The organism is Cupriavidus sp. IK-TO18 (assembly GCF_015549295.1).
In the GTDB taxonomy this organism is placed as follows: Bacteria; Pseudomonadota; Gammaproteobacteria; order Burkholderiales; family Burkholderiaceae; genus Cupriavidus; species Cupriavidus oxalaticus_A.
In genome coordinates, this window is the sequence record NZ_JADGMP010000019.1 from 1 (window position 1) to 52,412 (window position 52,412).

Genomic DNA, 52,412 nt, shown 5'->3' on the forward strand with positions numbered 1-52,412 from the left:
TATAGATCAATTCGTTAGGCCATATTTGGCGAAAATTTCACGAATTCCGGCCGACGCTCTCATAGGGCTGGTCGCGTAAGTCGCGCCCGGACTGTGCCACCAGGTCAAAGGCGCAGAACACCACCGGATCGGCACCCCGGTACCAGCCGCGCCGCAGGGCCCGCTTGTGCAGGCGGTTGAAGTCCGAGCGACCAATGTCATCGAGCACGGCCACCTCGCCGTCCAGAATATGCGCCCCGCGCGGCAGGTGCGCGAGGGCATCGCGCAGTTCCGGGAACCAAGCAGTCGCATCGGCGCCGCCGCGCGTCTTCAGCGCAAACGGTGCCGTGGCAGCCAGCATCCTGTAGCCGTCCATCTTGACCTCGTAGTGCCAGACGCCCGAGCGCGGCAGCGACAGGCTGCGTTTGGCAAGCATGGGCTGCACGTCAGCAAGCGCGAGCGGGGCGGTGGCGGGCATGCGTCCAGTTTCGCGCGCATCAAACAGAGGAGGCAAGGAGGGCTTGCATTATGCTACGCTGCTTAATAACAGATAACGGTAACATTACCGTTATCTGTTATTTAATAATGATATGTGTTATGATTACGCCATCGCATTCATCCTCGGAAGTTCACATGGAAGCCAAGACCCCGCTCGTGACCGTCGAAGCCGTTCGCGCCGCCGCCGAAGCGCTGTCCGCCACCGGTCGCAAGGTCAGCGTGCGCGCGGTGATCGCGGAATTAGGAGGCGGCTCCCCCAATACGGTTCTGGCACACCTGAAGAGTTGGCGGGCAACACAGCCCGAGGTAGCCAACGCGACTCCGGTCATGATTGACGCGCGCATTCTGCAGATCCTGCGCGAACAGGTGGCGGCCTCCGAGGAAAAGGCCTTGGCGGGCGCGGCGGCTCGGGTGGCCGAGATCGAAGAAGACAATGCCGCCATTGCCGAGGAGGTCATGAAGCTGCAAGGCGAGCTGCTGCAGCGCGATGCGGCCCTCGAAGCCGTACGGACAGAATGCGACAAGGCCATCGCCAATGCTGCGGAGCAGGTCAGAGAAGCTCGCGCCGAGGCCGCGCGTGAGCGCGCAGCGGCCGTGGCCACGCACGATGCCCTGGCGGTGGCGCAGGCCCGCCTGGAGGAGTTGCCCTCGCTCAAGGACGAGATCGACAACCTGCGAGCGGAGCTCGCCACCGAGGGCGCCGCCAGGGCGGCAGCCGAGCAGGCGGCGGCCGTTGCACGCGCGACGCAGGAGGCGGAAGGCAAGGCGTTGGCCAAGACGGAAAAGGACCTCACAGCCGCGCACGCCGAGCTGGAGAAGCGCCAGGCGTATATCTATGGCCTTACGGATGAGATCCACAAGCGTCAGGACCTCGTCTATGAGATCAACGCCAAGCTGACTATTGCCGAGGAGCAATTGCGCGCGGCCCAGGAGGAGTTGGCCGGCGGTGGGGCCGACGCGCGGGCGATCGCGCGCCTGGAGGAAGCTCGGCGGCAGGCGGTACAACAGGGGGCATCCGAGGCGCATCTCCAGCGCATCGACGCGCATATCGAGGCGCGCAAGCAATTGATGGTGGCGCGCCGCGAGATATGGGTGCCAACCGAGCCGGACGCCCAACAGCCCGCCGGCAAGGCCAAGCCGGCAAAGTAAGCGCGAGGCGTCCCCAGGTGGGGCCAGGTTGGCACTAGTCGGCGGGAAACAGCTCTTGCCAACCGCGCGGTCTGGGGTAGATGCTTTCGGTGACGCGTGGCGGTTCCCTCATTCTGGCGGCACAGAAACAATTCACAGTTCCGAGACAGTCGCTCACAAGATCAGCCGCTATCGCCGGGGTCAAGATGACGTGGTCCATTCGCTCTTTCCTATTCTGACTTTTCATCAGCCATCGGGAGATTGAACTAGCCGCTCACAGAGAGGCAGCGAAGTACCGCGACAGAGAAATGCCCTGTGCTCGGCACAGTGCCGGCATAGCGAAGAGTGAGAAGGCCAGTAGCTTCAATAGGCCTCGCGTGGCAGCCGTCCATTGTTTGGCATTCAGCTTCCTGTCGGTGGCATCGATATGGCGCTGCAGGTCGTATTGTTCCATTTTCTTTTCCGATCCGTTAGCTGCCCATGACGCCAGTAATCCTAACGTCAGCCAGGCGTATCCCAAGCCTGCGCGCCACAGCTCGACGCGCGCGCTCTTCGAGTTTGTATCCTCTACTGGCGTCCACGATCCTTGCCACAAACTCAACTCGGCCGGAGGTCTCCGCGCCGTCCTTTGTGACCGTGTAACTCGCCCTAACAGCAAGCCGCTCAGTCATTGGCTTTTCCTAGCTAATTAAGCGGGCACTTCGGCAACCCTGCCACGCAAAGCGGTTCTCTCGTCAGTCGCCAACCGACTCAGCGGACGCTCTGGTAACGGCGACCATTTCACCGTGGAAGACGGTGCGTTGTGCATGCCCTACAGGACCAACGCCGAACGTAACGGTGTCATCGCCAACCTTATAAATTTCTCGGACGCGTTCGGCCGACCATGTCCTATTGGGGTTCATGATAACGGTGAAGTGCCCCACTTTAATTCGGTCACCTCGGACTCTCACGACATCGGGGCTCGCTTCGGTGATTACGATTTCTTCCATCAAGTTCTCCAGATCATCATACTGGCCGCCTGCGATTACGACGGCCTAGTGGCTACGTCAGTCAACGCTGTGCAATGCCTTGACTGGCAATGATAAAAGTACTTCCCAGCGGGGAGTCTGCAGGCCGATGTCAGTTGGGCCAACATGACCTTCCCAGTAGAGTTCCGCGATTTGCATCGCTCGTAGCAAGCTTGTGCTGACATTGAGCAACGACATATTTGCGACAAATCCTCTCTCCGCTTCGACGGCCCAGATTTTCGCGGGAGTTTGAGCAAGTGCTTGGAACGCTTTCGCTTCGTCAAGCGTCTGCCATGCGAATACGGAGGTGAACCGCGAGGGCCGGTGCGGAAAATGCGCACGTCGAATGGATTCCCACACCAGTTCGACGGCGGGTCCGCCAGGCGCTGTAACCTTTGAGTTCAGATACTGGGCGCCGTGTCTCGACACGCCCATCGGATAATGACTGGAGAAGTGTTGTGCCAGGTCTGGTACGTCGCTTAGATCAAACTGATCCAGTTGGTAGTTCATGTCCGCTGAGATTTGACCCGCGCGGTCCACGGTGTAATAGACAGGCATGTAGTTGCTTTCCTTTGTTCTAGTGGCCGCGGCGCCTCATCTCGAACTGCCCCGCCTCCGTCAACGTGGCAATGCGGCCATCCAGTTCGATCCAACCGCTGTTAACCATCGCGCGGATGTGCGGGAGATTTCTGACGATTTGAGTGAAGGCATGGTTCTCTATACCGGTCTGTAGTTCCACGTCGCTCCTAATGATAAATCGCGCCCCTGCTCGGACATGTTCGAACCATCCGAACACTGCGGCAATCTTCTCTTCGGTGGTCAGCATTGTTACGCTCATAGTCCTTTCCTATTTCAGTCTTGTAGCAGCCTTTACGACGGCCTCTCCCAACAGCTCATACAAATACTCAAACGAGCTTAGGATGATCGCCAAGTGTGGGCCGAGAGCCGGAGTTGCACGAGGCTGCCCGCCAAACCGCACATGCAATGCGCTCTCATGGGTGCCGAAGGTTCCCATGAGGCCGCTCCAGTTTGGGTGCGCAAATTCACTCAAGGTTTCGTATAGACGCATCAAGCCAGGGACGGGCAACCGAATATCCGCCTCGCGAATTGCGTCCAAGACGTGGACGGATACAGGGCTCCCTTCATCTCCGTCTCGCGACCCCACCACAACTTTCGCCACCCGTTTGTACAAGGCTTGAACGTCGCTTGTTCGTTCGAGCGTTTCCAAACTGCGCAAAAGGAATCCCAGTACCGCAGTCGATTCGAGCATTGATCGTACGAGGATCGCGGCACTGAGGTGCCGACCGGCATCGATCAAAGGAAGTGCGTCGTCTGCGAGTGCAGACACTCGATGCAGCAAGGACTCGCGCGCAACCAGCAAGTAGAAGATGGTCTTGTGATCAATTCCCTGACTGATCGCATCCACGGCTTCTGGAAGCGCTGCTTTCAACCTCGCGGCGATTGCACGTGCTTCCTCGATTGCCTCCGGTTCTGAAATCTCCATTCGATTCCCCTTTTGGTTGGCCTCAGCGCAGTGGGCTTTTCAGATCTGCCGGCTAGACAAAGTTCTCGGGCGCGAACGGCGCTGTAATTCCGGACTGGAAGCAGTGAATCTCATGCAAGCGCCCTGTGCGGAATCGCAGCTCGTAGACTGCAGCGCCGGCGCTGATGGCTATGGTGTGCCCATACGAAATGTCGCCCAGTGGCTGATCGTAGTCGCTGCTAGTCCGCCTCAACCGGCCGGCCTGGGTCACCTCGTAGTCCGCCATGTCCATCTGGTAGCGGAGGTCTTTCGTTTGATAGTCCGGCCCTTGTGTGCCATCTGGCATCAGATAAGGGAACTTGACGTGGTCGTACATGCTCATGTGCGTCTACCTTCCTTCATGCCGGCGCTGGCCGGCTTCTCCGATCGTGACTCTTCATCGGCGATCGGGAGATTGAACTAGCCGCGCACAGAGGGTATGCAGCGCCATGCAAACGTACATCCAAAGGACCACGCCGATCACGCCGTTCAAGACTGGTTGCACATACGGAATGGGATCAAGGGGCAGCTGATTCATCACATAGCGAACGGCCCCCTGCATTGGATCCTGCTCAACCCATGGAGAAATCAGCGCGTACACCCACACTCCAATGCCGACAAGTGACACGCCGAAGGCAGCGAAGTACCGCGGCAGAGAAATGCCCTGTGCTCGGCACAGTGCCGGCAAGGCAAAGATCGAGAAGGCCAGCAGCTTCATGAGGCCTGGCGCAGCAGCAGCCCATTGATTGGCATTCAGCTTCCTGTCGGTGGCCTCGATATGGCTCTGCAGGTTGTTTTGTTCCATTTGCTTTTCCTATTCGAAATCCCGCAAGTCCCTCAACGACTCTTCCAAGCTATCGGCAGCCTGAAAGTGCAACTCGACGCCCGCCTCGTCAAGCTCTTCGCCATTGGGCATCTTGCGGGATTCAGCAGAGTCGCGCAGGACGTTGATGGCTACCCGGAGCGCAAGCGCGGTGGTCATATCTTTCATCGCCGCGATTCCAGATTGGCGAGCATCGTGCGGACTCGCTCAGACTGCTCGGCAGTCCAGCGGTCGGAAATCTTGGTTGGCGCGGTGCCGACTACTACCATCAGTTCAATGTCATCCCCATGCCGCTTGCGCAAGACAATACGCGCGTGTTCGGCAAAGCGCTCGGCCAACTCCTGGCTATCCAACTGAACGCAGCCTCCGGGACCTGTCAGACGCACGGAGGGGCCGACGTACAGATTTCCTCGTTCGTACTCGAAATACAGGACTTGCGAGACATTGAGTGCCGCGCGTGGATCGACCAATCTAACTGTGAAATAGTCTCGGTTGGGTGGTGGCCAAGTCGCCTTCGGCTTCTGCTGGCGTGTCGTAGTGTCAGTGGTCATGCTGAGCAGACTTTTCCGATTCGTTATCACCTGACTGTTGTCGCCTCGAAGAAGCGACAAGGATCAAGCGACTTGCCGGCCGATGCGGGGCCGCTCACGCGGCAAGTTGCTTTACTTCGATCGCTCCATGCACTGAATAGCAAGCCGCTCGGCAAGCTGTCTTGCTCTATCGGAGAGGATCTGTTCCTGCAGTTGCTTCGTCATCTCCGCCCAAGTGCTCGGGAGTGGCCAGCTCCGACGCAGGTCATCGGCGCGTCGTATATCCCTTGTCATTACGGCTACTGCTGACGGCGGCCCGATAAGCTCAGCTATCAATTGATCAGCAGACTTACCCCACCGAGAAAGCCTATCGAACCAGGTAGCTACCGTGCCTCCAGACATAAGGCATTGCCGGCCGCGCGCTGTTTGTGGGGCAGGTAATTCTTCAGCTTGAGCGTATCCACAGGCACAAAGTAGCAGGCACACAATACAGCCCCTCAAAAATACCTTCATGGTGCTAACCCTTTTCCTACTGGTGTGAAGCAGCTTGTGCTTCAGGCATTTTTGCTTTGACCGCGGCGCGGATCGCATCGGCCTCGTCTAGTAAATCGCGTGACATAGAAACAATGTACTGTCTGAGAAAAGCCCTTTTCTGCTCAATTCCGGAAAGCGCTGAAGTCACGCCCGTGACGGTTTCAAGATAGAGCGCGGAAAGTCTCGCCAAGGACTGAAGGCGATCAAAGTGATAAGCAATGCGGCGTTGGAGATCAGCTTCGCGGAGGACAGGTACGATCTGATCCCTGGATACCTCCCATGCTGAGGTATCAAGTTCCAGATCCAGCGGGAACTGATCGGTTGGCATTTCAAGGAGCGCCCGAATTCGAGGCCGATTGTGATTGAAAGCCGTCAACACGGCCTCAAGACCTACTCGTAGGTGCTCCAGTTCTCCCGCACGAAGACGAGCGTTGGCCTGGCGTATCGAGAGTCTGTTCAACCAGAGGGCTACCGGTACCCCTGCGATAACGCCCAGAAACGTTGCTGCAACATTAGGCCAGAATCCTGCCCAGAACCAGTTCATAGTTGGTCTTTTCCTTGTTTTGGACCCAGTATGGCGGTAGATCAACGATCAACGCCCGCTGGTCGTTCCATGGGTGAGGCGGCTCACACGGTTTTTCCACCACTGATAGCACGCCCACGCTATGCCGGCTGCCGAACCAAGCTCAATGAACATCCGAGCATATGAGGCGGTGCGTCCGTGGAAGCTCCTGAATGCAAGGTAAGTGAGGACAGATAGGGCGGCCAAAATGGCCAGCGCCATTATCCAGGCCCAGAGTGTCAGCAAGCCCCTTTCTGAGAAGCCCGCTCTCCAGCTTCGGGCATAGATCGCCCGGCCCGCCCACAATCCGACAATGATGGACAGCGCACCGGTCACCAAGCCGTAGAGGGTTTCCGAAGATTCGGTGTCCTCATCGTAGCTGTACCGCCCACTCCCATGGGTAATAGTCGTTGGACCGTCAAGGTCGATGCTGCTGGGCACGCCAAATGCGCTGCCGGCCCATGTAAGCGCCATGCCTAGCGCAAGGAAAACGGCGATTCCGACAAGCCAGGCAAGTAGTTTGCGCAGCATCATGGGCTTTTCCTATGCCTCTAAGTCAGGCCGTAGCATATCCGTGATCGACTCACGGATCGCGACTGAGATCTGCTTCCGCAGCCGCTTTGCCATCGCAGGGGAAATCTCGATGAATGCGTCGTCATCGATCTTCAGTACCACCATGCCTTGTGCGTTGCAAAACACGTCAAGCTGCTCGGCTTCTGCATCTGGACCTCGCGCGAAGTACCGCACAGGAATCGTCTCACTCGCAGCTTCGTCTCCGTGAGTTGTTGCACATCCCGCTGCCTCATAAAGCCACGTTGAAACCAGAGGCGTTTGCTCCGCGCTCAGGTGAATTGTCGGATCCGGGTCATTAAGGTCGTTAGTCTGCTGAGTAAGGATCACCATACCGTCATCGGCGACCTCAACTGAAACTGCCTGCATTTGCTTCTTCATAAGCTAGTGTCATTTTTCCTGTGTCAGTTACCGGCAGGGCGAGCTGTAGATACTCCATCGCCCTCTTCGACCATTTCAGCAATGATCCGCACCTTCCCGGCCTGCCACTAGTACCTCATCAGAGGCAAACGGGTTGCCGACCTAAGCATCTTCGGCGAATTCAACATTTCCGTGTACTTGTACAATCCCGCTCGCTCTAATCGACCAAAGTTGCGCTTTGTGAATGTCGCGCTGAATCGAGAACGCCTGTGACGGGTCGTGCCAGCGGTATCCAACACGAAATGTTGTTCCCTGACACGTCATCTCGTATTCACCGAGATTCCACTTCGGGTCTGCGTTGATCTCCTGAAATCCGTAAGTGCTCAGGAAAACCTTCAACGCACCCTCTCCCTTGATCGTCTCGAAATCGTCGTACATTGACACGGAGTTCTCCCTGAAATCTTTTCCTAGTCCTCGAAGGGCACGTGTTCGCCGCTCCGCGACTGCATACCGAGCTTACCTTCGCTTCCCATCGCGTCCTCCCATGCAGTCATGGCGTTCGCCACAGCTTCCGGATTGCCACTGAGAGCGAGCACCGTTTCCCCGCACGACGGGCATAGGCCGCCGAATGCCGCATGGACGCCTTGCATGTTCCGCGTATCCATCGTCTCAAAGTCGGTGAACGCCGATTTGCATGCACCGCATACCAGCTTCTCTGGACGCAACGCGTCAATCTTCGCTTTAGCTTGAGCGACACGTTGCTCTTTCGTGCCGCGCTGCTTTGCCTGTCCCATCAGCTCTTCTCCTTTTCAGTGCTGTTATAGGTCAATGCCGACTGGCAGGATCACTTGATAGCCGGTGACTTGTGGGACAAGGCGGCGGGCTACCGCGATCAGCATCTCATTGGTGAAATCGTTGGCGATAGTCTCGGAGACCAGAACCTTACCGCGCCGACCAGACACCTCGCTGTACTCGACAATTGCCGCCAGCATTGGTGACTGCCGCCGCTTCACCACGAACATCGCTTTCTTCATGTCCTTTTCCTATTTTACCGGCGCTTATGGACGCAGTTTTGCCAGATATGCGCCGAGTGCTGCTGCCAACCCAACTATCAGCTCTGCTTCCTGTTCAGTGGGTTCGCGGCCTTCAACCAGATGCCGACCGCGTTCCGAAGTGAAGCCCCAAATCTTCTCTACAGCAACGTCCAATGGTCTCGGCATCAAATCCCGGTTTGCTTTAATCACATCTCCTAGGGTTGTTGTACTACCGCAGACATCACGCGCAACACACTCCAAGGAAGCCATCGCGTGCTGGACAGCGCCGGTCCGATCTGGATGCGGTCGCCGAGAAAGATCGTTGAGCGCTTCGTGCAACTCACTAGCAGCAGTCCGATGGTTGTGCCGCGTCACAGCCGCGTGCGCGCTCTTTACCACCGCTTCGAAACCTTCTGGACCTCGATACCGCAGCTCCCCTTGATGTAGCTCCCAACCAATACCGTGTTCGACAAAGTAGGCGTTCAGCTCGCGTGAGAAGTCCGCTGCGGCGTCGTGTCGATGCTTGTGAACAAGGGCGGAATATATTGCCTCAGCGACATCGTAGACTTTGTACCACGGCGCGTCGTCTAGTAGTTCGCGCACTTCACGGTCAATGTTAGGAAACTCCGACCAATTGTTGGAGTCGGCGCGGACGCGCAGCACTCGGCAGACAATTTCGCGCACCACACTTGGCTTTGCGAGGCTCTCATACGCCAAATCAACCAGGACCCCGCGAAAATCATGTGGCGCATCCTCTCGCACAGAAATCGGTGCTGGAACAACATTGGCGCCATAACCGTAACGCTTGGAAAATGATGTCATCGCCGCCTCTTTTCCGCTATCTCAGCCTTCCAGCGATTCTGAATACCAATGCTCGACGCGCTCGATGGTGAAACGCGCGACAACGCGCTCGCCGTCGCGAACAACGAGACTCTCGCCGTCCTCGGTCGCTTCGGTAGCAGCGATGGACTTGTCGAAGTCGTCACCCTTTAATTTCACATATACGGTGATAGTTGCCATGATCCCTCCGTTGCCGGCGTGTCCGGCTTTTCCTATCTGCTGCCCGGTTGAGACCTGACGGTTGCCGCCGCTTCGCAGCGGCAAGCATCAGGCGTCAGCTCACCTGGTTAGTTGTTGACGGCATCCTTGAACTTCTGGCCCGCCTTGAACTTCACGGTCTTGGCTGCTTCGACCTTGATTTCCTCGCCAGTCTGAGGGTTGCGCGCCATACGCTCGGCGCGTTCGCCTTTGCCGAAGCTGCCGAAGCCGATCAAGTTCAGGGTGTCACCCTTGGCTACGGTGTCCATGATGGTGTTGAGGGTAAAGTTCAGCGCCTGTTCAGCTTTGGCCTTCGTCAGGCCGTCCACACCAGCCGCGATGGCATCGATCAATTCAGTTTTCGTCATGCATTGCTCCTTCTCAAGTTGATAAATTTCCTTGCCGTCAGTGCCGGGACAACGGCTTTTCCAATGGGCGTTTCGCCGTCACGTCAACGTTCTCGGTCAGTTCTTCGGCGTTGCCAAACTCCCACATGGGTTGCTCCGCAGGTATTGCATAAGGTCGTCCCCTTGGCCCAACGCGGCCGCCGAGGATGTCTGCCGCCGCGTTATCTCAGTTGTGTTCCGCGCCGTAGCTTGCAACTCGACTAACGTCAGGGGCTGCCGGAACCACGCATCGGTTCGCGCGGAATTGATGAACGTTTGATACTTGGGCTCACTCATGCCAAGGTAGGAAGAGACATGCTCGCTACCCTTCTCATATAGGCACTCGACTGGCGCCTGAACACTTGCTGTGTCACCGGGAGGGAATGAACGAAGCTCACCCAACTGCGGAGCTGCACATGCAACCAGTGAGAAAGAAAGCGTTGCGCTACATAGGCGGAGGTAAGGCGTACTACCCATCTTGGCTTGGTTGCTCCTTGTCGTCTTCATTCTTCTTTTCCGGGTTAGCTTGCGCCAGCCATCATGCGCGGCGATCTGCGGCCATAAGGTCACGAAATAAAGCGACGGCGCATTGTCAGTCTGGTCATTCAACGGACCAGTCGTCAATACCGGGAAAGACTTCGATGTCTGCCCACGTGCCATCAGAATCTTGCCCGAAACCAAAGACGAAGATTTTCAGTGGAATAGTAGGCGGGGCCTTCCGCCCGCGATTTCGATGACCGTGCCACATACATGTAATTTGATCGCCGGCGGCGGCCGTGACCCTAACTTCTCTTATCTCTTTCGGAGGTGCATACATGCCAAGGTCCTCCTGAGTAAGTTCGCTGTGGGCAAGTACGGCAGTCGCGATCTGCCTCTTAAGCTTCTCCAGGTTGGGAAGACTTTCCCAGCCCTCCGAAACGACTGACGTAAAATTCAAACTAAGCAACTTGTGAGACATAGGGAACTCCTCATGCAATGAGTGCGGCATAGTTTGTCGATTCTTACCGCCCGACTGTGACGCGCTGCGGCGAACGTGCTGATGAAGCTGCTCGTTCATCGACTCTATCGTGTTCGCCCTGCTTTTCCTATGCTTCACCAACAACCGTAATCGGACCGGTCAAAAGTACCTCCCAACACCGCGCCTTCAATCCTTTGATCTGCGGCCCGACCTCTCCTGCCCAGTAGGCATGCGCGAACTGAGATGCCCGCAACACGCTCGTCCCAATATTTAGCAACGCCATGTTCGCGACGAATCCCTCGGCAGCCTCAATTTGCCAGATGTTTGCATCAGTCAACCCTGAGTCCAACCGAAAGGCTTTGGCTTCTTCCAAACTTTGCCACGCAAATGTCGAGGTCAAGCGGGATGGTCGCTCGGGAAAGTGCGCACGACGTACGTACTCCCAGATCAGTTCGATCGCGGCTTCGCCCTTCCCTGACTTGACATCTGAATTCAGATATTGATTCCCGTGCGCGGACACCCCGTTGGGGCAAAGGATATCCAGATGCTGGCCCAAGTCCTGGGCATGCGAGAGGTCCAACTTGCTCAGTTGACTGTGCTGCCCTGCGGTAAAGCCCTGTCGCCGGTCTACATGGAAATACGTTTTCATACTTTGAACTATCTCGAAATCCGGTTTTTCCAATCCTAGTCACTGCCCGCACTGCACGCTGCTCGGGTTGACCGCGATCCGCGCGCGCGTTTCGCAGTCGATGAGATCGAGAGCAATGGCAATGCCGTAGATCAGTCCGATCGCCATGGGAATGGCAAGGAATGGATTGCGGGTGATGAAAATCCAGATCAGTTTGATGAATTCCATTGCACGGCCTCTTTTCCACTGTGTTGATTCGTCGGCGTTGCGTGCCGCTTGTCTACTCTATCTTTCCCTCATCTTGTAAGGATGCTATTTCGACAAGGTCACCCGTGCAGCGAGTGCGTCTGCAATCTCAGCCGCTGCCTCAGATAGTCCCTTTCGCATGATCCGATCAGCGGGAGATCCGGCCATTCCTCCGTAACCGTTTTGCCACGTGACTCCGGCCAGCAGCTGGCCGCTGCGAGTACTATTCATCCTGGCGCTTGCACTCTGTGGTTGTTGGTCGTACCCGCCCGCGGTTTTCACGACCAAGAGTGCATCGATGCCTTGATCCCGCAGTTTCGCCATACCTTCTGGTCTTGCAATCTCGACCTCGTTGAGGTTCAGCCGAATCATCATATTGGAAGTTGACGCTGGGTCGATGACAGTGAAACCGCGATTTGCGAGTTCAACGCCGACCGCGTCGGCCATCAATCCACCGCCGGGCACCAGGGCAATCACTTTGACACTCTGCGTTGCGGTGGTCGGGGTAGACGAGATCCTGGAAGACGCGCACCCACCGAAGAATAGCGAAAGTATGACGCATGCTACAGCCGGGATTCGTCTCATTCTTTGCTCCCAGAGGTTGCCAAGTATGTTCTTTTCCGATCTGTGGTTAGTTACACGGGAACGCCTTAGATAGCGCGATTACCGCTTCCATACGACCGCTCTGATGAAGGCCCTCGGGATTCTCCCGCAACCACTTTACGATTAGTCGAATTGCCTGCTCGTTATTGATACCGTTCGGCGGAAGGCAGAGCGCTTGCTTGCCCTGAACCTTAGGAGGCGCCAAACCGATGGCGTCTAGAAGTCCACTGATATAGCCAATGCACCAGATGGCTTCCGCGCTTTCAGTAGCGGAGATTCCGATGCCATCCTGTTGTTTTACTGTCGCGCCACACGCGCGCAGTAAGTCGCCGCCTGTAACGGCCGCACATACTGCGCCACCGCTCGTCAGCATGAGTAGGAGCGCAATGAAGCATGATCGAATTCCGTTCTTTCCCATGTTTTCCATTGATTCGTCCCTTTTCCTAGTGATCGGTTGGAGGGATCGTATGAGCGCGCCAAGATGTCGCCGGCGAAGTGCACGCGCCAGGTGCTAGCCGATGCCGACCCCGCAGTTGGGGCAAACCTTACTGCGATCAGGTAGGGGGTGCTTGCACACCGAACAGACATAGCTTTGGGCTCTCTTCGGACTCTGTGCTGATTCGCTGGCCAGCATCTCGACAGCTTTCTCGGCTTGATATCGTGTGACATGCATCATGCGCGCGATCAGCTCAAAGTTGACTTCAGTCTGTATCTTATTAATCACTAGCCATTGTGAAAAAAATACAGCCACGCCCCACAGCATCATTGGGCCTTTGGCAAATACAAGTGCCACGAAGACAACCACGCAAACGATTGTAATCCAACTGACGATACGAAGACCGTTAAGCAGTAGCAGGAGTAGAGACCCACTACGGGTTGCCATAATGCCTTCGCAGAACTCTCGCTGGCTCAATAAGTCCAAATACGTCCTGTAGAGCGTTGCGGCCTCCTTTTGGCTTAGACCGGCCAGTTGCTCTTTGACATTTCGTTTGATCGCGCGGACCTGGTCCTTATTCAGCTCGTATGGCTCGCTCATGATTACTCCGTTGCTTTTCCGATCTATCGATCAAACACTTCGTCAGTCGATGGTTGAGAGTAGCCAATCTCCCATACCCGGCGGCGTCGCTGGGTGGCGCTTGTGAAGCTCTCGGTCCAAAAGCTTCGCGCGGTAGCAATGTAGGTGTGGTACTTGATTTCGTTCGGGATCTCTAATCCAAGCGTCGCAAGATCACCTGTAGACAGATCGATTACCCGTACGGCGCAGTCCCCATTGCGCTGCATGCCAGAAGCGGGATGCTCAACACGAAACCTGGACAAGAAAGAAAGCCATTCCTCCGGCGTCCTGAAACACTCAAAAAGCCTGACATAGGCTCGGCTCGTCGCTTTGATCGTTGGCCTCTTGAAGCCAGCAGAACTCTTCATGTGCTTTTCCGATTCGTTAGGGTTGTTGTTGCGCCGGGAGATACTTTGTTCAATGGCGCGTTCCCACAGCAGCCCAGCCAAGACAATTGCAGCGGCAATTGGCACGCCGACCCACCAGGACAAATCGAACTGTAGGCATGCTCCAACCATCGCGGTCGCAATCACCGTGGGTACGATGTTCACTGCCCACGTCCAGCCAGGCAGTTTTCCTTGTTCACGCTTCTCGTCCATGATGAACGTCTTGTCCTCTAGCCCTTCCCGACTTTCGACAGGTAAGCGCCTAAGGCAGCGGCGAATCCGACAATCAACTCTGCATCGTCCGATGACGGCTCACGCCCCTCACTTAGATGTCGACCATGATTCGAAGTGAAGCCCCACATCGATTCGATCGCCTTGTCCAGAGGTGCGCCAATGCGGTCTCGATTTGCCTTGACCCATTCGCCAAGAGTCAGGCTATGCTGGTTGGTAATGTCGCGGGCAACGCACTCTAACGATGCCATGGCATGCTGAACAGCGCCAGTCGTGTCGGGATTCGGACGACGCGACAGATCCATGATCGCTTCATGGAGTTCCCTAGAGGCTGTCGTATGGCCATGGTTTGCCTCTGTTTCGCGAGCATCTGTAACAACCCGGTCAAAGCCCTCTTCACCGCGATAGACGACTTGGCCAGAGCTGTCTAATGACCAGCCGATACCATTTGCAAAGAAGTAGCGATTAACATCCTGATTAAACCTCTCTTGGTCAAGGCTGTGGCAGCTTGCTAGCATTTCGATGAAATCATAGACTTCATACCAGTGAGCGGCGTCCAGTAACCCACGGACTTCTCTTTCAACATTGCCTTCGCTCCAGTTATTGGAATCGGGTCTCTTCTGAAGAAGCCGGCAAAGCAGTTGGCGCAGCCCGTCTGGCTTCATACCGCAATCCACAGCGGCATTGATCACCACAGCCCGAAGCTCATCCGAGGCTTCACGCCGGACTATCACAGGAACCGCATGCACCTGGGCATATCCATTTCGTTCAGAAAACCTCATGACCTTTCCTATCGCGACGGGCCGATGCCGACACCGCAATTCGGGCAAACTGCACTGTTCGCTTCGATGGGCTGCTTACACAACGCGCAAACATGTCTCAGCATCTGCCGTGACGTGTTGGCCGCTTCAGTTGCCAGGACGTGGATTGCAGCCTGCTCTGACTGATACCGGACGAAGTGGAGCCCGCGCGCGACTAGTTCCAAATTGATCTCCGTTTGGACCTTGCTGAGCGCAAGAAACTGCACCACGAAAATAGCCGTACCCCACAGCATCGTCGCGCCCCTGGCAAACGCAAACGCCAGGAAGCCAATGGCGCAAGCGATCGTGATCCAGTTGAAGATGCGGATGCCGTTCAATAGCAGCATGAGTAGGTGCCCGCTGGTGGTCGATCCAGCGCCTTCGCAGAACTGCGGCTGGTTCAATAGCCCTATGTAGTTGCGGTAGAGTGCCGCTGCCTCCCGACGACTCGTACCGGCCAATTCCTCCCTCACATTCTGCTTGATCTGCCAGATCTGTTCCTTGTTCAACTTGTATGGCTCGCTCATGGCTTTTACGTCCTAATAGACAACGTGCGTTCACATTCGGCGCGATGGCTAACATCAGATCACCCCACTGACAATGGTTGCCAGGCGTACCGGGTCGCTTTCGACCATCCTTTTAACGGCCGACAGGCTCGAAACTCCAATCAGTTCTTGGATCAGCTTAGGGTTGCGCCCTTGCCGGTGCAGTCTGACGGCAAAGGTCCGCCTTGCCGCGCTGGCGTTTCCGTTCGCGATGCCGGCCTGCTGGTGGAGCCTTCGGTAAATCTCTGCCAGCGACTCGCATGAGTAGCTGTCCGCACCGCTCGGCGTCACGCGGCGCGTGAAGGTGAACGGCTCTCCCTCACCTGTCAGGAAGAGTGGGCCTTGATGATCCAAGCCACGATACGCCGTCGGCCTTGCATTAATACCTTGTCGCGCTGCAACCCGGTGCTCCAGATACTGATCGATCGCCTCACGGACCTTCACGCTAGCCCACAAAAGTGGCCGCTCTTTCCCGTTGAAGGCAATTTCCGCACGTACGATTGATTCGATCACCACTTCCCCGTTTGCCTTTAGGTAATCAGTGATCAGTAGCTTGGCAATCTCGTTGGGAGTAAGGCCGGTACCATATGCCACCAACAGCAAGGCCACGTCGCGCCTACTGTTCTGGCCGGTCACCGCGGCGACCTTTTGTGCGTGACGTATTTGGTGTTCCTCAATAACCTGTGGTTTCGACATCCCGTAATACGGTTTAAATTGGTTGTATTACGAGGAAGTATGCTGGCACGGTTGGCTGAATGCAACCCTTAGTAACGTCGCTGCTCTGGTCCTCGGAAAAACTGGACGTCCCCGGCGGCTCACCCGCAACGACAAGCCATCACGGCTCCAGCTTTGCCCTCGGCGATCTGAGGTTGGTCGCAGCGGATGGACCGTGGCAATGGCTAACCAGCCCTCGTCGTGCTGACGATGGCGCGGTCCAACGTTACCTGGGGTTGCGGCTGCCTTGACTTCGACAGGCGCTCTGTAGCATGAAAAGCATGCAACGCGACCCCTTGCCCATGCTCTCCACCACGCAACTCTCTCTGTTTCCCATCGCGCCGGCGCTCTGCAATGAGGCTGCCGATCCCGCCCTGCTTCTGATGGCCTGTTCCGGTTCGAAGCTCGATGGGAGCGCACGTGCCATCGATCTCTATCGGGGCGTCATGTACCAATCGTACCGGGCACACCTGCGCAGCGATGCGGTGCCCCGCCTCCTGATCCTGTCCGCGCGACACGGCTTCCTGCAACCCGACACTGAGGTCGCACCCTACGACGAGCGTATGACGCGGCAACGCGCCGACCAGATGGTGGCGGACCTGTCGACCTACCTGCGGCCCGCGGCCTGGCCAACGCGCGTCGGATCGGTGATGCTCGCCGGCGGCGCCGAGTACCGGCGCGTCATGCGGGCTGCGTTGGCCCGCCGATACGGCCCTGCCCTGCCTGCCCTGCAGGAAACCTGTGGTGGTATCGGCATGCAACGATCTCAGCTCGGCCCTTTCTTGACGGGCTGAAGCCAGCGTTCCGCGACCAGATCGGCCGGCATGCCAACGGCACGCCGGTCTTTCGCGCCTATGGACGGATCCAGGCCGGCGCAATCGCCACCCTGCGCTACCGGGCCGCGCCCGCTCTCCCCGCCCGCCAGGCTCGCGTGCTTTCAGTCTTCAACGGGCCGAGCGGCCCCACCGCTGATGTCGAGGTGGAAGAGTTTGTGCGTGGCCGCGTGAAAATCTGCCCCCGCTGGGTCAGCGTCGCGGATCTCCAGCCTTTCACCGGGGAGCCGGCATGAGCGATCTTGACCGGCAACTGCATCGGGAGGCGGTGGAGCTATGCCAAACGGGACCGGCAACGCCCGACAAGCTCCTTGCGCTGGCCCATACAGGGCTGAAGGCGTGGGCGAAGGTCGGCAATCTGCATTTCCCCCCGGAAACGCGGCATGCTCTCCTGCTTCAGATCATGCGCTATTGCGCTTGGGAATGCCTCGCGTGCTGCTTCTCGCAGGAGGACCGCTTGGAGCGGATCGCCGACATGCTGGATGCCGCCTACCCTCGCTATGCCTGCACCCGCGCAAGGCTTGCCGCACGCCGCAACCGTTATGGGCCGCCGCGGTTCTGACCCCTTTGCCTGCAAGCGATATCCGCCGCGTAGCGGTGGAGGGGTGTGGGATGCGCCAAATTCAGTATATAACTGCGGGCATGGTACACATGGACTCCCTCTGGCTCAGCAATCCAACCCTGGCCTACCGTGACTGGCAGGCCCGTGAGGCGGCTGGCGCCGATCGCCGCCCCTTCTCGGCACGCTCGATCGTCCAGCATCAGGCGATGTTCGAGCATTTCCGCCGGCATCTGATGGCCAAGGGCGCAACCATCGTCTCTTTTGGCGCAGCCGATATCGACGCGTTCTGGCAAACACCTGATGGTCGCGCCTACTCCCAGGCCACGCGCACGCGGTATGTGAAGCTGCTGGACCGGTTGTGCCGGCATCTGGTGTTCACCGGCGTACGGCTGGACAACCCCGCCGCCGCCCTGCTCTCCGCGGAGCGCTGGCCAGATCAGGAGCCGGCGCCCCTGTTCCTGACCGAAGCCGAGGACGCGCGGTTGCAGGCCTACCTCCGGTCGATCCCTGAAGATTTGGCCGGTTTGCGCAGCCGCGCGATCGTCGCCGCGTTCCTCGGTATGGGTATCACAGCGGGGGAAGCCCGCGCAGCGCGCGTGGCGGATCTGTGGGCGGACGCGATCCCGCCCTACCTGGTCGTGCGCACCCATGGCCCGCGAGACGCGCGGACGGTGCACATAGGCAGGTTCGCAGTACCGATACTGCGGGCCTGGTGCGCACGGCGCGCAACCCTCCCCGTCGACGGCGATTTGCTGTTCACGCTTACTCCGGATGGCCGACCGGTTACCGACATGAGTTTCGGCCGCATCGTGGCCACAGCGCTCGCAGATATTGGGTTCGTCGGCGCTGAGCCAAGCCCGCGTACGTTGCGCAATACCTTCTGCCGCCGGCAACTCTTGGCGGGCCATTCTCGCGATGAAGTCAGCCAGACGTTGGGGCTGGCCAGCAATCGAACCTGCGATCGGATTGCCGCGACCTTGGACTCGGTGGCTCACGCTCTGGCGCAGGACCCGAGCGCTAGCTAGCGAACTTGCCTCGAGCGGCGGCAAGCCGGATGCGCCGCGCATCCGGCTCGCTGAGGGTATGCTGATCGAGCCGCCTGCTGCGCTTTCGAAAATCGGCCTACCCTCTTGCGTAGGCGGCCGATTTTGCTATTCTTCGCCGGTGCGCCACACCCTCAAACGCTGTCAGGCGCGCATAAATCTACCAAGACACGACCATGGCCACGAAAGCGAAACCTGTAGCAAAGACTGCAACGAAGACCGCAGCGAAGAAGGCTGCTCCGGCTAAGAAGGCCGCCCCCGCAAAGAAAGCGGCTCCTGCCAAGAAGGCTGCCGCGGCCGCACCGGTAGCCAAGCCGCTGAAGGACACGTTCAACAAGTCGAGCCTCCTCGCCCACCTGATCGCCCAGACCGAACTGGTGTTGACGGCGGTGTAAAAGCGACAGTAAATGGTGGCGTATGGTTGGGTAAGCAAGGGGCCGCGTGCGGCCCCTTGCAGTTTGGAAGGGACGGTGCTGGTTAGAACGGATCGTCGAGGCCTTTCTCGGGGGGCGAGCGCTGCGCACTCAGCAGGTCATGTAGCGCGAGCTGGTAGTGCGCGCAGATCCGCTCGCGTAGATCGTCGATGAGTTCGACGACGGCGAGGGCCTGTTCTGGGGACCAGTTGTCTGGGATCAGGAAGTCCAGGCCGTTGGTGATGCCTGAAGGCAGGTGCAGATGCGTCATGATGGCTTTTTCTCCGCCCGGGCCACGCTGCGTTTCTTTGCTCGCTGATCGGCCCGCTCACGCGCTTCCTTGACGCGATACGACTCGCCCTCGATCGCGATGACTTCGGCACGATGCACCAGTCGGTCAACCAGCGAGACGACGCAGGCGGCATTCGGGAACACCTCAGACCATTCGGCGAATGGTCTGTTTGTTGTAACCACCGTACTGGTGGCGCCATATCGGCGACTGATGAGCTCGAACAGCAGATCGGCATGTCGGTTCGAGTACGACAGGTAGCCGACCTCGTCGATGACCAGCACGTCCGGCGAGGCATAGCGGTGCAGGCGTCGACGCAAGGCCGAATCGCTGTCGAGGGCGGCCAGCTCGCCGAGCATCTGGCCGGCGGTGGTGAACAGCGCCGTGTGCCCTTGGACGAGCGCCTGATAGGCCAGATTCAGCGCCAGGGTCGATTTGCCGACGCCGTTCGGGCCGATCAGCACGACGTTGGCCGAGTCCTTGACGAACTCCAGCGACATCAATTCTTCGACGGCGGCCCGGTCGCAGCGCGTCGGCCAGGCCCAGTCGAAGTCGCACAAGGGCTTGAAGTTGCCCAGGCGGGCATCCCGGATGCGTCGCTCCAGCGAGCGGCGCGAGCGCTCCTCTTCTTCCCATTGCAGCAGCGGCGCCACCCAGCCGGCGTCGGCGACCTCCGGCCAGTGCGCCAGTAGCCCATGTAGGCGCAAGGCGTTCGCACGGCTTTGCAGGTTCTCAGGCGTGTTCATTGGCATCTCCCGTGATCTGATCGTAGATGTCGAGGCGGTGGGGTATCACCAGCTTGTCCTTGTGCCGGACGTGTTCAGGTAGATGGATGCCCACGGGCGGCGGTGCCTGGCGCGCCTCGCGCCGGCGCTCCAGCGCCAGGCGCACCGGATTCTGGTGAGGCGCCGCATCGCTGGCGAGGATTTCCTCGATCGCCGCTTGCAGTTCAGCGGCGCCATAACGGTCGAGCAGCCGCAGCAGGTGGGTGGTGATGTTGCCCAGATTGCCGCCCCGTTCCGCTGCGCGCTGCAGCAGCGCCTGGCTGGCCGGCGCCGCCCGAGCCAGATGGTCAAGTCCGCGATGGTGGCGGGCTTCGCGTTTGCGTTCGACCAAGGCGTTGATGTGCGCGGCATTCTCTATCTGCGCGCCGCGATCGTAACTGCGCTCATGAGTGGCGAGCAGCTCCGCGCCATCGAGGATGCGTACCTGCCGGGGACTGGCCCGCACGGTGAGCGTGCGTCGCACGTGGGTATGCGGGATCGTGTAGTCATTCAGATCGAAGCGCACATACGGTGTCTTGCCGACCTTGACGGCCAGTTGCAGTTCGCATGGATAGGGATTCTCCGGCAAGGCGAGCAGGCTGGGTTGCTCACGAGTGAAGGCCTCGCGTACGCTGATCGTGGGTTCTTCCCGGCAGGGACGATCGGCCGCAAGTCCCGCACACCAATGGGCGGCTTGGGCGTTGAGCTCATCGAGGTCGGTCACGGTGCGTCCGGCGAAGAAGCTCTCGCGTACATAGCGGATGGCGCGCTCGACGCGCCCCTTCTCGTTGCCACGGGCGACGGCAACCGGCCGGGGCTCGTAGCGGTGATGCGCCGCGAACGCGAGCAGTGTCGGATGGAAACGGATCGCATCGCCCTGGCGTTCCAGCACGGCACTCTTCAGGTTGTCGTAGAGCAGGACCCTGGGAAGGCCGGACCAGGCTTCGAAGGCACCGGCATGGCCGGCCAGGAAGCTGTCCATGCGGGCATCGAGGTAGAAGCGCAGATAAATCTGCCGCGACCACGACAGCACCATCACGAAGGCCATCAGCGGCCGGCGTGCGCGGCCGATCTGCAGATGGCCGAAGTGACCCCAATCGACTTGCCCTTGTTCACCGGGCAAGGTACGCAGACGCAGATAGGCTTCCGGCTGTGGGCGCGGCCGGTGCAGCGCGATCATGTGCCGGAAGTGGTGCTGGCTCCCGCGGTAGCCGCGTTCGGTCACCATCGCATACAGGCGGCTGGCCGTGAGCGACGGGAACTTCTTCAACGTCTCATGGATGAATGGCAGGTAGGCGTCGATCTGCGACGGCCGCTGCACGCTGCCAATCCTGGGCAGGCCGGCCTGCGCCAGCACACGCTGGACGGTGTCGCGGTGCACATGCAACTGGCGCGCGATGGTGCCGGCGCGCCATTTCTCGACGTGGTAGTAACGCAGGATCTGGGCTTCAAGTTCTACTCCAATGGTCATGGGTCGTGTCCTGTGCGGTCAGTCGTACGAACATCACGGAAGACCCGACGACGCAGTGGTCCGAGGCGGACAAAGCCCGAATATGTGCAACGGCAGAAGTGGCAATGCTCAGGCACAGGGGTTGAGGCGCCAGCGGGCGCCGGTGCTCTGGCCGGCGTCGTCAAGGTCAGCGGCAGTAGAGCATCGGCGGCCTGCGCGGCGGAACCGTGATGCGTCACTTTCTTTTGGCGACAGCGGTAGCGGCGCATCCGCTCCGCGTGGGCCAAGCGGCCGCGGCGGCTGCGTTGATAGCGCTGAGCGGCCTCGCGCAGGCTGGCGCGGCGCGCTGTTTGCGAGCAGCCGCCATTGCAGTAGATCTGACCGCGGTCGCAGCGGCGGCAAACAATGACCTGCGCCCGGCAATGGGCGCACACAAAGAGGCGGCCCGTGGCCGGCATCGGCAATCCCCCCGTTATGCCGAAGCGGCCTCGACGGGATGGGCGAGCCGTGCCATACTGGCCCGGCACGCGCGCCCTTGGCACGAGTGGGGCACGACATCGGGATGAACTTGGCGGTTTGGACCGGTGTCGTGCCTGTTTCTTTTCGGCGGTAAAGCCAACCTTTTACCGCATCCCTACTGCGACGTCACCACCTTGCGGAATGCCGGCACCGGGCGCGTCTGCACTCGCCCTACGGGCTCGCTCCGACGCGCCCGGTGACAACCTTCAATATCAAATCAGAAGACCTCGAGACAGTCCTGCAATTCAGGAGTTGCTCCGCATCTTTAAGCCGCGCCGCCGTTTAGTGTCGGTTTTAGACAACCGTTCACAACTGGACAAGAAGACCGTCCAAACCGTCCTGGCCCACCTGGAAAACACCATGGTGAGCGCGATCCACAAGAAGGGCGCCGGCGAATTCACCTTCCCCGGCCTGTTCAAGGTCTCGGCCATCCAGGTTCCGGCCACGAAAAAGCGCTTCGGCAAAAATCCGTTCACGGGCGTGGACCAATGGTTTGCCGCCAAACCGGCCAGCGTGAAGGTGAAGGTTCGCGCGATGAAGAAGCTGAAGGACGCCGCTCTGTAATCGCACCGGCTCCGATTAGCAAAAGAATAAGCCCCGAATCTCGCGATTCGGGGCTTTTCTACATGTTAACGGTTCAGAACAGCGAATGCTGCGGCGTCGCGACCTGCTGCCACGCCGCCTGTCCCGCCGGCGGTAGGTCTTCGAAGTGCAATGCCCGCTTCTGCAAGGCCCCGACGTCATACTCAAGGGTCAGCCCGAGGCGATCCTTGTAGGCGGTGCGCCGCGCGATTTCGTCGTGCTCGGCGCGCTGTGAATGCGACAGCGTGAGGCAGCCGTACTGCGCATACCACCGGTAGCCGTAGACGACCTGGCCGGGTGCCACGCCAGCATCATGGGTCTGCAGCAATCGGTCTAGCTCGAACTCGGAAATCAGCAGCGCCGCTTCCGGGTCCACCGAGAACTGCTGATCGGTTGGTAGCGCCCAGATTGCACGACCGGCAGCTGTGAACTGAATCTCCGGTCCACACGCCGAATCCGCTGTGAAGCTTTCGAGGTAGGGGTCGCGCAGACCAGTCCATTCCGCAGCGGCCGACGTGTCGTCCCAGCCCTCCCCGACATGCAGGAAACGCGCCTGCGGCACCGCGGTCTGCGCGAACAGTGGCACGTCCGGGATGTCGTACCTGACACCACGCGTGCGGATATCCCGCCAATCTGCCCAGGCGGCGAACGGCCTGGCCAGCCCGTTTAGTGATTGAAGCGCGTCGACGGCCACCAGCATATCCAGCGGCAAGAGCTCGAACTTCGGGCGCTCGCCGGCTTGCTCAGCGCGACACTGCTCGTCGTAGTCCAATTGCAGCATGTACCGCACCAGTTCCCGCACCATCGTCGGATGGTAGGTGTCCGGCTGGACCTTGATGAACCCGCCTCGAATGGTTCGACCCACCCAGTGGCGACGGCCCCAGTCAAAGCGGGTGTTGCGAATGAACCGGTTCAACTGCTGCAGGCCCGCGGCGTAGGCATAGCGCGCGTCGTACTCCACCATGTTGGCCAGACTCTTGTCCTCGGCCATTTGGCAAACGTGGCATCCCAGTCGTGCGCCACATTTGCCCTGGCGCCGTGAGCCGCCGCCTCCGGAAAGAATCGCGTCAGCGACGACGGCGCAGGAGGTGCCCACCGCATGCGCGTAGATCCGGCGCATGTCCTCGAAGTCGGAGTAGCCTGGGCGCGCGCCGCTGCCGTAAAGCGCGATTCCCTCCCAGATATCGTCGTCCTGCCAGTGGCAGACCGGACTGAGCACCAGGTCGCCATCTGGATTGCGCGCCGGCCGAGCCGCTGACTCGCCCCTTTGGCGCATGGCGAGGTTCCGCCTCGTGCTTTCCCCGTACCTCGTGCCGAGCAGCGTCACAGGTTCGGCGTGCCCTTCCTGAGCCAGGGAGCGGAAGAGGCCCCGCCGGAAGGCCCGTTGTGGACCGATTTTCAGGTCGGTGCTGCAGTCGCCGTGCGTCCCAGGAAAGCTCGGAAGCGCCCGGCCCGACAGGACCTTTATCTGGAAGGTTGCGGCCATCGCGGGTTGGACGATGCCCGTCTGCACCTTGATGCCGTGCCGCTTGCCGAACACACGCATGCGCCCCAGCTCGCAGCGGTAATGCTCCGTCACCTCCGGAGACTCCACCAGCGTGTCACCAGTCGTGACCACTATGAGCGGGTTGCCGCCGGCAGCGCGGTGAAGCACCGCTGCATGCAGTGCGAGTGCGGCCACCATGCTGCTGTCCTTGCCGCCGCTGTAGGCGATGACCAGCGGATGCCCGGCCTCGAGCAATTGGCGGATGGCCAGGATGGCCTGGTCTGCACGGTCCTCGATAGGATCGAGGGTCCCAACGGGAAAGAGAGAAATGGCTTGCATGGTACCCCTCTATTTGGATAGGGCACCCCCATAGGGGCGTGCCCCCATGGGTTGGTTGACAGAATGATTGGCTACAGGTCTGCGAGGTATGCGATGCAGCTGCAGTCGTCCGGGGAGCCCGCAATCCGCTGCCCTTCGGCGCAAGCCGAGAAATCCCGAACATTGGCTTCGATTTCACCGGCCAGCTGGCGAAGCCGGCGGGCCGCCTCTGCCGGGCCGTCAGAGCCATCGAACGCCGGGGCATTCAGACAAATGCTGACGATCAGGTCCATCGATCCCTCCCCCGTCACGCACCAGCGAGCTGCGGATGCAGCTTGCGAAGCGCGGTTTGGTTGGTGTCGATGTAGGTCCGCATGCCGTCCATCACAACGGCAAGGTGATGGTTGAAGCATGCGGCGTCGGCCGAAATCTCGACCTCCTTAGCTGACTCAAATGCCGCCAGCACCTTTTCACGATCAACGTCCGCCCCCATCCAGCCGAAGACTTTGAAGAACGTGTGCACCTTCTTGCCACGGGGCAACAGCTTGGCGGCCTTATCCGCCGGAATCATGATTTTTTCCATTGTCTGAGGAATTGAAGCTAACAGGCCGAAGCCTGCAAGCAATTGAAAGAGAGAAGCCGCGTCATGCAGGCGTGAATGTCGCCACCGCGCACACTCCAGATCGCGGGTCAAGGCGAACAGATTGGCCAGGCTCAAGCATGGGAAGCCGTGCCACGACCTCGTCAGCCAGCACACGCAGGAGACCCGCTGCTTGCGCGGGCGCTTCTATGCCATCGAAGGATGTTCCCTCGATGGGCGATCACCACCATCAGGCCCATTGAGCTACTCCAGGTAAGAGGCAATCGGGATAGGGGCAGGCCTCACGGCCCGACCCCTCCCACACCACCGTGCGTACGGGTCCGTACACGGCGGTTCGGCTTGGTTGATCGGCGTGGACCTAGCGACGGAAGGCCAAGAGAATCGAAGTAGCTGTTGGGCAGCGCAATCGTGATACCAGGTGCAAGGCTTAGGCGCCAGTGACTATGTGGAGACCCGGCAGCTTTCGCTGCAAGGTCCTTTTTAACACCACGGGCGACCATCTCGGCAAAGCGGGTGCGACTACGCTTCCATTGCTTCCAGACAAAACAGCGCAGGCGTCTGCGCACCCAGCAATCGAGGTCACGAAGCAGGCTAGGGGTTTCCGCGAAGCCAAAGTAGCCGCGCCATCCGATCAAGTAGCGCCGGACTTCGTCAACTATCTGGTCGAGGCCTACACCGCGTGACCGACGGGTTATGGATCGCACCCGGTCCTTGAACCGTAACAGCGCCGACGGCGATACGGCCCGCCGAATCGACTTGGCTCCGAGGAGGAAGGTAAAACCCAAGAATTTCCGTTGGTCTGGGCGCGCAACTGCGCTCTTCGCGGCGTTTACCGTCAGCCTGAGCTTCTTGGTTAGAAAGGCCTTAAGACCCTCCATCACCCGTTTCCCGGCCCGTTCGCTGCGCACATAGACATTGCAGTCATCTGCATAGCGAACAAAGCATAGGCGCCGTCGCTCCAGTTCACGGTCAAGGTCATCAAGCAACAAATTGGAAGGCAACGGCGAGAGGGGGCCGCCTTGCGGCGTTCCCTCGACCGTTGCCCCAACCAGCCCGTTTTCCAACACGCCGGCTGTCAAGAACGCGCGTATCAGCTTCAGAAGTCGCTTGTCGCTAACTCGCTTTGCGACACGGCACATCAGAATGTCATGATTCACCCGATCAAAGAACTTCTCCAGGTCGAGGTCCACAACCCACGTGTTCCCCGCCTGAAGGTAGCGCTGCGCTCGGGCAACAGCCTGATGTGCCGAACGCCCTGGACGGAAGCCGTAGCTGGACTCGGAAAAGGTTGGGTCCCACTGCCTCTGCAGCACTTGCAACACCGCCTGCTGAACGAACCGGTCCAGCGCCGAAGGGATGCCGAGCTTGCGCACGCCCCCATCCGGTTTGGGAATCTCGACTCGCCTGACAGGCAAAGGCCGGTATGAGCCGCTAAGGAGCGCTGCTCGGATGCTTGGCCATTGCTCCCGCAGGAACGCCGGCAACTCGTGAACTGTCATGCCGTCCACGCCCGGCGCCCCTTTGTTTGCCTTCACTCGCTTTAGAGCTAACTTTAAATTCTCTCGCTCACAAATCTCTTCCATCAGTCGGTCACTAGCCGACGGGCTTTCAGTCTCGGGGTTCGCCGCCTTGGATTCAGCCCCTCGACGGCAAGGCGTCTGGGCTTCACCCATATCCCCGAGATCAAGGCCGCTAAGCGTTTTCTGCTGCTCTTCCATTGCGAGTTTTCCGGCTTACTTGCCACTCCATGCCGTTCAGGCCTTCCGGTGTTTCCACCGTACTACGCCGTCTGCTGACTCCTGCCGAGCGGTCAGCGGCCCTCGCGAGCCACTCAGTCCTGATTCCAGGACACCAGGCAGACCTCCCGAGGTAAGTCCAACCGCCTTCACCACACACCTGCCAGATTTACCACCCCGGTCCTTGATGGCTATGGACTTCGCGATCATTTGCCCGCTCGTCCGGCCGGGCAGGCCTTATATCTGGTTTCTGTTCGTCAGGTCATGGCTTTGCTACGCGCTTCTTTCAGACCCCGCCTCACGACGACGCCCTTGCGCTTCACTAGTCCTTCACCACCATCAGGTTGGACAGGGGACTTTCACCCCCAAGCTGTTGAACATGCTCGGCACACAAAAAAAGCCCTCCGAAGAGGGCGATGAACGAGATGGGCCAGGCTTATTGCCAGCCGGAGCGGACAAGCTTCATGAGGCTCCGGGTCTTGCGCAGGCTGCGCAAGCGTAGCGTGAGCCACAGGGTGCCGATCAAGGCCACCATAAAGCCGCAGCCGAACAACTGGGGTCGGGGAAGATCACCGCCGGGTGCGGTGACTACGAAGTAAAGCGCAACGAAAAACACCGCAACGATTGCGAGGACCGCTGCGCCGGACGTGCGAGATTGAATCAGCATGGCAAGACTCCTATGAAGACGGAGCCTCGCCCATAGGGACAAAGCCCCAATGGGAAAAGAAAAAAGCTGTGCTGGCGAACCAGCAAGGTCGATGCGTCAGAGACGCGAGAAGTGCAACGATTCTACAACACGCACGAAGCGATTGATACCGGTACGGAGCACGATGTAGCCCCAAGCGGGTCAATCCCCTTCGTCCTCAGACAAGCACGAGATCTCGCAGAGAACGTAGCGCGCAAACATGGCCTGAAAGGCTTCCTTCTGCGAACCCGAGAAGAACACGCCTGCAACGTCACCAGCCGTCACCTTGAGGCCGTCCTGTACTGCCAGACACGCAGCGTTCAGTGCATCTTCGACCAGCTTCTCGACCAACAATCCATTCCGGTCCGAGCCGGCGGTCAGCCACTGGCTCAACGCAGCTTGCACGCGGTTGGCTGCCTCGCATAAGACATCCTCCTCAGCTGCACTGGTGCGCGGGAAAAGACGGTTCCACTCGCCATCATCCTCACAAAGCCCGCCAAACTCGTTGGCATCCACGAAGTCGTGCAGCTTGGCGAAGTCCGTCACAGTCGGGGGGATCCGGCCCTCGGCGATTTCCTGTTCGATTTGCCGCTTGCCCAGCTCGATCGCCCGGCCGACCGCCCCATCCTGCTCTTCACTCAGAATCGCGTCGTTGATGCATTCCATCATTGCTCCTCATACAAAAGAAGAATGCCCGCGTCCCTTTCGGGGCGACGGGCATGGCTATAAAGGGGTTGGTGCGAACTACTGGGCAGCCAAGGCCACGACGTCAATCACCGCATCGGCTTCGTCGACCAGGTCCGGCGTGTGGGAGATGAAGAATTCACGCTCGTACCCGCCCTGTCGCAGCACTTCGCGCTTCATTCGCATGAAGGCACGCTTACGCTCGGTGTCCAACGGTCCATCGGCTTCGTCGGTAAAGAGGGTCTGGAACGCCTGTCCTGTGTCCTGCGCCCGGTACAGGGCGATTCCGCGGGTCAGGCACTCGTTGATCCAGATCTTCTGTCCCCCTGACATCACGGAGAAGTCCTTCGTGCTGTCGTTGTCGGCGTCAATCACGTCGATGGCAAAGCCTTCCCGCTTCTCGCCGTTGGCCAGCTCCGTCTGCGTCTGAATCGCGATGGTGAATCGCGGCCCATAGCAGGCCAGCAGCAGGTCATTGACGATTTGCGTGATGGCCGGGCCCGCGTCATCGATGGACAACGCGATCACGCCATCGTTGCCCAGGCCCTTTGCCAACAGCTTCCACTGCGCGATCTGGTCGGACAGCGCTTGCGCTTTGGCCTCCGCTGCCGGCAAGCCGGCAAGCTCGACATCCAGGCGCTCGCGCTCGGCCACCAGCGTGCTTTCCTGCCGGATCAATGCTTCGATCCGGCCGGCGATGGCAGCGCCAGCCTCCCGGCTGGCAGCGATCTGGCGGTCCATCTGGGCCAGCATGCCGGTCACATCCTCTGTGGCCAGCGTTGCCAGTTCCCTGTGCACCGCGTCGAGCTGGGCCTGCACATCCGCGGCATCCCGCTTGTGGCGGTCTGCGCGGGTGCCTTCCTCCTCAGCCAAGGCTGTCAGATCACGATCGACCTGCGCCAGCCCTTCACGTGCGGCGTCCAGCATGGGCTTCCTGGCGGCCAGGGCCGTCAGGCGCTGCAGCGATTGCTGATCGCGCTCCAGGTCGGACAGCAATGCGGTGAAAGCACTCCGCGCCTTGGTGCGCTCCCCAAGCGTGTCCTGCATCGACTGCGCCTGCGCCTGCTTCCTGCGATAGCTATCTCGAAGCGCCTCCACCGTCACTGCCTGCTCATTGAGACCGGCTTTGGCATTGCGCGCCTGTGCCAGCAACGGGCAGGTGGCGTGCATCGGGTCGTTCCGGCAAGGAACCGTCTCGATGACGTCTGCCTGCAGCTTGAGCGACTTGACCAACTGTGCCGCCGAGGCACCGCGTTGTTCCAGGCCCTTGAGCTCGGAACTCAGCGCCGCGTGCTCGACCTGCACCGCATCGAGCTTTTCCACAGTCGCCTGCTGGCTGGCCAGTTGCGCCTGCTTCCGGCCGATTGCAAGTTGCAAGGCATCCCGCTCGCCGGCGGCAGATTCGATCGCCGAGGCCTCCGCCAGCACGGCGCGGTGGCTTGCCGCGTTTCGATCCAGATCGCGTCGGCGCGCCGCAGCACGGCCGGCAGCCGCCTGTTCGTCGCTGGTCAGCAATACCGCACGCTGGTCCAACTCGCCCTTGCGCTGGCTCAATTCCCGCAACCGCGCTTCGGTACCGACATTGGCCTCCTGCTTCGCAGCCAGCGTCGCGCGCTCCTGCATCAGCTTTGCACCCTTGGCCGTCTCCACGTCCCGGGCCTCGCGCTGGGTATCCAGGGTTTCGCCGACCTGCCAGATCTCCTTGGCAACCACCGCGGCCCGATCGCGCTTTCCCGTGAGGGTCAACACGTCGCGCTGCAGGATATCCAGCGAGCGGGTGAGCAGCTTGGCAACCTCGCCCGCTTTCGCGGACAGGTCACGCAGGTGCTCGATCCCGAGCAGCTCGGCGAGCAGCTTCTTGATCTCGCCGGCCTGGTAGCTGGCGAGCGGGCGCCGGTTCTGGGCGGAAAACACGCTGGTGAAGAACGCCTCGGGAGACCCGAGCACGGCCTCCAGACACCGGCTGTAGGTGTCCGCCTTGCCGTCCGACAGCGTACCGTCAGCCAATTGCAGCGGCTTCCAGTCACCTTCAGCGTCCTTCTCGAACAGGTAGTACTCGGCCTTGCGGCTCTTTCCAGGATTGCGGAACGCGAACGCGGAGCGATACGTCTTGCCACCGTGCTCCCACTCCAGATCCTTCTCCGCGCGCGGGGCGCAGAGATGGTCCCAGTACGAGAACGCGTCGGCCGACATCTTGCTTGCGTGGCTCGGCATGATGGGAAACGGGTGCAGGTTGTCCATGATCGTGGTCTTGCCAGCCCCGTTAGGGCCAACCAGGGCGATCAGGCCACCCGGCAGCGTCGTCAGGTCCACCGTGACGCTATCGCGCTTCATGCCGTCGCGGATCCCATAGAATCCGGTGAGCATCAGTTTCAGTGGACGCATTCGGACACCTCCGTACCGTTGAAGGAGTGAAGGTAATCCGACGGCATTTCCATGACGTTGTCGTCAAACACCGGCATCTCGGCAACGACCGGGACATCGCGTTCCGGCTTGCCAGCGATTGCGCGCTCCAGGGAGCGTCGCGCTGCGGCAAACTCGCCGGCGGCCATCTTGAGCACCGCTGGCCAATCCCCAAGGCCGGTGATGGCCCTGAGTTCCAGTTGGCTCCACTGGGAAGCCAAGCCGTTGGACACTGACCAGATCAGGTCCTGTAGCTCCTTGGAAGGTGCCACGGCAAAGAAGGTGTTTCGGCCGACCTCACCAAGCGCCAGGACCAGCATGTGACCGCGCTTGGCGATCACAGTGCCGCGGCCTTGGCCAAACGGCTCATACAGCATGCATTGGGTAAAGTCATGGGCGTCGGCCAGGCGCTTGGCCATCACCGAGCGGTCCATGCACGTTTCTTCAACGAACAGCCAGTCGGGACCGGCGTGGTACAGAATCATGATGCACTCCTGGAAAAGGACGGAGTGCGCCCCAGACGGGAAGCACCCGTCTGGGTAGATAGAAAGAGGATGGATACTGCGGGGTCGATGCGTCGAGGACGCGGGGAAAACCGGGTTTCGACAGCCGCTAGGGCTGTCGGAACATGGCTCATGTTCTAAGGTGTGGGCGTATCGCTACGCAAAGAGATCGTCAGTCAGCCAGTCCATCGCCGGGGCGGTTGGCGACGATGCCGGCTTGGCGTCCGGTTCCATCTTTGAGACTGGCGGCACCGCATCTTCCAGCTCCATGCCAACCAGCGCCGCTAGGACCGGTGGCAACACGGGCTCGGGTGGGAAAACATCAAGTGCGGGTGGCACCGGATCAGCAGCAAGATCCGCCAGCACGCGATCGGCTATCGACTGCGCATCGAGTGTTTCAAGCATCGAGAGGCTGTCCATGAGCGGATTGGCCTCAACACCTGTCAACTCACACCAGCGTCCCAGCTTCTCGGGCAACGTTGCTGCCCGGCTGATGCCTTCGGCCCGGCTGCGAACTGCCGGTAGCACCCGGGCTTCGAGCTTCACCTCGGCACTGGCGCCAAAGAGAGCCGTGATGGCCTCCCGGTCCACAAGCTGGCGGTGCTCCTCATTGACCGTCCAACGGATGCGAACGAACTTGTCGGCAGCGTCGGTGGCCATCTCGGTCAGCTGCGCCATATCCGGTGGGCCATCGAAGTCGATGCAGACGGTCTGGCGCGCCGGTGTCGCCACCAGCGAGGCCTCGGCCCGGCCGGGAGCAATTTGCCACCGCAGGTAGCCCTTTTCCCCAATCTCACCATAATGAAAGCGCCCGATGGAGCCCGGATAGGCCACCACCCTGCCCTCCTGCGCCCATTGCTGGGCGCGGTGAATGTGCCCAAGCATGAAGGCATCGCAGTCGGCGTCGAACAGCGCACCAATGGTGAATTCGTGGTCGAATCCGGCCATCGGCACCCCGTGCTCGGTCTGGCACCCGTTGACGGTACCGTGGGAAACGCCGATCGTACGCGCGCCCCGCGATCGCCATTGGCGATTGACAGTGCCCGCCGCCTTCAGATAATCGGCCAGGTGATCCCCAACTGCCGTGGCAGCACTCGCCACGCCAGCCGCAGCCGCCAACACGGCCTTATTGACCGTGGGCACACAGGTGAACACCACGTCCGGTATGCCATGCTGTGCTACCAGCACGCCGATCTCGGCAGTGTCAAAGACCGGCCCCGCCGACGGCACGAACCGTCCGGCGCATAGCGCAACCTGATGGATGCGATCCGCGACATAGACCGGGTACTGTGCGCCGATGAGGCGAAACAGGTCCAGCGTGCCCGGGGGCTCGTGGCTATACGTGCCTTGCAGCATAAGAACGGCCATGTGCCCAGTCAGTTGGTGAACGCGGCGTGCCAGCGCCGAGAGTGCCGGCGTGTGCGCATCCAGGCGGTGGTCGGTGGAATCCCCCGATACCACGCCAACCTGACAGCCGGCGGCAATTGCATGATCGACCGCAAAGCCGAAACAGCGATCGGCCTCTGCGAGATGGCCAGGGGAATAGTGCAGATCCGAGAAATGCGCGACAAGCAGGCTATCGCCTTCATTGTGCATGGTATGACCTCCAAGGGAATGTGCCGGCGTTCGGCAAAAGGAAAAGGGAAGCCATACGGCTTCCCCTAGACATGCCGGCACAAGGCCAGCGTTACGGTGCGACTTCGGCAGCGATCGCGGAGACCTGCTCGCGGAACGCGAGCGGATTGGTCAGCGCTGTGCGCATTTCGCCGAGCAGTTGGCGAACGTCCTGGTCACGCTTGGTCCAGCCGCGCCCGAAAGTGGCAGAGGCGTAGATGCGGAACTGTGCCCGGCCCTCCTGATTGGCCAGGCCCAAACGCGCCATCAGATCCTCGAACTGACTTTCCAGGTCCTCGCCGTCGACGGGCAGTGCATTCGCCGCTGGAGCATCAACAACCTGAGACTGCTGCGGCGGTTCATTGTCCGGCAGCGGCGTCTGCTCCGCTGGATGCAACTCGTCTTCCAACGCAGCAACCGCCTGCGTCGCCAACTCGAGTGCCGGCGCACGTCGGTCCGACCCGTCCAGCAGGGCAGCGATATCGATCTCGGCGTCCAGCGTGATGAGCCACTGCATCTGGCGCACGGCCCTTCCGCTATCATCGATACGGCTGATCTCCACCTCCTGCTTCGCCATCCAGAACTTGACGCCCACCAGCCTGCCGCGCGCCAACGCAACGGTCTGCATGGCGGCGTGAGCCTTTTGCAGGACATAAATTGAGGTTGTCGGCATTTCGATAAGGCCAAGGCCGGAAATGCTCGGCAGCGCGAAGTAGAAACTGGCTGACAGGTTGCAATTCCCATCCTGGTACTGCGGGCACATGTGCGGATCGCAGATGCCGTCAGGGATATCGTCGTCCTGGCGCAGGATGATGGTGCGGCCGCCCCAGGTTCGCTTCGCGCGATTGGCGCGAGCGTCGCGCACGGGGGGTGCGTACATCTTGCAGTAGCGCCTGCCGTCGGGCCCGTACTCCGAGAAGAACTGACGACCGCTCTGCGTCCATGCCACGAGCTGATTGGGCATATTGCTCAACCAGTCGTCGAACGCGAAGATGACCGGGAAACGCCAAAGACGGAAGCCGTTGCCGTCGCCACGGTCCTCGCCGTAGCGCTGCACGATGTCTTCAGCCACTGCCGGGTTGGCGAAGTCCGAGCCGCGGCAAGTGAACCACGGCACGTTCTTCGGAACAAGGGGCGTTTTGATGCCGGTTGCCCGGGAAATCTCTGCCCCGATTCGCTCGAATCCCTGCCCCTGCGCCAACATCCGGTCATGGATTTTGACAGCTTCAGGCTTCTCGCGTGCGGCCTTGGTCAGGACCTTGATGCCGGGCCGGATCTTGCCGATGATCGGTGGCCGTGTGGGCCGCTCCTCCAGGAGGCTGCGGCGTCCGCCAGGTTCGCTGTAGGTGATGGGTGCATGCATGGTAGTCCTTTCTCCTTTCAGGAAAGAGAACGACGTCGGCCAGGATGGACGCAGCATGCTCCCGAAGGCGCTGGGCTGTGTCGGCCCCGCGCTGGGTCGTTGCGGAATTGAGGAAGCGTGACTCGCAGGCTTCCAAATGACTGGCGGCGCGAGAGGCGCGCCAGAAACGAAAAAAGCCCGCTCCGGATTGCGCCGGCAGCGAGCTTTGATATCAGAACCTGCAATGCCACGCCCCTTCCGGGGGCGTGGCACTGAGGGAGCGGCACGCTAATGCGCGCTACTCGATGCTGAGGACGTAAAGTCGTCCTCGTGCAGCATGGTCACGCTGCACAGCAACCCATTTCGCGAACCCACAGGTTCGGCCGCAGGTTCACGGATCGGCTCGACGGCAGCCGTTCTGCCCGGGAGGGGCCTTTGAGAGAGAGCTCCACATGATCCCGGGCTCGAACGGTGTCCATCGCGTGGCACTCACAAGGAGGCACCGCGAGAACGCGTATTACGAGCTGATGAGGGAAGTGTTCGGCGAAAACACTTAGCACAAGGAAGATCCACACTGGTAGCCAACCAGTCGGCGCGTGCGCAAATGCACGACTTGAAGCAGAAGATGGACTCGCCAGGAGTCAGGGTCGATGCGTCAGTGACGCGAGGTGTGAATGCATTGTGGCACAGAAAATTCCTGCAAGGAATGCGAATGCTCGCCAATTTGCCATAGCTTTCAAAGTCATCGGGTGCCCGGTTGTGTCAGACAATTTCAACCTGAGAGAGCATCCGAAAAACATGAAAAAATGGCCGAACAAGATCCACCCAAGAAATCAGCCAGTGGGCTCAAGCCCATTGAGCGACATAACAGCGAAGAACGTCTCAGCCGCCTCACGCCGACGACGGCTTCCGCCACCCTCCACGCCTACTGCTCAAAGTTCGCGCGCGACTTCCTGGATGCGCATTTTTACTACGCTTCGTCCAAGTTCGTCGTGGCGCGTGGCGGCAAGGTCAAGGCGCTAGACGAAGCATTCCGCGACGCGGAGGAGTGGTATGGCAGTGCGCTGAGCTGGCTTTCGACGACTGACCAGGTCGAGATTCCGCTCTTCTACGAGGAAAAGGAGGTCAAGGTCTCCCATTCCTTCGCCGGTCGGTTGCTCAGATTGCTGATGCAATTCGACCGGATCTTCGTGGAGACTCTCTACAGCCAGGAATGCGGGTCCATCTCCCCGGACCAACGCGCCACGACTATCCAGATCGCAGCAAAGCGCATCACCGCGATCCACCAACTGTGCATCCCGGATACCGACAAGTTCGACCCCGACGGCGCACTGATCTCTTCTCACCGGAGTTCCCCCGATGGACATGCGTGACATCGAGCAGCTGCATGCTCAATACGCCCAGCCACCCCTCACAATCGATATCACAGCCGGAGTTGCAGCGACTGCGCCGCATCTTGGTTATAGCGGCACTTCCTCCGCGCCAGCAAAGGCGTCAACTCCCCCGTTCGCGTTGAACGGCAATCCCCGGCTGCTATGGGGGCTAGGCTTCGTCGCGGTCGCGGCGCTCATGTTCGCCATTGGCACATCAATTGGGAAGCGGGAATCGCGTGCCGGCAGCGAGCAGGTGCAGCCACTTCATTCAGCTTCCGATGCTTCCGCGCGCAATGCCGCCGGCGGCGGCCATGAATGGCCACGCAAGAGCGACAGCGTAGCCGTGGCCGAAGCTGCTCAGTCTGCTGCGATTCCAGTAACCGCCGAGGCTGCAGTGGCGCCGGCCTCCGCAGCATCCGCTGTCGCGGTGCCGGAGGAACAAGCGCGGGATCGATCACCGGCGGAGTCGAAGGCGGAGATAGTGAAGCGACCTGCAGCCCCGCCAGCACCTGCACCAGCACCTTCGAGGGCTGCGACCGTACCGGCTCCGGCCAAGACTGCACAGCAACTGCCGACTAGTGCCGCGCCGGCGCGAAACACTGCGGCGCAGCAGGCCAACTCCCCCACCGACATCAAGATGTTCTGAGCGACATGGAAAATCCTCCCATCTTCAGCGTGCTGCGTGCCGGCATGAGCATCCATGGCGACATTGTGTCGGACCATGGCTTTACCTGCCTGGCGCTGGTCACCGGGAATGTTGGCGCTTCCCGAGGCCTACTGCATATCGCGGCAGGCGGCGTGGTGCACGGCAACGTCGACGGCGAGCACGTCATCGTGGACGGCGTGGTCGAAGGCGATGTCGTGGGTCGGGCCTCGTTGCTGATCAACGGCCGAGTGAAAGGCCGGATCATCTATGCGGGCACTATCCGCCTTGGCCCGAATGCCGCCCTGGACGGCACCATCACCCGCATCCAGTCCGTTGGTTACGCTCCGCCCCCACAAAAGGAGGGGGTGACCGTCGCTGAATCTGCCGCCGAAGCGTTGGAGCCAGCGATCAGTTGAGGAACATGTTCCTCCCAAGAAATCGAAAAGCGCGGTTCCACACCTCTCTTTCAAAAGCAAAAAGCCCGGCAGTTCTTGCCGGGCTTTTTTTAGTACATGCGTCGCAGCGTCATCAACTCAGCCTGCGTAAAAACGTCAGGTAACCCGACCCACGGATAGTCAACGCCGCTGGCGGGATCTCGAAACGACACATACGGAAAGTCATTGGCCAACTGCACTCTGAAGATGCGCCCGCTTCCGTCCTTGCCGCGCACTTCGTACACGGCCCCATGTACTAGATCAAATACAACCCTTCCCCGCTTTAGCGTCACTGAGGGTGCGGGTCCTTGCACATATCGCTGGTCCATCCACGCGTCATACTCCACCTGGACTGCCTGCTGACTCTGCCACTCGTCAAAGAGTTCATGAAAGCGCTCCTTGTGGAAATGCGCCACATCAATTGGCTGCCGTTGCATCAGTCGCTCCGCGACTCGCTGCCCGTCAGTCCTGATCGTGTTACGACAGGCATTGCGGCCACGAAACGCAGGTCGCTTCGCGTCTGTGGTCCGGAACAGCCATCGAGGGTATCGGGAATAAAAATCAATTAGCATCATGGCAACGAGCGAAAAAAAAGCCCCGGACTTATCGCCGGGGCTTTATGGACCTAAAACGACTACCTCCACGCCAAACATCGGCATGGAGCGTCGTTCGCTTTAGGGCTAAACAATTACGATTTCGTCAGGCAATGAGCTCGATAGCAGCGTCCCAAGCCCGCTGCTTGAGTGCAGCGCCGGCACCGAACCACGCTGAATCCAACCGATTGCCTGCATTGCGCGCTCGCTGCTGGTGATCGACGTACTCGGTCACGCTGTTCACCAGACCCCAGGCAGTCCCGGCCGCCGATTCCAGCGTGGCGCCACGACCGTTGCCCTCGAAGAGATTGAGCACTGCCTTCAGGCCGCGCTCGTTCACCTTGTCGGGACCGTTCGAATCCGGCTTCGTCCACGGGTACGTGAACAAGCGCTGGAAGAAGCGTTCCGATTCGACCTGACTCACCTTGCGGTCAGCCAATTCATGCATGCGCACCATGAAGCCATCCCACGACGAGATGGCGATGCCCAGCTCTTCCTTGACGGCGCGCGGGTCGAATTGGCTGCGGTGCGGCACCTTGACGGCGCCGCGGTTTCGGCCAAGCGCAATCTGCAGCGTGTTGTTGCAAACTACTCGCACCGACGTGAACTGGGCGGTGGTGGCCAAGGTGCCATCGCAAGCCGTGGCCAGCAGCAGGTAGCCGCGCACCTCGTCGACGCCAGCGATCTTGGTCGATTGCCCCGTGCGCGCGAGCGCCCAGAGCTTGCGACCTTCCTTGAGCACACCTGCCGTTTCAAGCTGGTAGCCACCGACCTCGGTAAGGTCGCGGTAGAAGTCGAGGATTTCCGAGGGCTGGACCACCTGGTACCGCTTCGACACCGTCGCAAGTGCCTTCTTGGTATCCGAGCGAAACAGCACCTTCTGTTGGGGGAACGAATGAATCGGATCGAGATCGTGGGAGCCGGCGCGATACATCACGTCGGTTTCCTCGATTCGCCAGTTCATGCCAGCAGCGTCCGCCCACACTTCGAGCGGCTGATTGCTTTCGAGCTGGTTGCCAAGGCCGTGCCACGGGGTAGCGCCGACATAAGCCATGGTTTGAACGAGATGGGACATGGATTGCTCCTGAAAATGGGATAGCGCGAGCACGGCCCCAAGGCCGGTCGCAGGAAGGAAGTGGGAATGATCGGAATTGCGGCGCGCAGGATTGCGCGCGTGCGGGGCAAGACATGGCGCTTCCCGGGAGGGCACGCGCCAAAACGGCTACAGCAATGGTTGGAGATGCATGTGGGTCAGGGATGCGGCCCACAAGAGACGTCCCCACAGGGATCGTCCCTGTGGGAAGTTGCAAAGGATGGCCGGCATGCCGGCTTGGTCGATGCGTCGCAGACGCGGGTAAAACTCGGTTCGGACTGAACGTCCTTCAGTGCGAACAGAGCTTGTGTGTAGTCCAAAGGCTAACGCAAACGTCGCGTCCGGACGAATCCGAATGCTCAGGATATCCACGAGTGATTTGAAGAAGACGCCCCCAGCCAGTGGCCGGGGGGAAAAACGATCATGCGGCGAGCGCCACGGGCACGGCGACCCGAGCCAGACGAGCACGCGCATAGTCGAGCGTGCCGTCCTTGGCGCGCAGCGGTCGGGAAGCCCGCTTTACCGGATCGTGGATCAGGTACCGTCTTGCACTACCGCGGCGCTCGTCGATGAGCTGGGAGAAGCCCGCGTCAATGCAGAAATCGACGTACTCGCGTCCGCTCATCACCTGGCCGGTTTCCAACCGGTACTTGGCCGCCTCAGCCTGGCGCATTGCATCAGCCAGTTCACGCTCGGCACGCTTCTGTGCCTTCTCGATGGCCTCGTGAGCCTCCCATTCAGCCTGTTCGGCTTGCGAGAATCCACACAGCTCAAATAGCCGGCGGCGGCGAGTCGTTGCTGGACAATGGAGAACGTCGACGCCGATCTCGTCACGCAGGGCGCGCTTGGAATCTGTGTTCCAGTCCTTCGGCCCGTCGAAGATCTGCAGGACAGCCGCCACGTTGCGCTGCATGACTGCGAGTGCAACGCGGTTCGGCCACTCGTAGCCATAGGCTGCGCGGTAAGCTGCAGCGGTGCAGGCCTGGCGATCGAATTCGCGTTGGCTGATCCTCCGCGCCTCTCGCTCGGCCCTGGCCTTGTCCATGCTTTCCTGGAACTGCCGTTGGCTGATCAGCACGTGAATCCGTGCAGCCAGGTTCGTCACGGGCTGTGCGTTGTCATCGGTCTGCGGCTTGGGCGTCGGAACCGTCCGCGGTGGCAGGATGCCAGCCACGAACAGGGCGTCGTCAACCTCCACGTCACAGCCATCGTGCGGCACATGCCGGAGCGCAGTGAGCAGCTTGCCAACATTGTGTGTCGTGATCGCAAGCTTCTCGGCACGCATGGTCCGGCAAAGCGCCTGCAGCACGCTTGCCGACAATGCACCGCGCAGCGCGGGTACCTCGATCAGCGGCTTCAGCCAGAGTTCATGGCGGCCGTGGTGCGGGTTCTCGCGATAAGTATTCACGATGCATTCCCGAACCTTCTCTCCACGCATCAGCGCATAGGCAACGTGAACCTCATGGCGGACATTGGGGCTCGCATCTGGGGCATACAACGGCCCGTTAGTGCCGTAGCCGAATCTGCGCACGAACTCGCCACAAACAAACTCAGCGATGTCGAACGCTCCCTTCTCCTCGAAAAGGTCTGCCGTCTGGAAGAGCGGTCCCGCATCGGCTTGGGACATGTCGATGGCTTCCGCGGGGAAGTACGCCAGGCGGCCGGCGGCCACCACAGCGCCCCAGGACGCGCGGCTCATTTCGTGCGGGCGCAGGATCTTTCCACCCACGCGCACAATGAAGCGATCCACTTCGTCGAGGATCATGGTCAGGATCGCGCGCCGGGTGCCCGTCGGGCGGACCGCAAGAGAGCCGGACGCCAGGCGCACTACCGGGATTGCCCCGCGCTCGATGTGACGAACGGAAATGTCTTCGAGACGCGGCAGCGCGCGGCCCTCACGGTCATCGTTCAAAAGCTGCAGCACGCCGGCGAGCGACGTGCGATTCTCGGCCTGCTGGCCGACGTGGACAACGTACATGGTGGCTCCTGAGACGGAGCACGCCCCTTCGGGGGGCATGCCCCGAAAGGGTGGAAAGGAAGGGAATCAGGCGAGCGCTTCTGCGCGGCGCACCGGACTGGTTCGCCGGGCGACCACGCGTGCGGCGGCGACCTGCGACAGCAGATCAGGATCCGCAACACGCCAGATTTCGCCGCGGCCAAGGCCGACCTGGTTCGACCGGCCGGTTTGGACGAACTCGCCGGTGCCCAGCAAGGCGGCCTTGAGTTCGGCCGGCAGATTCCAGTCCGCCGACGTGAGAATCTCGTCCTCGGCAAGGTCGGCGTCTGGCACGTTCACCGACAGCGCGCCGTAGGGCATGCCATCGTCGGCACAGACGAGCGAGAATGCCGCGCGCAGGTTGGTGGAATAGACACTGGTGCGCAGCAACACGCCGGCGGGGTAGCTGGCCAGGCCAGCGCCATAGATACGGTCCATCGGGATACTCCGTTAGAAGGGGAGCCGGCCCGACGGGACGACGCCCGCGTGGGTGTGGAAACGAAAAACGCACCCCGAAGAGGTGCGTTCAAGTGGGAGCCGACGAGGGCGGCCCCTGAGAATGGCTTGGACTCAGTCCTTATGGACGCGACGACCGTTGCGATCTGCCCAAAGCAGGAACGCTGAAACCACGCCAGTAACGACGAGGACGGCTAAACCGAACATGTCAATCTCCTTTGGAAAGGACTGCGCCTACTACGAATAGTACAACACTGCCGACAAGCAAGCAGAAGATCTCCCATGCTGCGAGAAGAGACCATGTCTGTACGGACTTGAAGTAACCGACCAGACCGATCAAGGCAGCTGCCGAGAGGGTATGTGCAAAGCGCCCGTACTGCTGACGCTGGTCCTTGTGCGGCTCAATGATGGCCCGCCAGGCGAGATACCAAAAGCCATCGCGGCGGCGGGAATCGCTGTCGAGGCGGTACTGATCCGCATCCTGATGGACCAGTTGATACTTAAAGCCGTTGTCATGCGCAACGATTTCGAAACCTTCACCAGCGCTTCTGGCACGGTCAATGGAAACCGAGAAGCGAGCCGGCAAGGTCACAATGCCCTTGGCTCGATCAATTTGCGCCTTCCCAGACACTTCCTCGCCGGATGTCGCTGAGAACGTCACTTTTATCAGTGTCGTCATAGCCACTCCTCAGCCACGCCGCCCGGCCACCACGCGGAGCGTGGAAACCAGATCGGCATAACCTTGGTCGGTGGCCAGCGACTCCACGTTGACGGCGTTGTCGCGCCCGCCGGTCAAGTCATGACGACCGCGACAGGTCCGGTAGGACATGCGCACGCCGCCATCCTGGCCGCGACCGGTCTGGATCTCGACAAGCAACGAATTCGTATGCAAGGCGAACACGTCGACGTCACGGCGCCGCTGGCGATGCTCGCGAATCGTGTAGTCCCGCGGGCTAAGTGCCATGTCGCCGGCGAATCGGCGCAGCACGCGGCATGCGTCACGGCGAACCGCTTGGCAGGCCGAAGAGTTGGTCGACGCGTGTCGACCGAAGAATGATTTGGGAAGTTTCATGATGTCCTCAAGAATGCGCGGGACACCCCTTCCCTACGGGACGAGTGTCCCGCAATGGGTTGGTCCGGGCAATGCCGGACAGTGGGTCGATGCGTCAGCGACACAGGTGAAAGCGAGTTGCCGAAGCCGTGGCGGCTTTGGCAAGCCCTCTCGGGGCTTGCATTCTTGGTGTCAGGTGACGTCGAGCATTTTTACGATCGCGCGAACGACCTCCCAGCCTTGCCGTTCCGTCAGCGCCTTGCCAATCAGCAGTTTCTCGGCCGTTGTCGTGAGGTTCGGCGCGTTGCCGATATAGCCGATACGATCGACGAAGACGCCCCAACCTTCCGACCAACTTCTCTGCAGGTAGACAGCGAGCCGATCGCGAGCCCCGAGGACTGGCCATGGCCGATTTGTCTTCGGGCCGTACAGGGCTTCGTTGTCGTCATTGTGGAAGTTGGCTGCGTTCAACCACTCAGGCTCCAACTCAGAACCGCGAAGTCCGTCTTCGAGCTGTCGAAGGACTTCGGCTACGGTTTTGCCCTCGGTGAGGATGGGGGCGAACCTCAATGGTGCGTCTGCGAATGCGGGCATGGCATGCTCCGATGGACGCGTGGAGCCCCGCACGGAGACTCCGCGCGGGGTAGTTGCAGGATATGGAACTCCAGCTAGAGTTCGTTAGCGAGTGAGACGGTAGCCGCCGGCACCCGAGACGAGGAACAGCCGCTCGCCAGATACGAATTGCTGATCCGCATCCTGGGTCACGACGACCTGGCGGCCACTGTCCGTGCGGACAATGACTTCCACGCCATCGCGGCGGCTCAACTGGTTCGCCGCTGTCTGTGCGATGACCGCCGAGACGGTCCCCGACAGGGCGCCGGCCAGGTAACGGCCATTGCCGTCGCCGATGATGCGCGCACCAAGCACCGCGCCGACGACGGCACCGAGGACACCGGGTACGCCGGTGTGGGCCGACATAATGCCGTCCCTGTCGACAATCGTGACAGGACGAACCCTGACGACTGTGACAGCTTCGGCGCTACTCGTGCGCAGCGCTTCCGTCGCCCGGTAGGTATTGGGCGAAGTCGGCTGAGCAGCGCAGCCGGTGAAAACGAGGCAGCAAAGGAAAAGCAGGAAGAATCGCTTGATCATGATGGCCTCAACGAAAATGGGGCCAACATGCCCACGGGCAGGAAGGCCCGTAGGTGGGGAAAAAAGAGATGTCCGGCTATACAACCGGAAGTGTCGATGCGTCGGAGACGCGGTAGGTGCACCTATGTTAGCAGTGTCGAGCGCGTTTGTGGAGTCGTTCAATCCGGCGCAGCCTACTCAGCTGGATTCGGCGTGACGCCAACACCAACTGTCGCCGATCGCATACAGCATCAGCTCCGCCCCGCCAACGCGATACGGCTTTCCCTGGATGGATACCGCACCGTGCTCTTCGGAAAGCAGGAATGACGAATCACTCGCTACAAACTCAAGGGTTGGCATCGATTTGCATAGTTGCTGCGCTGATGCAAGCGTAAACAATGGCACCACGAAGCCGTTCCAACCGACACCGTTCCAGTAAGCATCAACTGCGAAGTCATCGGGTAGCCAGTCGCCGGCTACCCTAACGGGTCGGTATTCGAGAGAGGCAAAGACATGAAGGTCTTGCATAGTGGTGTGCTCCAATTTGTCAGGAGGACGGCCACCCGGGCCGTGCCCCCGGTGGGTCGATGATAGGTGGGAGCCGAAAGCTAAGTAGCGCCGCTGCCATGAGCCCCAAAAAAAGAAAAATGCGATCTCCATACTTCGGGGATGGCGGGTTCAAGCGGCAGGGCGAGAGGCGCAGCTCGCGCGCTGCTTCGGTTCGGGCAGGTGATACCCGAATCGCGCCCAGGCCTGTGGGTCTACCGGCAGCGGATTCGTACGCCCCACCGCCAGATTCACGAACGCGCCGCAGAACTTCAACGTGCCCGTGCGAAACAGCGTCCAGAGCAGGTTGTAGGCCTGCACCGCGATCGCCTGATTGATGACCAGCGATTGCTTTTGCAGCGCCTCGGCCATCGAGCAGGACGGCGCAGTGTCGGCCTTGTCCCCTTTCGGGTTCAGCAGCTCGGGGAACAGGTCGCCCACATGGGGCAAGCGCTGAGCCGCCTTGCCTCGCACCTGGCCGAGAATCACCTGGCCACTGTCCGACTCGTTGCCGCAGTCAAGATAGTAGCCACCTGTGCCACGCTTCATTGCTCCAAGGATTGCCTTGCGGGCGGCCCGCGTATCGACGCAGCCAATCACCATGTCGCAGACGAAGCGATCGCCGCTGCCAATCCGACGCGTCTGCGCTTCCCAGCGCGTCCCCATCAGGTTGTTCAGCCGGTTCACAATCAGCGTTGCCTTGTGCTGGCCCACATCAACGGGGTAGAAGCCCTGACGACCGATATTGGTCTCGCTGACGGTATCGTCATCGTAGACGGTGCAATCGATGCCGCCCGGGTGGCCCAACTCCAGCATGGCGTGATGCAGTCGCGCCAGATTGGGTAGCAAGGCGCTGCCGGTGCCGCCGGCACCGACGACTACCACCTTCCATGCTCGGGTCGTCATGCTCGCCGGAATGCGATGCTCGAAGGTCATGCCAGCACCTCCTCGCGCGCCGCGGCGTACCAGTCGGCAGGGACCTTCTCCACGTTCTCGAAAATGCCCTTGGCGCAGAGCCGCAGCGCCATTGACGGCGTAGCCGCATCGCAGTTTCCCATCACGAACGCAAACTTCACGTCGTGGCGGTCGTCGTCATTGTCCGTCGGCGAGAATTTCGCGGTATGACGGCCGTGCGAATGGCAGTCGACCACCAGCACCTCGCCATTCGCAAGCGCGGGGCGGTCGTACTTCAGATGACCACCGCTATGCTCCAAAATCCGCACGGACACCAGCCGGAACGCCGCGGTGGCAGCATTCCAAACCAGCCACCCGCCCGTTTCCTTGGGGTGTGCCGCGCGCGCCATCATGGCGAACTCACCGATCAGGCTCGCTGGAATGCGGCCGCAGCGTAGCTCGGTGGCTTCCGCCGCCTCGCCATATGGAATGGCCGTGCGATGTTGGAAAGCGCCGAGGTGGCGGACGACGCGCAGGCAGGGCCGGACGATCTCAAGGAACACACCGTTGGCCGCAATGAGCAGGCGCTCACCGGGCCGCTCCATGGGTGCGAGCGCTCCGAAGCGTGGCACCATTACAGAAGGAAACGATTGCTGCAGGGCAGCGTCAGCAGGATTCATGATGCTTTGTCCAGTTTGCCGGCGATCAGATCCGCCAGCTTGAGTTTCATGGGAACGAGGACTTGCTTCGGGTAGTCGGAAAACTGCCCGTCAAGCATGTCCTTCCAGAAGGCATAGGCGCCGCGCTCGTATGTCACGCGCTTGCCGCCATGGTTGGGATGGGTGAAGGCCGAGTTGAAGAATCCGGCTTCCCAGCCTGCAATGGATGCCACGTCAATCTGCTTGGGCACATGGGCTGAGCCGATGCAGATCTTCCCGTGGTCCCAGGTGTTGAAGTAAGGCGGCTCGCAAAGGTCGCTGCCCGGTACCGGGCGCTCGTCCCCTCTCAGGGCGAAGACCCGGAAACCGGACTGCGATGCCTGGAACACCAGGGCGGGGTGTGGCACGACCGTACTGCGCTTACCGAACTCATTGCAGTTGAAGAACACGCGTCGCTGTGCGGCCGGACACCACCAGGTCACCGCGCTGGGGCTGATCGACAGGACGTTCGGTGTGAGGAACTCGCCCTTGGGGAGCGAGGCCTCTGCCACTTCACGGACTGCGTGGATCAAAGCCATACGGTTCAACGGCGTGCCGGCGCCAATGACGGGACGCCCCGAGCCATCCGGCTCGATGCGATGGGCCGTGGCGTAGGAGAACTGCCCTGGCCCCTGCCCATAAAGCAAAATGGCCCCTTGCAGGGCCACGTCGTGCGACCGCGTAGCGGTCAGGATTTCGGCCATGTGGCCCTCCTAGTCAGAAATGAGTGTGAGAACCCGATCGAGCGCCGAGATGGTCTTCAGCATGCCGTCCAGATCCTGGAACTGTTGCCGGATCGCCTTGGGCTCGTCCGCAATGGGAATGAAACATTGGAACAGCGTTGCATCGCCGCTGCAGTTGAGGCCGTCGTAGAGATCGTCAAGTACCTGCGTGACGTAGTCGGACCGGCTATAGGCAAGCGTGGCCGCGGAATATGCCGGCTCTGCCCACTGGGACCCTGCAACGGCCGACCTATCGCCTTGCCTCTTCAGGGTTAGGTTCAGTTCGGCCAGTGCGATACACAGATCCTTAACCCAGCCCTTGTGGGCACGAGACAGTTCATAGAGCTTCCGGCTACCGAATGCTCGCAACTTGCACGACGCGGGATAGCCCTGGCAGGCCGGTGGCAATACGTCATCCGGTGCGAGCTCCGGCCTGACGACAGACGGCAAGTATCGCTCGATGTCGCCTTCATCCATGCCACAACTTTCTGCAAGGAATTCCCGGGCGTTCTTGTCGTCGGCAAGGGTGCTGTCGTACTCCCAGTGCCACCGCGCGAACAGGTCGAGCAGGGTTTCAGGCGTTCGTAAAAAGAGTGACTTCGCGCTTGCGGTGTTGATCAGCGACATCGCGGTGTAGAGCAGGTGCGGATGCACCGCTCGCAGCGCACTCGCGCGCGCTTCGCCGATGAAGTAGACGTCGTCGCCGGGCATGTCGATGGCGAGATACAGCGGCGCCTCAATCTCGTCTTCCCAGCCGAATTGCATCAACTGGTCCTTAGCAGCGCCAATGTCGATCAGTGAGAAACCGAAGCTCAGTCGCTTGCACTCCGGCGTGCGGGCGCATAGCCACGCAAACATGGCCTGCGCGAACGCATCGCCTGCGCCCGTTGGGTTCGACACATCGCTCGCACGCAGTACGCCGGTGGCGAACTGTGCACGGACAAGGTCCATCACATCGACCTCATCCCCGAAGGTGAGCAGCGCGCTATTCGGAACCCCAGCAGGGATGGCCGGCAGCGTCAGAAAATCATGGGCAGGTCGACGTCGGGCAATGGGATGCTGTCGCGCAGGCGTCCATGAGGGTTGTCCAGCATCGAGATCTGGAACAAACGACCGAGGATCGAACAGCATTGTTGATTCTCCTCAGAATGTAAAAAAACCGCCCTTTCGGGCGGCTCCGTGGTGGTAGCAAACTGGCCGGTGGCCAGTGCCTTCATCAGGTCAGATTTGCGCATGCGCGCCCTTGGCGCCGGCGGCGCGGACGAAGGTGAAGCTCGCGACCTCGCCCTTGACCTCCGGACCATCCACCGAAGCGGTGGTCAGCTCGGGATACTGGGCCGAATAGATGTCGCGCACCTGCTCTGGCGTGAACGCCGGACCAGGGTCCACAAGGGCCATGCCGTTGTAGGAGAACTGACGAAGCAACTTCTTGATTTCGAGTGCCATGTCGGTCTCCTTAGAGCAGGGACGCCAGATCCGTGCCGACCGAGGACGGCGCACTCACCTTCGCGTCCGCCTCGGTCTGTGCGGCATCACCAGCTTCGGCATCGCCTGCTTCGTTATCATCGTCCGACCCGCTTGCCGTTTCCGACGCCGATGGCGATGCGGCCTTGGCCAGCGCCTTCGTCGCCTTGGACGATTGCGTGGACTTGGCGGCATCGAGAATCGACTTCGTTGCCTCGGCCTGCTCTGCCAGCGAGCGATGCGACTCGCTCACGCTCAGGACGGCCGCCGCGAACTCAGCATCCAGTTCCGCAGGCGTTGCCGACAGCACCAGAGGCGATGTCAGCGCGGCATCCGCGGCATTCTTGATGACTGGCAGCACGACCACGGACATGACATCGCCCTGCATGGACAGCGTAACAACGACCTTGTCGCTCGCACGGACGAGCGGAACCAATTCAGTAAACATGGTGAATCCTTTTGGGGAAATGGGATGCAGGGCGCCGGATGGCGCCCGGCGTTAAGGCAGAGAGAAAGGGATCAGTAGCCCAGGACCTTGGGCACCTTGCCGGTGTAGTCAAAGCCATCGACAGCCAGCAGGCCGGCAATGACTTCGGGTTTCGGCTTGTTGAACAGCTTGGCAAAGCTATCGCCCAACGCCTTGCGAATGCCCAGTTCGTCCGCGAGAACCTTCATCTCGGACTTGGTGAGCATCTCCAGGAAGTCCTGCGACTTCTGCAAGTTCCAGTGCGCGCGGAGATCCAGCTTGTGGTAGCGGCACAGTTCCTTGAGGTTCGGTACCTCCATGCCGTCGATTGCCGCGACAGTCAACGCCACGGTCAGCTGCTGGCGCTTGCCAGCGTCCAGGGCATGCACCGCCGTCAGGCAGCCTTGCAGCGTCGATGACGCCTTCTGCTCCGTCAGCTTCTCGAAGAACTTGCCCATCTTGTCCCCGCCGATGTTGCGTGCGAGGCCATTGAGGGCGATCGAGATCAGATAGGCATTGGCCTGCTCGGCGTTTTGCGCGACTTCCTTGCGCAGCGCCTTGCGCCAGAGATCGGTCCGGTAGTTCTTGACCTTCTCCGACTCGCTGATCGACGTGACAAGCTTCTCGGCTGGCGCCGAAGACTTGTCCCCGCCCTTCGCAGTCGCGGGCTTGCCGGAACCGGCCGCGCCGCCTGCAGGCTTTTGTGCCGCCGCTTTCGCGTCGCGCTCCGCCTTCAGGCGTGCCGCCACCTTCCGCTGGTTGCAGACGGTGTCGAAGCACTGACCACTGTAGACCTTACCCAGTGAATCGGGCAGGCCGCTGACGGCGGCACCGAAGTTCTCGCAACCGTGGCACGCCTTGGCTTGCTCCTCCCCCACCCCAGTCGGGCCGTCGACCTGAAGCTGGATGCGGGTGTGGTTGTCGCCGGGGCGTATGACGCGAATGACCTGGTACTCGTCCTTGAGCCCATAGCTGATGCTTTCGAGCTTGCGGTCGGTCTTCTCGGTATAGCAGGCACGGTTGGTGCAGTTGCCCGTAGCAATTGCCTCGCTGAACATCTCCGTCTGCAACGAGGAGTTGTGCTGGCAGGTTGTGCACTGAGCCTTGTCGAAGATGGCCTTCTCCAGGCTGCACGCGGCAGCCTCGATGGTCTTCTTCAACTCGGACACGGACTTCTTCTCACTCACGATGACCGGCAGGAGCTTGTCCTGCGTGGCCTTGGCGAGCGTCGCGAGCAATTCGGCGTGGCCGAGCTGGATAACACGCGTGTTGAGCGCGTTCAAGACCGATTCGCTGCAGTTCATGAGCGCCAGGCGCTTGTCCAGCGTCGAGCGCGACCAGCCAAGGAGTCGGGCCGCTTCGTCGCGATCGCCCTTCAGCTGGCCCACGATCTTCGATGCTGCCACGGCCTCCTCGGAAGGCGCCATGTCGGCACGCTGCACGTTTTCAATCAACGCCATGCGGTCAGCCTCGGCGTCGGTGATCACCTTGAGCGTGACAGGGATATGGTATCCATCGCCATGCGCGGCCAGCGCGGCGCGATAGCGGCGTTCACCGGCAACCACTTCATACTCATGTCCATTCTCATCGTCCTCAACGGGACGGATCAGAATCGGCTGAAGGATACCGTCCACGCGAATGGATTCGGTCAGTTCAGCCATCTGGACAGGATCGAAGTACTTGCGCGGGTTACGGCCAGGACGGATCTTGCCAATGACAACGGTGGGGTTTTGCATTTTGGGTTCTCCGAGACGGAATGGGAACCCGTTGCCGCACCGGGAACGTGGTTCCCGATGGGGTGGAAGGATGGACTGCCAGGCTATGCCGGCGACCACCATACTGCAGAAGCTGGCACCAAAAGGTGCGGGGTCGATGCGTCTGGGACGCGAAGTGTGGTGTGAGGATACTCGAATTTCGTCTCGACGAGCAAGATTTGATGGCCAAGATGGCTGCGCATGCGATGCGGCGATGTGGTGCTAAGCCCTGGAGCATTTCCCGGACACCGCCTCGATCCGGGCTACGGCCACAGAATTCGCGTGCAAAAAAATGGCCCTGACGAGCAGGGCCTGAGGGAACGGGTACATCTAAGAGGCAATTCCGTAGCGGGGCGCGCTACGGAACTGATCATAAAGTGGTTCGAGCCCGAACCATCACCCGAAAGTTCGTCAATTTCGACTGCTTTTCGCCGGAATGGGTCCAATCGGCCTGGCCAGCACGCTGGTCACGGCGCCACTAACGTGCCAGCCATCCATCTCGTCCTCGAAAATGCCGTGAACAAGGCGGTCCAGGCAGACGACTTCCAACCCGTCCGCCTCGACGGTGCCAAGGATGTGGGCAACGGTAGTGCCGCGCGTGCCGCGCCGCTTGATCGTTGCCACCCCATCGCCAATGCTGATGCTGCACTCGATTGCGTTCATGCTGCCTCCTTTAGCAGGTCACGTTGATCCCGGGCCTTGCGGCCGTGGAGCTTGGCGAGATCGTCAACAAATTCATCCAACAGCGTGTCCATGTGCAGGAACGCCTCGTCCTCCAGTTCAGGTGTCGCCCAGTCCAGGCCCGCCTCCATGGCGTCACGCTTGTGCGCCACCATCTGGTCCTGGTAGATATCGAGACTTCCCGGTAGATGGAAGTACACCACCTTCAACTGCCCCTTTCGGTTCCACCGCAGCGCGCGCCGCATCGCCTGGTATTCGATGCGCCACGTCCACGAGCGGTCATAGAAGAGGACATAGTCGGCATTGGGCAGGTTGTAACCAGCCCGGCCCGACGCCTTGGTGCACAACAGCCCCGTGGCAGTACCGCCGACGAATCGCTTGTCCTTGTCAGCCACGCGCTTCGCAATCGGAATGCCCCCGTGAAAAGGCACCGTCTCTACCGTCTTTGCCTTCAACTGGTTGGCGATGAGGTTGATAACGCCCGGGTTCTCGGCAAACAGAATGGCCTGCTTGCCCTCGCCTGCGATGGCTTCCAACCGCTCGATCACCGCGCGCTGCTTGCTGGTCAACTGCCCCAGCGCTCCGACACCCTCCACCCCATGCTGCGGATAGTTGGCGGCGAAGTGCACGGCACGGATGCGGGCCAGGATCGCGATCAGGTTGTTGGACTTCCCCTCTACCTTTCTCACGTCCCGGTACCACTGGGCGAACTCGTCGGCCGTCCGCAGATAGAGCGACAAATGCGCGGGATCCCAGTCCGTCTCCACGACCTCGACCGCCGGAGGTTCGATGCGGATATAGCGGGCTACATCGGGCTCGCACACCAACCGCCGCTTCACATGCGGCGCCAGCATCTGCCGGTACCGCGGCAGGTTGCCGATCTTGGGCACTTCGCGCTTGGCCCCATCCTGCAGGCTTTCGGCGAATTCCCAGGTGACCCACTCCAGCACCACGAAGTCGCTGCGGAAACGGTCGATGCCGCGCTCGGCGTGCTGCACCGAGGCGAGCCAGTTAGCTTCCAGGTAGCCACGCCGGTAGCCATACGGCTGGGCCGCCGTGCCGTCACCGCCCGTAAAGGCGATCAATCCGAAGATATCGCGCGGGTAGTTGGCAATCGGGCTGCCGGTCAGGATGTAGCGCCGCTTCGCCGATAGCTGCCAGAGCGCGCGGCTCTGGTCGCTGGCCGGGTTGGACAGTCGCTCCCCTTCATCGGCCACCAGCAGGCCGATGCGACGGCGCAGCCGGTGCGCGTAGGTGACACGGCGCGAGGCCTGCCGGTCGACGGGCATGCGCAGGCGCTCATAGGGAATTAGGTTGAGGCGGCCAAGCTGCAGCAGGTCCTCAGGCGACTGGATCACGTGCACGTCCGATGCTGGCATGACTTGCTCCAGCTCGGCGCGCATCTCGGCAATCAGGCGTGCCTCGACAACGATCAGGCCGTGCTTGACGCCGGACAGCAGGATCAGGCCCGCCGCGAGACGGGACTTGCCGCAGCCCTGTTCCCACGCCGCCACCGCACCATTGGGCTTGAGCAGCAACTCGACCAGGTCCTCCTGTTGGAATCCCCAGTCCAGCCAGCGGTCGATGCCCAGCGCCAACAGCCGCTTGCGCAGCCGCTCGGCCTGCTCCGGGTAGCGCCTGGCAAGGCCCTCGTGGACGACTTCCCATGCCTGCGCCGATTTCTCGACGCTGTAGCGGGTGGTGATCTCGTCCAACGAAACGACGTAACCCTTGTCGCGTACTTGATACTGGTAGCGGCCGTCGGCCTGCCGATCGAAGCGTATCGCCTGGCCAGCCTTGATGACCGGGCCGCCCCAAACCGACGAATCGACCAGATGCGTTTTCGTCGCCGTGCCGATGATGGTATCGGCAGCGCCTACGCCGGTGGTCCAGGCCGCATGGCGCAAGGGCAAGGCCTGGCGCCTGCTGCGTCGCAGACGCTGGCGGAAATGCTCGAGGAAGCCTGGCGCAAACTCCGGCTCACCGCCGGCGGCTTTCACCATGCCCACGAGCGCGCCCAATGCCCCGATCGGATCGGGCTGGACCAGGTAGGCCTCCAAATCCAGCCGGCCCGTGCCTGCGTAGCGAAAGCCACGCGGCAGGCGCTGGCCTTCCAGCGACACGATGCGGCGCTCCAGCACGCGGTTGAGCACCATCGCCTCGACGAACCCGCAGTCGAATCCAAGCACGATGCGGCGGCCGTCATGCGAGATGCGTACCCGTTTCTGCGAGGTCACAGGACGCGTGATGGCCGGCCCTTCGTCGTCCAGCAACTGGTGGCCTAGCCGCGGTTCGCCATAGAGACGATCTTCGGCCTGCAGCTCCAGCGTGGGCAGCGGTTGGGTCAGATCCGACACGGTTTGCCGCACGAAATCCCTGGCTCGCAACCGGTAGCGCGCGAACACCGCAATGGAGGTGCGCACCTCTGCCCCTTCCTCCCGGAAGGCGCTC

General features: G+C 60.7%; 68 protein-coding genes and 1 pseudogene (1 of these 69 running past the window's edge). 9 read left to right on the forward strand and 60 right to left on the reverse strand.

Annotation, left to right across the window (positions count from 1 at the left end; genetic code table 11):
• Window positions 1–37 precede the first annotated feature (37 nt).
• A complete protein-coding gene (locus tag IPF36_RS16275; RefSeq protein WP_195428796.1) occupies window positions 38–457 on the reverse strand; it encodes a hypothetical protein in 420 nt (139 codons plus the stop codon).
• A gap of 155 nt (window positions 458–612) precedes the next feature.
• Here IPF36_RS16275 and IPF36_RS16280 point away from each other — a divergent pair, with 155 nt between their 5' ends.
• Window positions 613–1,626, forward strand: a complete 1,014-nt coding sequence (locus IPF36_RS16280) for a DNA-binding protein (RefSeq protein ID WP_195428798.1) — start codon at window positions 613–615, stop codon at window positions 1,624–1,626.
• Window positions 1,627–1,879: 253 nt separating this feature from the next.
• Here IPF36_RS16280 and IPF36_RS16285 read toward each other — a convergent pair whose 3' ends face one another.
• From IPF36_RS16285 to IPF36_RS16415, 28 genes are all read right to left on the reverse strand, one after another.
• Window positions 1,880–2,059, reverse strand: coding sequence for a hypothetical protein (locus tag IPF36_RS16285; RefSeq protein WP_195428799.1), 180 nt, complete (start codon window positions 2,057–2,059; stop codon window positions 1,880–1,882).
• 280 nt (window positions 2,060–2,339) lie between these two features.
• Window positions 2,340–2,594: a hypothetical protein gene (locus IPF36_RS16290; protein WP_195428802.1), complete on the reverse strand. Its 255-nt coding sequence runs from the start codon at window positions 2,592–2,594 to the stop codon at window positions 2,340–2,342.
• Between the two features lie 57 nt (window positions 2,595–2,651).
• The gene (locus IPF36_RS16295) at window positions 2,652–3,170 is read right to left on the reverse strand and encodes a DUF2441 domain-containing protein (RefSeq protein WP_195428804.1); all 519 of its coding nucleotides are present in this window, start codon (window positions 3,168–3,170) and stop codon (window positions 2,652–2,654) included.
• 19 nt (window positions 3,171–3,189) lie between these two features.
• Window positions 3,190–3,438, reverse strand: a complete 249-nt coding sequence (locus IPF36_RS16300; protein WP_195428806.1) for a hypothetical protein — start codon at window positions 3,436–3,438, stop codon at window positions 3,190–3,192.
• A gap of 21 nt (window positions 3,439–3,459) precedes the next feature.
• Window positions 3,460–4,116 (reverse strand): hypothetical protein, encoded by a 657-nt coding sequence (locus tag IPF36_RS16305; RefSeq protein WP_195428809.1) that lies wholly within the window; start codon window positions 4,114–4,116, stop codon window positions 3,460–3,462.
• Window positions 4,117–4,168: 52 nt separating this feature from the next.
• Complete coding sequence (locus tag IPF36_RS16310) at window positions 4,169–4,477, reverse strand: hypothetical protein (protein ID WP_195428811.1); 309 nt, start codon at window positions 4,475–4,477, stop codon at window positions 4,169–4,171.
• Between the two features lie 54 nt (window positions 4,478–4,531).
• The gene (locus tag IPF36_RS16315) at window positions 4,532–4,939 is read right to left on the reverse strand and encodes a hypothetical protein (protein WP_195428812.1); all 408 of its coding nucleotides are present in this window, start codon (window positions 4,937–4,939) and stop codon (window positions 4,532–4,534) included.
• Window positions 4,940–4,948: 9 nt separating this feature from the next.
• Window positions 4,949–5,125, reverse strand: coding sequence for a hypothetical protein (locus tag IPF36_RS16320; protein WP_195428814.1), 177 nt, complete (start codon window positions 5,123–5,125; stop codon window positions 4,949–4,951).
• Window positions 5,122–5,508: a hypothetical protein gene (locus IPF36_RS16325; protein ID WP_195428816.1), complete on the reverse strand. Its 387-nt coding sequence runs from the start codon at window positions 5,506–5,508 to the stop codon at window positions 5,122–5,124. The genes IPF36_RS16320 and IPF36_RS16325 overlap by 4 nt, the downstream gene beginning before the upstream one ends.
• Window positions 5,509–6,016: 508 nt before the next feature.
• Window positions 6,017–6,565, reverse strand: a complete 549-nt coding sequence (locus tag IPF36_RS16330) for a hypothetical protein (protein WP_195428818.1) — start codon at window positions 6,563–6,565, stop codon at window positions 6,017–6,019.
• Window positions 6,566–6,613: 48 nt separating this feature from the next.
• Window positions 6,614–7,117 (reverse strand): hypothetical protein, encoded by a 504-nt coding sequence (locus tag IPF36_RS16335; protein WP_195428820.1) that lies wholly within the window; start codon window positions 7,115–7,117, stop codon window positions 6,614–6,616.
• 9 nt (window positions 7,118–7,126) lie between these two features.
• Window positions 7,127–7,534 (reverse strand): hypothetical protein, encoded by a 408-nt coding sequence (locus tag IPF36_RS16340; RefSeq protein WP_195428822.1) that lies wholly within the window; start codon window positions 7,532–7,534, stop codon window positions 7,127–7,129.
• Between the two features lie 141 nt (window positions 7,535–7,675).
• Window positions 7,676–7,951 carry a hypothetical protein gene (locus tag IPF36_RS16345; protein ID WP_218959605.1) on the reverse strand — a complete coding sequence of 92 codons (276 nt, stop codon included), beginning with the start codon at window positions 7,949–7,951 and terminating at the stop codon, window positions 7,676–7,678.
• 29 nt (window positions 7,952–7,980) lie between these two features.
• Window positions 7,981–8,307, reverse strand: coding sequence for a hypothetical protein (locus tag IPF36_RS16350; RefSeq protein WP_195428826.1), 327 nt, complete (start codon window positions 8,305–8,307; stop codon window positions 7,981–7,983).
• A gap of 24 nt (window positions 8,308–8,331) precedes the next feature.
• Window positions 8,332–8,547, reverse strand: a complete 216-nt coding sequence (locus IPF36_RS16355) for a hypothetical protein (RefSeq protein WP_195428828.1) — start codon at window positions 8,545–8,547, stop codon at window positions 8,332–8,334.
• 24 nt (window positions 8,548–8,571) lie between these two features.
• Window positions 8,572–9,369 (reverse strand): AbiJ-NTD4 domain-containing protein, encoded by a 798-nt coding sequence (locus IPF36_RS16360; RefSeq protein WP_195428830.1) that lies wholly within the window; start codon window positions 9,367–9,369, stop codon window positions 8,572–8,574.
• Between the two features lie 21 nt (window positions 9,370–9,390).
• On the reverse strand, window positions 9,391–9,567 hold the full coding sequence (locus IPF36_RS16365) for a hypothetical protein (RefSeq protein WP_195428832.1): 177 nt from the start codon (window positions 9,565–9,567) through the stop codon (window positions 9,391–9,393).
• A gap of 107 nt (window positions 9,568–9,674) precedes the next feature.
• Window positions 9,675–9,953, reverse strand: coding sequence for an HU family DNA-binding protein (locus IPF36_RS16370; RefSeq protein ID WP_195428834.1), 279 nt, complete (start codon window positions 9,951–9,953; stop codon window positions 9,675–9,677).
• Window positions 9,954–10,572: 619 nt separating this feature from the next.
• Entirely contained in the window at window positions 10,573–11,028 is a 456-nt protein-coding gene (locus tag IPF36_RS16375; protein WP_195428836.1) for a hypothetical protein, read from the reverse strand.
• Window positions 11,029–11,056: 28 nt separating this feature from the next.
• Window positions 11,057–11,578 (reverse strand): DUF2441 domain-containing protein, encoded by a 522-nt coding sequence (locus IPF36_RS16380; RefSeq protein ID WP_195428838.1) that lies wholly within the window; start codon window positions 11,576–11,578, stop codon window positions 11,057–11,059.
• Window positions 11,579–11,617: 39 nt separating this feature from the next.
• The gene (locus IPF36_RS16385; RefSeq protein WP_195428840.1) at window positions 11,618–11,785 is read right to left on the reverse strand and encodes a hypothetical protein; all 168 of its coding nucleotides are present in this window, start codon (window positions 11,783–11,785) and stop codon (window positions 11,618–11,620) included.
• Between the two features lie 84 nt (window positions 11,786–11,869).
• Window positions 11,870–12,280 (reverse strand): hypothetical protein, encoded by a 411-nt coding sequence (locus IPF36_RS16390; RefSeq protein WP_195428842.1) that lies wholly within the window; start codon window positions 12,278–12,280, stop codon window positions 11,870–11,872.
• Window positions 12,281–12,434: 154 nt separating this feature from the next.
• Window positions 12,435–12,833, reverse strand: a complete 399-nt coding sequence (locus IPF36_RS35080; protein ID WP_368671159.1) for a Rap1a/Tai family immunity protein — start codon at window positions 12,831–12,833, stop codon at window positions 12,435–12,437.
• 84 nt (window positions 12,834–12,917) lie between these two features.
• Window positions 12,918–13,442 (reverse strand): hypothetical protein, encoded by a 525-nt coding sequence (locus IPF36_RS16395; RefSeq protein WP_195428845.1) that lies wholly within the window; start codon window positions 13,440–13,442, stop codon window positions 12,918–12,920.
• A 23-nt stretch (window positions 13,443–13,465) separates the two neighbouring features.
• Window positions 13,466–14,059, reverse strand: coding sequence for a hypothetical protein (locus tag IPF36_RS16400; RefSeq protein ID WP_195428847.1), 594 nt, complete (start codon window positions 14,057–14,059; stop codon window positions 13,466–13,468).
• A 17-nt stretch (window positions 14,060–14,076) separates the two neighbouring features.
• Window positions 14,077–14,859: an AbiJ-NTD4 domain-containing protein gene (locus tag IPF36_RS16405; protein ID WP_195428849.1), complete on the reverse strand. Its 783-nt coding sequence runs from the start codon at window positions 14,857–14,859 to the stop codon at window positions 14,077–14,079.
• 8 nt (window positions 14,860–14,867) lie between these two features.
• The gene (locus IPF36_RS16410; RefSeq protein WP_195428851.1) at window positions 14,868–15,404 is read right to left on the reverse strand and encodes a hypothetical protein; all 537 of its coding nucleotides are present in this window, start codon (window positions 15,402–15,404) and stop codon (window positions 14,868–14,870) included.
• 54 nt (window positions 15,405–15,458) lie between these two features.
• Window positions 15,459–16,118 (reverse strand): site-specific integrase, encoded by a 660-nt coding sequence (locus IPF36_RS16415; protein ID WP_195428853.1) that lies wholly within the window; start codon window positions 16,116–16,118, stop codon window positions 15,459–15,461.
• A gap of 290 nt (window positions 16,119–16,408) precedes the next feature.
• Here IPF36_RS16415 and IPF36_RS34695 point away from each other — a divergent pair, with 290 nt between their 5' ends.
• The 4 genes and pseudogenes from IPF36_RS34695 to IPF36_RS16435 all read left to right on the forward strand — a co-directional run.
• Window positions 16,409–16,930, forward strand: coding sequence for a DUF6884 domain-containing protein (locus IPF36_RS34695; RefSeq protein ID WP_255519802.1), 522 nt, complete (start codon window positions 16,409–16,411; stop codon window positions 16,928–16,930).
• Between the two features lie 271 nt (window positions 16,931–17,201).
• Window positions 17,202–17,531: a hypothetical protein gene (locus IPF36_RS16425; RefSeq protein WP_195428855.1), complete on the forward strand. Its 330-nt coding sequence runs from the start codon at window positions 17,202–17,204 to the stop codon at window positions 17,529–17,531.
• A 50-nt stretch (window positions 17,532–17,581) separates the two neighbouring features.
• Window positions 17,582–18,556 carry a tyrosine-type recombinase/integrase gene (locus tag IPF36_RS16430; RefSeq protein WP_195428858.1) on the forward strand — a complete coding sequence of 325 codons (975 nt, stop codon included), beginning with the start codon at window positions 17,582–17,584 and terminating at the stop codon, window positions 18,554–18,556.
• A 194-nt stretch (window positions 18,557–18,750) separates the two neighbouring features.
• Window positions 18,751–18,951: pseudogene (locus tag IPF36_RS16435) on the forward strand (DNA-binding protein); the annotation flags it as partial.
• A 100-nt stretch (window positions 18,952–19,051) separates the two neighbouring features.
• Here the strand turns inward: IPF36_RS16435 and IPF36_RS16440 are convergent.
• The 3 genes from IPF36_RS16440 to istA are packed head-to-tail and all read right to left on the reverse strand — an operon-like array spanning window position 19,052 to window position 21,511.
• Entirely contained in the window at window positions 19,052–19,258 is a 207-nt protein-coding gene (locus IPF36_RS16440) for a hypothetical protein (protein ID WP_195428859.1), read from the reverse strand.
• Window positions 19,255–20,022, reverse strand: a complete 768-nt coding sequence (gene istB, locus IPF36_RS16445) for an IS21-like element helper ATPase IstB (protein WP_062797542.1) — start codon at window positions 20,020–20,022, stop codon at window positions 19,255–19,257. Before istB ends, IPF36_RS16440 begins: the two co-directional genes overlap by 4 nt.
• The gene (gene istA, locus IPF36_RS16450; protein WP_195428861.1) at window positions 20,009–21,511 is read right to left on the reverse strand and encodes an IS21 family transposase; all 1,503 of its coding nucleotides are present in this window, start codon (window positions 21,509–21,511) and stop codon (window positions 20,009–20,011) included. Before istA ends, istB begins: the two co-directional genes overlap by 14 nt.
• Before the next feature lie 639 nt (window positions 21,512–22,150).
• Between istA and IPF36_RS16455 the strand changes: the two genes are divergently transcribed.
• Window positions 22,151–22,573 (forward strand): HU family DNA-binding protein, encoded by a 423-nt coding sequence (locus IPF36_RS16455; protein ID WP_195428863.1) that lies wholly within the window; start codon window positions 22,151–22,153, stop codon window positions 22,571–22,573.
• Window positions 22,574–22,646: 73 nt separating this feature from the next.
• On the opposite strand, the gene IPF36_RS16460 is transcribed toward IPF36_RS16455, so the two are convergent.
• From IPF36_RS16460 to IPF36_RS16505, 10 genes are all read right to left on the reverse strand, one after another.
• Window positions 22,647–24,416, reverse strand: coding sequence for a phosphoadenosine phosphosulfate sulfotransferase (locus IPF36_RS16460; RefSeq protein WP_195428865.1), 1,770 nt, complete (start codon window positions 24,414–24,416; stop codon window positions 22,647–22,649).
• Window positions 24,417–24,487: 71 nt separating this feature from the next.
• Window positions 24,488–24,688 (reverse strand): cell division protein ZapA, encoded by a 201-nt coding sequence (locus IPF36_RS16465; protein ID WP_195428867.1) that lies wholly within the window; start codon window positions 24,686–24,688, stop codon window positions 24,488–24,490.
• A gap of 14 nt (window positions 24,689–24,702) precedes the next feature.
• The gene (locus IPF36_RS16470) at window positions 24,703–25,113 is read right to left on the reverse strand and encodes a hypothetical protein (RefSeq protein ID WP_255519803.1); all 411 of its coding nucleotides are present in this window, start codon (window positions 25,111–25,113) and stop codon (window positions 24,703–24,705) included.
• A gap of 164 nt (window positions 25,114–25,277) precedes the next feature.
• The gene (ltrA, locus tag IPF36_RS16475) at window positions 25,278–26,714 is read right to left on the reverse strand and encodes a group II intron reverse transcriptase/maturase (protein ID WP_195428869.1); all 1,437 of its coding nucleotides are present in this window, start codon (window positions 26,712–26,714) and stop codon (window positions 25,278–25,280) included.
• A gap of 454 nt (window positions 26,715–27,168) precedes the next feature.
• Complete coding sequence (locus tag IPF36_RS16480) at window positions 27,169–27,399, reverse strand: hypothetical protein (RefSeq protein ID WP_195428871.1); 231 nt, start codon at window positions 27,397–27,399, stop codon at window positions 27,169–27,171.
• Between the two features lie 180 nt (window positions 27,400–27,579).
• Window positions 27,580–28,083: a hypothetical protein gene (locus tag IPF36_RS16485; RefSeq protein WP_195428873.1), complete on the reverse strand. Its 504-nt coding sequence runs from the start codon at window positions 28,081–28,083 to the stop codon at window positions 27,580–27,582.
• Between the two features lie 78 nt (window positions 28,084–28,161).
• On the reverse strand, window positions 28,162–30,486 hold the full coding sequence (locus IPF36_RS16490) for an SMC family ATPase (protein ID WP_195428876.1): 2,325 nt from the start codon (window positions 30,484–30,486) through the stop codon (window positions 28,162–28,164).
• Window positions 30,474–30,989, reverse strand: coding sequence for a hypothetical protein (locus tag IPF36_RS16495; protein ID WP_195428878.1), 516 nt, complete (start codon window positions 30,987–30,989; stop codon window positions 30,474–30,476). The genes IPF36_RS16490 and IPF36_RS16495 overlap by 13 nt, the downstream gene beginning before the upstream one ends.
• Window positions 30,990–31,163: 174 nt before the next feature.
• Window positions 31,164–32,603, reverse strand: coding sequence for a metallophosphatase family protein (locus tag IPF36_RS16500; protein ID WP_195428880.1), 1,440 nt, complete (start codon window positions 32,601–32,603; stop codon window positions 31,164–31,166).
• Window positions 32,604–32,694: 91 nt separating this feature from the next.
• Window positions 32,695–33,984 (reverse strand): hypothetical protein, encoded by a 1,290-nt coding sequence (locus tag IPF36_RS16505; protein ID WP_195428882.1) that lies wholly within the window; start codon window positions 33,982–33,984, stop codon window positions 32,695–32,697.
• Window positions 33,985–34,769: 785 nt separating this feature from the next.
• Here IPF36_RS16505 and IPF36_RS16510 point away from each other — a divergent pair.
• From IPF36_RS16510 to IPF36_RS16520, 3 genes are read left to right on the forward strand one after another with little or no spacing between them, the layout of a single operon-like run.
• A complete protein-coding gene (locus IPF36_RS16510) occupies window positions 34,770–35,336 on the forward strand; it encodes a hypothetical protein (protein WP_195428884.1) in 567 nt (188 codons plus the stop codon).
• The gene (locus tag IPF36_RS16515) at window positions 35,323–35,982 is read left to right on the forward strand and encodes a hypothetical protein (protein ID WP_195428886.1); all 660 of its coding nucleotides are present in this window, start codon (window positions 35,323–35,325) and stop codon (window positions 35,980–35,982) included. Before IPF36_RS16510 ends, IPF36_RS16515 begins: the two co-directional genes overlap by 14 nt.
• Window positions 35,983–35,987: 5 nt before the next feature.
• On the forward strand, window positions 35,988–36,398 hold the full coding sequence (locus IPF36_RS16520; protein WP_195428888.1) for a polymer-forming cytoskeletal protein: 411 nt from the start codon (window positions 35,988–35,990) through the stop codon (window positions 36,396–36,398).
• Window positions 36,399–36,487: 89 nt separating this feature from the next.
• Here IPF36_RS16520 and IPF36_RS16525 read toward each other — a convergent pair whose 3' ends face one another.
• The 18 genes from IPF36_RS16525 to IPF36_RS16610 all read right to left on the reverse strand — a co-directional run.
• Window positions 36,488–36,853: a hypothetical protein gene (locus IPF36_RS16525; RefSeq protein WP_255519804.1), complete on the reverse strand. Its 366-nt coding sequence runs from the start codon at window positions 36,851–36,853 to the stop codon at window positions 36,488–36,490.
• Between the two features lie 262 nt (window positions 36,854–37,115).
• Window positions 37,116–38,084 carry a DUF932 domain-containing protein gene (locus tag IPF36_RS16530; RefSeq protein ID WP_195428892.1) on the reverse strand — a complete coding sequence of 323 codons (969 nt, stop codon included), beginning with the start codon at window positions 38,082–38,084 and terminating at the stop codon, window positions 37,116–37,118.
• Between the two features lie 439 nt (window positions 38,085–38,523).
• Complete coding sequence (locus tag IPF36_RS16535; RefSeq protein ID WP_195428894.1) at window positions 38,524–40,080, reverse strand: hypothetical protein; 1,557 nt, start codon at window positions 40,078–40,080, stop codon at window positions 38,524–38,526.
• Between the two features lie 66 nt (window positions 40,081–40,146).
• Window positions 40,147–40,536 (reverse strand): hypothetical protein, encoded by a 390-nt coding sequence (locus IPF36_RS16540; RefSeq protein ID WP_195428896.1) that lies wholly within the window; start codon window positions 40,534–40,536, stop codon window positions 40,147–40,149.
• Window positions 40,537–40,762: 226 nt separating this feature from the next.
• The gene (locus IPF36_RS16545; RefSeq protein WP_195428898.1) at window positions 40,763–41,233 is read right to left on the reverse strand and encodes a hypothetical protein; all 471 of its coding nucleotides are present in this window, start codon (window positions 41,231–41,233) and stop codon (window positions 40,763–40,765) included.
• A gap of 9 nt (window positions 41,234–41,242) precedes the next feature.
• Window positions 41,243–41,626: a hypothetical protein gene (locus IPF36_RS16550; protein WP_195428900.1), complete on the reverse strand. Its 384-nt coding sequence runs from the start codon at window positions 41,624–41,626 to the stop codon at window positions 41,243–41,245.
• 171 nt (window positions 41,627–41,797) lie between these two features.
• Window positions 41,798–42,199 carry a hypothetical protein gene (locus IPF36_RS16555; protein WP_195428902.1) on the reverse strand — a complete coding sequence of 134 codons (402 nt, stop codon included), beginning with the start codon at window positions 42,197–42,199 and terminating at the stop codon, window positions 41,798–41,800.
• Window positions 42,200–42,283: 84 nt separating this feature from the next.
• On the reverse strand, window positions 42,284–42,757 hold the full coding sequence (locus IPF36_RS16560; protein ID WP_195428911.1) for a glycine zipper 2TM domain-containing protein: 474 nt from the start codon (window positions 42,755–42,757) through the stop codon (window positions 42,284–42,286).
• Window positions 42,758–42,934: 177 nt separating this feature from the next.
• Window positions 42,935–43,264, reverse strand: coding sequence for a hypothetical protein (locus IPF36_RS16565; protein ID WP_195428920.1), 330 nt, complete (start codon window positions 43,262–43,264; stop codon window positions 42,935–42,937).
• Between the two features lie 150 nt (window positions 43,265–43,414).
• Window positions 43,415–44,218 carry a PRTRC system ThiF family protein gene (locus IPF36_RS16570; protein WP_195428922.1) on the reverse strand — a complete coding sequence of 268 codons (804 nt, stop codon included), beginning with the start codon at window positions 44,216–44,218 and terminating at the stop codon, window positions 43,415–43,417.
• Window positions 44,215–44,856, reverse strand: a complete 642-nt coding sequence (locus IPF36_RS16575; RefSeq protein WP_195428924.1) for a PRTRC system protein A — start codon at window positions 44,854–44,856, stop codon at window positions 44,215–44,217. The genes IPF36_RS16570 and IPF36_RS16575 overlap by 4 nt, the downstream gene beginning before the upstream one ends.
• Window positions 44,853–45,578: a PRTRC system protein B gene (locus tag IPF36_RS16580; RefSeq protein WP_195428926.1), complete on the reverse strand. Its 726-nt coding sequence runs from the start codon at window positions 45,576–45,578 to the stop codon at window positions 44,853–44,855. Before IPF36_RS16580 ends, IPF36_RS16575 begins: the two co-directional genes overlap by 4 nt.
• A gap of 9 nt (window positions 45,579–45,587) precedes the next feature.
• On the reverse strand, window positions 45,588–46,727 hold the full coding sequence (locus IPF36_RS16585; RefSeq protein WP_195428928.1) for a PRTRC system protein F: 1,140 nt from the start codon (window positions 46,725–46,727) through the stop codon (window positions 45,588–45,590).
• A 90-nt stretch (window positions 46,728–46,817) separates the two neighbouring features.
• Window positions 46,818–47,042: a PRTRC system protein C gene (locus IPF36_RS16590; protein WP_195428930.1), complete on the reverse strand. Its 225-nt coding sequence runs from the start codon at window positions 47,040–47,042 to the stop codon at window positions 46,818–46,820.
• A 10-nt stretch (window positions 47,043–47,052) separates the two neighbouring features.
• Window positions 47,053–47,508, reverse strand: a complete 456-nt coding sequence (locus tag IPF36_RS16595; protein WP_195428932.1) for a PRTRC system protein E — start codon at window positions 47,506–47,508, stop codon at window positions 47,053–47,055.
• A 71-nt stretch (window positions 47,509–47,579) separates the two neighbouring features.
• Window positions 47,580–49,262 (reverse strand): PRTRC system ParB family protein, encoded by a 1,683-nt coding sequence (locus IPF36_RS16600; RefSeq protein ID WP_195428934.1) that lies wholly within the window; start codon window positions 49,260–49,262, stop codon window positions 47,580–47,582.
• Between the two features lie 429 nt (window positions 49,263–49,691).
• Window positions 49,692–49,943: a hypothetical protein gene (locus IPF36_RS16605; protein WP_195428935.1), complete on the reverse strand. Its 252-nt coding sequence runs from the start codon at window positions 49,941–49,943 to the stop codon at window positions 49,692–49,694.
• Window positions 49,940–52,412 carry the 3' portion of an SNF2-related protein gene (locus IPF36_RS16610; RefSeq protein ID WP_368671160.1) on the reverse strand. 680 nt of this gene lie beyond the right edge of the window, so the window shows 2,473 of its 3,153 coding nt (coding positions 681–3,153); its start codon lies off the right edge, out of view; the stop codon is at window positions 49,940–49,942. The genes IPF36_RS16605 and IPF36_RS16610 overlap by 4 nt, the downstream gene beginning before the upstream one ends.

What these genes read in the sequence shown, in the direction of transcription:
- IPF36_RS16275 (WP_195428796.1), bottom strand. Translation starts at nt 457, where the DNA reads ATGCCCGCCACCGCCCCGCTCGCGCTTGCTGACGTGCAGCCCATGCTT.
- IPF36_RS16280 (WP_195428798.1), top strand. Translation starts at nt 613, where the DNA reads ATGGAAGCCAAGACCCCGCTCGTGACCGTCGAAGCCGTTCGCGCCGCC.
- IPF36_RS16285 (WP_195428799.1), bottom strand. Translation starts at nt 2,059, where the DNA reads ATGGAACAATACGACCTGCAGCGCCATATCGATGCCACCGACAGGAAG.
- IPF36_RS16290 (WP_195428802.1), bottom strand. Translation starts at nt 2,594, where the DNA reads ATGGAAGAAATCGTAATCACCGAAGCGAGCCCCGATGTCGTGAGAGTC.
- IPF36_RS16295 (WP_195428804.1), bottom strand. Translation starts at nt 3,170, where the DNA reads ATGCCTGTCTATTACACCGTGGACCGCGCGGGTCAAATCTCAGCGGAC.
- IPF36_RS16300 (WP_195428806.1), bottom strand. Translation starts at nt 3,438, where the DNA reads ATGCTGACCACCGAAGAGAAGATTGCCGCAGTGTTCGGATGGTTCGAA.
- IPF36_RS16305 (WP_195428809.1), bottom strand. Translation starts at nt 4,116, where the DNA reads ATGGAGATTTCAGAACCGGAGGCAATCGAGGAAGCACGTGCAATCGCC.
- IPF36_RS16310 (WP_195428811.1), bottom strand. Translation starts at nt 4,477, where the DNA reads ATGAGCATGTACGACCACGTCAAGTTCCCTTATCTGATGCCAGATGGC.
- IPF36_RS16315 (WP_195428812.1), bottom strand. Translation starts at nt 4,939, where the DNA reads ATGGAACAAAACAACCTGCAGAGCCATATCGAGGCCACCGACAGGAAG.
- IPF36_RS16320 (WP_195428814.1), bottom strand. Translation starts at nt 5,125, where the DNA reads ATGAAAGATATGACCACCGCGCTTGCGCTCCGGGTAGCCATCAACGTC.
- IPF36_RS16325 (WP_195428816.1), bottom strand. Translation starts at nt 5,508, where the DNA reads ATGACCACTGACACTACGACACGCCAGCAGAAGCCGAAGGCGACTTGG.
- IPF36_RS16330 (WP_195428818.1), bottom strand. Translation starts at nt 6,565, where the DNA reads ATGAACTGGTTCTGGGCAGGATTCTGGCCTAATGTTGCAGCAACGTTT.
- IPF36_RS16335 (WP_195428820.1), bottom strand. Translation starts at nt 7,117, where the DNA reads ATGATGCTGCGCAAACTACTTGCCTGGCTTGTCGGAATCGCCGTTTTC.
- IPF36_RS16340 (WP_195428822.1), bottom strand. Translation starts at nt 7,534, where the DNA reads ATGAAGAAGCAAATGCAGGCAGTTTCAGTTGAGGTCGCCGATGACGGT.
- IPF36_RS16345 (WP_218959605.1), bottom strand. Translation starts at nt 7,951, where the DNA reads ATGTACGACGATTTCGAGACGATCAAGGGAGAGGGTGCGTTGAAGGTT.
- IPF36_RS16350 (WP_195428826.1), bottom strand. Translation starts at nt 8,307, where the DNA reads ATGGGACAGGCAAAGCAGCGCGGCACGAAAGAGCAACGTGTCGCTCAA.
- IPF36_RS16355 (WP_195428828.1), bottom strand. Translation starts at nt 8,547, where the DNA reads ATGAAGAAAGCGATGTTCGTGGTGAAGCGGCGGCAGTCACCAATGCTG.
- IPF36_RS16360 (WP_195428830.1), bottom strand. Translation starts at nt 9,369, where the DNA reads ATGACATCATTTTCCAAGCGTTACGGTTATGGCGCCAATGTTGTTCCA.
- IPF36_RS16365 (WP_195428832.1), bottom strand. Translation starts at nt 9,567, where the DNA reads ATGGCAACTATCACCGTATATGTGAAATTAAAGGGTGACGACTTCGAC.
- IPF36_RS16370 (WP_195428834.1), bottom strand. Translation starts at nt 9,953, where the DNA reads ATGACGAAAACTGAATTGATCGATGCCATCGCGGCTGGTGTGGACGGC.
- IPF36_RS16375 (WP_195428836.1), bottom strand. Translation starts at nt 11,028, where the DNA reads ATGAACGAGCAGCTTCATCAGCACGTTCGCCGCAGCGCGTCACAGTCG.
- IPF36_RS16380 (WP_195428838.1), bottom strand. Translation starts at nt 11,578, where the DNA reads ATGAAAACGTATTTCCATGTAGACCGGCGACAGGGCTTTACCGCAGGG.
- IPF36_RS16385 (WP_195428840.1), bottom strand. Translation starts at nt 11,785, where the DNA reads ATGGAATTCATCAAACTGATCTGGATTTTCATCACCCGCAATCCATTC.
- IPF36_RS35080 (WP_368671159.1), bottom strand. Translation starts at nt 12,833, where the DNA reads ATGGAAAACATGGGAAAGAACGGAATTCGATCATGCTTCATTGCGCTC.
- IPF36_RS16395 (WP_195428845.1), bottom strand. Translation starts at nt 13,442, where the DNA reads ATGAGCGAGCCATACGAGCTGAATAAGGACCAGGTCCGCGCGATCAAA.
- IPF36_RS16400 (WP_195428847.1), bottom strand. Translation starts at nt 14,059, where the DNA reads ATGGACGAGAAGCGTGAACAAGGAAAACTGCCTGGCTGGACGTGGGCA.
- IPF36_RS16405 (WP_195428849.1), bottom strand. Translation starts at nt 14,859, where the DNA reads ATGAGGTTTTCTGAACGAAATGGATATGCCCAGGTGCATGCGGTTCCT.
- IPF36_RS16410 (WP_195428851.1), bottom strand. Translation starts at nt 15,404, where the DNA reads ATGAGCGAGCCATACAAGTTGAACAAGGAACAGATCTGGCAGATCAAG.
- IPF36_RS16415 (WP_195428853.1), bottom strand. Translation starts at nt 16,118, where the DNA reads ATGTCGAAACCACAGGTTATTGAGGAACACCAAATACGTCACGCACAA.
- IPF36_RS34695 (WP_255519802.1), top strand. Translation starts at nt 16,409, where the DNA reads ATGAAAAGCATGCAACGCGACCCCTTGCCCATGCTCTCCACCACGCAA.
- IPF36_RS16425 (WP_195428855.1), top strand. Translation starts at nt 17,202, where the DNA reads ATGAGCGATCTTGACCGGCAACTGCATCGGGAGGCGGTGGAGCTATGC.
- IPF36_RS16430 (WP_195428858.1), top strand. Translation starts at nt 17,582, where the DNA reads ATGCGCCAAATTCAGTATATAACTGCGGGCATGGTACACATGGACTCC.
- IPF36_RS16440 (WP_195428859.1), bottom strand. Translation starts at nt 19,258, where the DNA reads ATGACGCATCTGCACCTGCCTTCAGGCATCACCAACGGCCTGGACTTC.
- istB (WP_062797542.1), bottom strand. Translation starts at nt 20,022, where the DNA reads ATGAACACGCCTGAGAACCTGCAAAGCCGTGCGAACGCCTTGCGCCTA.
- istA (WP_195428861.1), bottom strand. Translation starts at nt 21,511, where the DNA reads ATGACCATTGGAGTAGAACTTGAAGCCCAGATCCTGCGTTACTACCAC.
- IPF36_RS16455 (WP_195428863.1), top strand. Translation starts at nt 22,151, where the DNA reads ATGCCGGCACCGGGCGCGTCTGCACTCGCCCTACGGGCTCGCTCCGAC.
- IPF36_RS16460 (WP_195428865.1), bottom strand. Translation starts at nt 24,416, where the DNA reads ATGCAAGCCATTTCTCTCTTTCCCGTTGGGACCCTCGATCCTATCGAG.
- IPF36_RS16465 (WP_195428867.1), bottom strand. Translation starts at nt 24,688, where the DNA reads ATGGACCTGATCGTCAGCATTTGTCTGAATGCCCCGGCGTTCGATGGC.
- ltrA (WP_195428869.1), bottom strand. Translation starts at nt 26,714, where the DNA reads ATGGAAGAGCAGCAGAAAACGCTTAGCGGCCTTGATCTCGGGGATATG.
- IPF36_RS16480 (WP_195428871.1), bottom strand. Translation starts at nt 27,399, where the DNA reads ATGCTGATTCAATCTCGCACGTCCGGCGCAGCGGTCCTCGCAATCGTT.
- IPF36_RS16485 (WP_195428873.1), bottom strand. Translation starts at nt 28,083, where the DNA reads ATGGAATGCATCAACGACGCGATTCTGAGTGAAGAGCAGGATGGGGCG.
- IPF36_RS16490 (WP_195428876.1), bottom strand. Translation starts at nt 30,486, where the DNA reads ATGCGTCCACTGAAACTGATGCTCACCGGATTCTATGGGATCCGCGAC.
- IPF36_RS16495 (WP_195428878.1), bottom strand. Translation starts at nt 30,989, where the DNA reads ATGATTCTGTACCACGCCGGTCCCGACTGGCTGTTCGTTGAAGAAACG.
- IPF36_RS16500 (WP_195428880.1), bottom strand. Translation starts at nt 32,603, where the DNA reads ATGCACAATGAAGGCGATAGCCTGCTTGTCGCGCATTTCTCGGATCTG.
- IPF36_RS16505 (WP_195428882.1), bottom strand. Translation starts at nt 33,984, where the DNA reads ATGCATGCACCCATCACCTACAGCGAACCTGGCGGACGCCGCAGCCTC.
- IPF36_RS16510 (WP_195428884.1), top strand. Translation starts at nt 34,770, where the DNA reads ATGGCCGAACAAGATCCACCCAAGAAATCAGCCAGTGGGCTCAAGCCC.
- IPF36_RS16515 (WP_195428886.1), top strand. Translation starts at nt 35,323, where the DNA reads ATGGACATGCGTGACATCGAGCAGCTGCATGCTCAATACGCCCAGCCA.
- IPF36_RS16520 (WP_195428888.1), top strand. Translation starts at nt 35,988, where the DNA reads ATGGAAAATCCTCCCATCTTCAGCGTGCTGCGTGCCGGCATGAGCATC.
- IPF36_RS16525 (WP_255519804.1), bottom strand. Translation starts at nt 36,853, where the DNA reads ATGCAACGGCAGCCAATTGATGTGGCGCATTTCCACAAGGAGCGCTTT.
- IPF36_RS16530 (WP_195428892.1), bottom strand. Translation starts at nt 38,084, where the DNA reads ATGTCCCATCTCGTTCAAACCATGGCTTATGTCGGCGCTACCCCGTGG.
- IPF36_RS16535 (WP_195428894.1), bottom strand. Translation starts at nt 40,080, where the DNA reads ATGTACGTTGTCCACGTCGGCCAGCAGGCCGAGAATCGCACGTCGCTC.
- IPF36_RS16540 (WP_195428896.1), bottom strand. Translation starts at nt 40,536, where the DNA reads ATGGACCGTATCTATGGCGCTGGCCTGGCCAGCTACCCCGCCGGCGTG.
- IPF36_RS16545 (WP_195428898.1), bottom strand. Translation starts at nt 41,233, where the DNA reads ATGACGACACTGATAAAAGTGACGTTCTCAGCGACATCCGGCGAGGAA.
- IPF36_RS16550 (WP_195428900.1), bottom strand. Translation starts at nt 41,626, where the DNA reads ATGAAACTTCCCAAATCATTCTTCGGTCGACACGCGTCGACCAACTCT.
- IPF36_RS16555 (WP_195428902.1), bottom strand. Translation starts at nt 42,199, where the DNA reads ATGCCCGCATTCGCAGACGCACCATTGAGGTTCGCCCCCATCCTCACC.
- IPF36_RS16560 (WP_195428911.1), bottom strand. Translation starts at nt 42,757, where the DNA reads ATGATCAAGCGATTCTTCCTGCTTTTCCTTTGCTGCCTCGTTTTCACC.
- IPF36_RS16565 (WP_195428920.1), bottom strand. Translation starts at nt 43,264, where the DNA reads ATGCAAGACCTTCATGTCTTTGCCTCTCTCGAATACCGACCCGTTAGG.
- IPF36_RS16570 (WP_195428922.1), bottom strand. Translation starts at nt 44,218, where the DNA reads ATGACCTTCGAGCATCGCATTCCGGCGAGCATGACGACCCGAGCATGG.
- IPF36_RS16575 (WP_195428924.1), bottom strand. Translation starts at nt 44,856, where the DNA reads ATGAATCCTGCTGACGCTGCCCTGCAGCAATCGTTTCCTTCTGTAATG.
- IPF36_RS16580 (WP_195428926.1), bottom strand. Translation starts at nt 45,578, where the DNA reads ATGGCCGAAATCCTGACCGCTACGCGGTCGCACGACGTGGCCCTGCAA.
- IPF36_RS16585 (WP_195428928.1), bottom strand. Translation starts at nt 46,727, where the DNA reads ATGCTGTTCGATCCTCGGTCGTTTGTTCCAGATCTCGATGCTGGACAA.
- IPF36_RS16590 (WP_195428930.1), bottom strand. Translation starts at nt 47,042, where the DNA reads ATGGCACTCGAAATCAAGAAGTTGCTTCGTCAGTTCTCCTACAACGGC.
- IPF36_RS16595 (WP_195428932.1), bottom strand. Translation starts at nt 47,508, where the DNA reads ATGTTTACTGAATTGGTTCCGCTCGTCCGTGCGAGCGACAAGGTCGTT.
- IPF36_RS16600 (WP_195428934.1), bottom strand. Translation starts at nt 49,262, where the DNA reads ATGCAAAACCCCACCGTTGTCATTGGCAAGATCCGTCCTGGCCGTAAC.
- IPF36_RS16605 (WP_195428935.1), bottom strand. Translation starts at nt 49,943, where the DNA reads ATGAACGCAATCGAGTGCAGCATCAGCATTGGCGATGGGGTGGCAACG.